The organism is Dactylosporangium sp. NPDC049742, from assembly GCF_040674675.1.
In the GTDB taxonomy this organism is placed as follows: domain Bacteria; phylum Actinomycetota; class Actinomycetes; order Mycobacteriales; family Micromonosporaceae; genus Dactylosporangium; species Dactylosporangium maewongense.
Genome location: NZ_JBFANF010000021.1, coordinates 57,672 through 115,342, shown reverse-complemented (window position 1 = coordinate 115,342; position 57,671 = coordinate 57,672). Strand labels below are relative to the sequence as shown.

Below are 57,671 nucleotides of genomic sequence, written 5' to 3'. Positions count from 1 at the left end.
TACTTTCGGACCTGATGGGGGTGCTCCCCGCGTACGCGGGGATGGTCCCACCGGGAACCACGCCGGATGACACGGCGAAACGTGCTCCCCGCGTACGCGGGGATGGTCCGGGCCGGGCAGCAACCCAAGGGGAGGTCGCTACGTGCTCCCCGCGTACGCGGGGATGGTCCTTGTGTACTGACTGCCGAACCGTGATCTCTTCCGTGCTCCCCGCGTACGCGGGGATGGTCCCTTCAGCTCGTGGTCCAGGGAGGTGACCTCATCGTGCTCCCCGCGTACGCGGGGATGGTCCCCTCGGCGGCGGGCGCCGGGGCGTCGGCAGGCTGTGCTCCCCGCGTACGCGGGGATGGTCCGGGAAACCGACCGACCAACCGCAAGCTGATCTTGTGCTCCCCGCGTACGCGGGGATGGTCCGTCGGTGAGGGTGAGGCCGGTGTACAGGTCCGCGTGCTCCCCGCGTACGCGGGGATGGTCCCCGGCTTCTCGCGCGAGGCCGTCCGCCAGGCGTGTGCTCCCCGCGTACGCGGGGATGGTCCGTAGTAGTTGCTGCTGGACTCCCAGCGGCCGTTGTGCTCCCCGCGTACGCGGGGATGGTCCCGGGTCCGGCTCCGGCATGCCCACCTGAACCACGTGCTCCCCGCGTACGCGGGGATGGTCCCAGATGCGTGGCGCTCCCGTACGCCAGCAGCGGGTGCTCCCCGCGTACGCGGGGATGGTCCTCCTCGCATCCTCCGATCGGAACCGACTGATTTGTGCTCCCTGCGTACGCGGGGATGGTCCGGTCACGGCGGCGGCGTTGGCCGCCGTGGTGCCGTGCTCCCCGCGTATGCGGGGATGGTCCGTTGAGGATCCGCGTGGAGATCCACATGCCGCCGTGCTCCCCGCGTACGCGGGGATGGTCCCGTCGACGGCGACCAGCGCGTTGACGGCTGGAAGTGCTCCCCGCGTACGCGGGGATGGTCCTTTAGCGTCCGACCGCTGTTGCTTCCCTTCTTCGTGCTCCCCGCGTACGCGGGGATGGTCCGGAGTCCGGCGGACTGTCCATCAGCCCTCCGAAGTGCTCCCCGCGTACGCGGGGATGGTCCGCACGCCGCCCAGGTCCACGGCGAGGACCTGAGGTGCTCCCCGCGTACGCGGGGATGGTCCGGGCCACCGGGCCGCCTACAGCACCACCACATGCGTGCTCCCCGCGTACGCGGGGATGGTCCCCGAAGTTCGTTGCCCGGCTTGAGTCCGAAGTCGTGCTCCCCGCGTACGTGGGGATGGTCCCGCCAGGTAGTGCTTCGTGTCGGCCGGGTCGGCGTGCTCCCCGCGTACGCGGGGATGGTCCGCTCGCGTGGACGTGGTCCGTGTGGTCGCTGTCGTGCTCCCCGCGTACGCGGGGATGGTCCCTGGCCACCTGCAGGTGGTGCGTCGCCGTTCTCGTGCTCCCCGCGTACGCGGGGATGGTCCGGCAGCGCTCGTCGGCGTCGACTGGAGCTCCATGTGCTCCCCGCGTACGCGGGGATGGTCCCGAGGCATCAGCGGCAGGCGGCGAGGCGCTGGAGTGCTCCCCGCGTACGCGGGGATGGTCCCAGGTACTGCGGTGACGCGAGCGTCCCAGTCGGGTGCTCCCCGCGTACGCGGGGATGGTCCGACGAGCTACCAGGAGGGCGCCTGGGCCGGGTAGTGCTCCCCGTGTACGCGGGGATGGTCCGTGGGTCCTGAACCTGACTTCCGGCAACGCGCTGTGCTCCCCGCGCACGCGGGGATGGTCCGTCCCGTCGGCGGTCAACACAGGTGCGGGCTTCGTGCTCCCCGTGTACGCGGGGATGGTCCGCCCGTGAGCGCCGTGAGCCCGGCCGCCGCGAAGCGCTCCCCGCACACGCGGGGATTGTCCCGGCATGTTCGGTGGCTGTCCTCAGAGCGTTCGGGGACGTCGGGTGCGGTGGTTGTGTCGCATTGCTGTGTTGGTCGTTCGGGCTTCGGCCGGCATGACTGTCCGGCATCGGTTGAGGTGGGCGTTCCGTTTGGTGGATGAGGGCGACCGAATGGTGATTGAAACGCTACGTTCGGTGCGGCTACGCTGCGACGTTGTGACCCTCTGATGAGCTTCGGCCCGGAGTTGACTGGAAGACATGACGTACCAGCGGATTGCCGTCACTGGGCCGCAGCAGCTTGCGATTCGGGACGCACTGGTCGCTGCGTTTCCGGACCCCGACAGTGTGGAAGAGCTGCTCATGCTGCTCGACCGGACGTTCACGCTGTACCAGGGCACCGGGAAGCGGTTTGTGCACAACATCCGGGCGGTTGTCTCCGATGCTGCCGTCAAGGGGTGGTTGCCGGAGCTGCTGGAGCGGGCCGCCGAGCAGGTTCCCGACGAGGAGCTGCGCCGGCTCCGCGACGAACTACGGCCGGCCGCGGTCGCGGTGGCGGCTGACCCGTTCGTCGCATGCCGGCTCGCCGGTGGGTATGTCATGGTCGACCGGGAGGGGCTCCGTGCCGCGCTGCGGGAGCTGGACCGGCCGACCGGGCGACGGATTCTCGCCGTCGGCGGGGCGCCGCGCAGCGGCAAGTCGCACACGATCCAGCTGATCCGGTACCTCAGCCTGATGCGCGGCAACTTCCAGCTGTTCGCCGTCGACCTCGAGGACATCGTCCGTGCGGTCGGGCAGGGCACCCAGGTCACGCCGTACCACCTGGCCCGCAGCATCGTGAAGAAGCTCGGCTACGGCTGTGTGGTGGCCGACCCGCCGACGGACGCGCAGTGGTCGGCCTGGGTCGGTGACTTCTGCGACGACTTCGAGCCGTTCGCGATGGCCGACGAACGCTCGCCGTGGCTGGTCATCGACGCGTTCAACAGCGTTGTGGCGATGCAGGCGACCCTCGACCTGGTCCTGGAGCTGGCCCGGAGGATCGACCGCGGCATCGTGGGGCTGCGGTTGGTGCTGATCGGGTATCCGGAGCCGCTCACCGTCGTGCGGCAGCAGGTCGCCTTCGACGAGCTGTGCGCCATCGGCGTCCGTGAGGTCCTGCAGTTCTTCGCCGACGCGTATCAGCAGCTCGGCCTCACGGCCACCGACGAGACCCTGCACAAGCTGACGACCGGCGTGCTCCGCGACCTCGACGCCGATGCGGAGTACTACCTGCGGACGCTCGGCGAACGCGCCAGCCAGGCCCTGGTCGACGCCTGCGAGGCGGCATGAACGCGGGCCGGGTGTCGCAGGAGCTCGTCGACGCGGTCATGGCCGATCTGTCGGCCGGCTCCGGGCTGGAGGAGCGGCCGGCGCCGGTTCACGGCGGCCTGCACGAGGCCGCCGCCGTGCTGGCCTGGTTCGTCCCGGACGCGCTGCGGCCCGTTCCCGGCCGGCCCGGTGACGACCTGGACGCGTTGCTGGAGCACTGCGAGCTCACCGCCGACGCGACCGGGCAGCAGCGCTGGAGCTTGACCCGCGACGTCCGGGTCGACGTGCTGCGGCAGCTGCGCGCCGACGGTGTCGTCGCCGACGCGGTCCGCGCCAACTCGGACCGGCCGGGCGAGCAGATGCAGCGGGTGCTCGAGGGGTACCTCACCGGCGATGCGCCACCGGTCCGCAGTCAGCCGATGTCGACGCTGACCTGCAGCGTGATCATCTGTGGCTGGCTGCGCGCCGCCGGGTTCACCGACCTGCCGCCCGCCGCAGAGCTCGACGCGCGGCTGCGTTGGCTCACGCTCCTGCAGCCGTTCGAGCACCTCGCCGGTCCGTCGTTCCGCGGCCGCTCCCGTGAGCTGTCCCGCCTGCGCGGCTACGCCGGGATCGCCGTACCCGGCCCGGTCCCGAGCGTCCGGTCGCTGCGCCCCATGCTCATCCACGGCCCGGGCGGCGTCGGCAAGTCGACGCTGCTGGCCCGGTTCATCCTGGAGCACACCGAGGTGCACGAGCGGGACCGATTCCCGTTCGCATACCTCGACTTCGACCGGCCCGACATCGACGCCGCCGAACCGCTGACCCTTGTCATGGAGGCGATCCGTCAGCTCGGCGTCCAGTACCCCGAGGCCCGCGACCGCTGCGAACGCATCCGCCGCGACTGGCAGGAGCACCTCGTCTCCGGCCGCCGCACCGCGGACCGGGTCCGATCCGGCGCCGTCCGCGATCTGGCCGGCGTCGTCGGTACCCTCGGCGCCGCCAAACGGCCGTTCCTGCTCGTGCTGGACACGTTCGAGGAGGTGCAGTGGCGGAGCGAGGAGCTCGTCGATGCCGTCTGGCGCCTGCTGGAGCAGTTCGACCAGGCGGTACCGCGACTGCGTGTCCTGATCAGCGGGCGTGCCGAGGTGTACGGCCACCCGTTCCACTCCCTGCACCTGACCGGCCTCGACCACGCCGGCGCGGTGGAGTTCCTGCGGGCCCACGGCGTCCGTGACCGGGGCGTCGCCCGCAGCCTCGCCCGGCAGGTCGGCGGCAGCCCGCTCAGCCTCAAGCTGGCCGCGCAGGTCTACGCCAGCGAGGGCGCCGACGGCGTCGACCTCGGCACCGCCTCGTGGCGGCTGCGCTTCCGCGTCAACGACGGCATGATCCAGCGCCAGCTGTACCAGCGCATCCTCCGGCACATCCACGATCCCGACGTCCGTAAGCTCGCCCACCCGGGCCTGGTGCTGCGCCGGATCACCCCGGCGCTGATCGCCGAGGTGCTCGCGGGCCCGTGCCGGATCGAGGACGCCGACCCCGTCCGCCTCTTTGACGAGCTGCGCCGCGAGGTGTCGCTCGTGACGGTGGCCGGCGACGGTTCGCTGCACCACCGGCAGGACCTCCGCCGGCTGATGATCGGCCTGCTGCGCGACGAGCAGCCGGCCGTCACCCGGGAGATCCACGAGCTGGCCGTCGCGTACTACGCCGCGGGCGAGCCGACCGCGGTCCACCGCGCGGAGGAGATCTACCACCGGCTCTGCCTCGACCAGCCGCGCAACGTGGTCGACGGCCGGTGGATGCGCGGCGTGGAGCCGTTCCTGCAGCCGGCGCTGACCGAGTTCACCGGCGCCCGCCGCGCTTACCTGACGTTCAGGCTCGGGCTCGAAGCCGACGCTGAGACCCGCAGGCAGGCGTCGCTGGAGGACTGGGAACGGCTGATGGCCGAGAAGGTGGCCATGGTCGTGGACGGGCCGGTCCGGTCTGACGTGCGGGCGGCACTGCAATCGCTGATGGCACGCACCGACCGCAGCCCGGACAGCCCGCTGCCACCGCTGGAGGCGGCGGCACTGCAGCGGCTCGGCGACTGGCGTCGGGCCCGGGAAGTACTCGAGGCCGCGGTCGACAGGGCCGTCGAGGCGAACCTCTGGCCGTCGGTGCTGCAGCTGACGCTGGTGCAGGCGCGCCTGACGCTCCTGGAGCGGAGCCACGACGGGCTCCCGGCACTGCTGGACCGCCTGGCGACGTTCGCCGTGGGCAAGACGAGCTCGCTGGACGCATTGGCCGCCGCGACCCGCCACGCCGCGCTGCGCTGCAGGCTGCCGGGCGTCGCCGCCACCGACCAGGACGACGACGTCGACGCGGCGCTGCGGGCCCGGTGCGACGAGATCGCCGACGCCACCTTCGAGGCCGATCCGCAGCTGGCGTACTGGGTGTGCGCCAGCGCGCGGCCCAATGACGGCCGCCGGTTGGCTCGGCTGCTCCGCCTCGTGGGACTGCCGAACAGCAACGTGCAGGCGCTGCGCCAGCTGGCGGTGGGCATGGCGGCCGTCGACTCGGGGACGGGCCGGTTCCTCTGGACGGTCGGCACCAGCATCCTGAAGCAGCAGCGTACGCACGGCACCTGGACGTCGATGATCCTTGAGGCCAGCGAGCGCAGCCTCGGCGAGATGGTCGCCGACCGGCTCGACCGAACCCCGCCCGGCACGCTCAGCCTGGTCCTCGAAGCCGTCTCCGACCTCGTTGGCACGGCACTCAAGATCGTCGCCGCACCGGCGGAGCGGCAGACGGAGCCGACGACGCAGAGAGCGGCGGAACCGCTGCGGCGCCTGGTGGCCACGGGGCTCGTCGAAAGCTGGTCGTCATTCCAGTTGGAGCAGCTGCTCCGGTTCGAGTTGGACCGCAACCTCTACTCGATCGTCGGTGAGGCCCCGTTCCAAGAGCAGGTCTTCCGCGTCGTCGAGGCCGCCGCGGCGGAGGGCTGGCTGACGGATCTGGTCCTGGCGGCGCGCCGGGCCCGTCCCGCGAACCGCGCCCTGGACAGCGCCGCCGAGCGGCTGGGCATCTCGACGATCACTGAGGGGGTGTCTCCGCCGGCGGCTCGTGAGTCGCTCACCAGGCTCGCCCGGCAGATCTGCCGGATCGAGCGGCGCGGCGAGTTCATCGCCACCGGCCTCCTGATCGGTGTCGATCTGGTGCTCACCGTCGCCCACGCCGTCCTGCCGCTGCAGGCAGATCCGGAAGGCGTGATCGATGTCGTCGCTCGGTTCGACCTGGCGGCGGGGCGTGACGGTCGCGTCGTCGACGAGGGAACGACGTTCCCGCTCACCAACGTTTGGCTGGTCTGGGTGAGCGACTCCACCGACCGCGGCATTGCCGTGCTGCGCCTGCGCGGGGCACCCGGCGTGCAGCCGATCGGCGGTCCGGAGTCCGGCGGCGACGAACGGGGCTGGTTCGATCTGACGTTCCCCCGGCCGGTCAGCCGGGCCGCCCAGCTGTCGATCCTGCAGTATGCCGGCAACTCGCTCCGTCTGCTGGACACACGGGGCGTGGTCGACGTCGCGCCGGGCCAGTCCGGATCACCGGTCGTCGACGAGGCGTTCAACGTCGTCGGGCTGGTGACCGGTGACGGGACGAACATACCGGCCGTGGCCGTCGCCGACGAACTGCGACGGCTGGACCTGAACTGAGCGTACCTACCATTCCGGTGGTCGGCCGTGGTGCCGCTCGATCAGCCGTTGCCTCTCGAAGCCTGTCAGGCTCGCGGCAGGAAGGCCGCGCCGGCGTTTCACCTCGATGCCGGCGTCGATGAGTGGCAAGGCAGCCTGAAGGCGGAGTGCGTCCCCGCCGAGGATCTCCCAGGCGAGCCTTGCGGCGCCGTATGCCGCTACTTCGTTGTCACTGCCGGAGACGGCGGCGTGCAGCGCGGACAGGAAGCGGTCGGGGTCGGTCGTAAGGTCGCCGAAGAACGGTGCGATACAGGTCGACCACACCGTGCCACTGTCGAGGTCACCGGCTGTCTCGCCGAGCTCGAACCGGCCCAGCTGCTCCATCCGCTGCAGCACATCGGCCGGAAGCCGTCCCTGGGCGGACTCCAGCGCGAGTGGCGGTGTGCCGACCGCGCTGTCTGTCAATGCGCGCATCAGGCTTGGCCGCGTCGTCCGGTCCACGGGGAGGTCGGGCGGAGTGCCCGCACTCCCGGCGTCGACGCGATTGAGCAGCACCGACAGCTGGTGGTATGGGCCGGACGCGGTCGTGCCGGCGAGCTCGGCCTCGGTCACGATCCGATGCCCGCGCTCGGTGAAGCGTCTCAGCCTGGCGGCCGTCGCTGCCGAGGGCGCACTCCGGTAAGCCTCGTAGCTGAGCTGGACGAGGTCGAAGCATGCCTCCGCGGCGACGTCCTGGTTCGGAAGCCCGAAGGTGAACGCGTCGTCGAGATGTGTCGCCGCCGAGGTGAGCAGGCCGGCGTCATCGTGCAGGTGCGCGGCCGTCCACTCCGCCCGGGCGAGCGTCCACAGTGACATCCAGCGGTCGCTGGGCCCTTCCGGCTGGGCGACGACCTGGTTGAGCAGCGTGACGGCCCGCAACGCGTCCTGCGGCACGACATCGGACGACGCCCGCCGGACCAGCAGCTCCGCGAGCAGCCGAGCGGCGGCGTCGTCCAGCCGGGCGCCGCCCATCTCGAGGATGGCGATCGAGGCGTCGAGGTCGTCCCGGGATCCGATCTCGGACGAGGCGGACCTCAGCTGCAGTCGCGCCGCGTACGAGCTGGCCAGAGACGTCCGCAGGAAGGACGACAACGGGTCGGACGTGTCGCGGATGTCGAAGACGGCGAGAGCGGTCTGCGCCCAGCGGATCGCTGCGTTCAGGTCCGATCCGCTGCGGGTCCGCATGGCCCTGCCGCGGTAGGCGTCCGCGGTGATGGCGGACAGGAACGCCAGGCGCCGGTCGGACACCCACAGCCGTACCTGTCCGGCATCTGCCACCCACTCCGTCACCAGGAAGCCGAGGAAACCTTCCATGACGGAGAGTCCGTACTCGACGTGGAACTCACTGCCGTAATGCGAGGAGGCCTCAAGATACGCCGCGCCGATCAGCGCGTTGGCGTAGCGGACGGCGACCGGATTGCGCCGAATCGGCCGCGTCATGGCGAGCCTCTCCACGAGGCGGTCGGCCTCGACGGCCACGACCTCCCGTGGCGTCCCGGGCGAGTACCGCAGCAGCCATGACTGCTCCAGGATGATGGTGATCTTCTTGAGGGTGACCAGGTCGTGCCGGGGGTCGTCCTCGGCCATCCTGGTCTCCATGGCCTGGAACCAGAAGTACGCCCGTTCCCAGTCCTCCTCCGCGCGGTCGAGCTCAGCGCGCTCCAGGTACACGGAGGCCAGCCGCCAGAACAGGCGCATGCCATCGTCGCCTTCCACGACGGTCTGGAGCTCCGCTTCGAGGCGGTCGATCGCCTGGGTCAGGTGGCGCCGGCGGTCGCGTAAATCGCCGATCGGGACGAGCGACCGCTCGATGACCGCGATCTGACCGCCTGCGGGGCGCTCTTCGGGTGGCCCGAGACGAAGGGTCCGCGCCGGTGACCCCCAAGGCTCGGATCGACCGGCGATGTAGACCCGTAGCTGCGGCGCCGCGGTCTGCAGCAGGTCCAGCAGCTGCCAGATCGCGCCTTCCTGCGCCTGGGCGCGCTCGAACGCGTCCAGCACGAACAGCACCGGCACCGCCTCGTCGGCCACCGCCCCGACGACCTCCGCGAACTGCCTGGCGTGGCGCATGCTGGCCGGCACGTTGAACGCCAGCTTCTCCCGCCACACCGCGACGGTGCCGGCGTGCGGCCGGGTCACCGCCGGGAACTGGACCCCGAGCTGGCGGACGGCTTCCACCAGCAAGGTCAGGGGCTTGCCGGGGTCGATGTCGGGCCGATGGAAGTCGAGGTATGCGAACGGCGGCCGGCGCACCGCGTGGTCGACGATGAACTTGGCGAGCAGCGCCGACTTGCCCGTGCCGGTGGCGCCCTGGATGTACATCGGACCGGTCGGTGACGCGTCGGCGAAGTCGCGGAGCTGGCGCAGCTCGCGCGCCCGGCCGCGGAACGTGTCGCCGGCGAGCAGCTGGAGCGGCTGGAGCAGCACGAGCCATTCCATCCGCGCGGCGAGGTCGGCTTCCGGGGGTACGCCGTCGAAGCCGGCGTCGCGCAGCCATCCGCACACCACAACGCTTCGGGCCAGCGTCGCCAGCGACTGCGTCAGCAACTGCGGCGGGTCGGACAGCAGGTAACGCTCGAACACCTGCTGCGCCGGGTCCGCCGGGCGCTGCGGGTTCGCGTCCAGCGCGGCCTGCACGAGCCCGTCGCGCCGCAGCTGGCTGAGCACGTTCACCCGGGTCTGCGGGTTGAGGGTCCAGCGGCGCCGGCCGTCGGCGCTGCGTGTGACGTCGCAGTCCTGCAGCAGCGCGTCGACGTCGCGGTGTCCGTGGTCCCGCAACGGCCGCAGTGTGTCGGGATCGAACCACACCAGTACCGCTGCCGCCGCGTGCAGCGCGCCGTGGACCGGTGCCGACGTGGGCTCCGGGTCCGTGGCGCGCGACTCCAGGCGGCGGCGCACGTCGGCGACGATGGCGTCGTGCGCGTGCGGCGGGGTCATCGCAACCCGATCGGGCCGGTCGCGGCGGCGAGCCTCGAGCTGGCGCGCTGGCCGACGATCGTCAGGTAGTCGTGCTGCTGCGGGTCGAGCCCGGCGAGCACGTCGACGGATGCGTCACGCAGCATCGCGTCGGTCCAGCCCAGGTCCAGTTGCGTCGACGCCTCCTGGAAGAACTGGACGACCTCTTCGGCGCCGATCTGGCTGAGCACTTCGATCTCGACCTGACCGCTGATCGTTGCCAACGGGTCCTCGAAACCCAGCAGGACCAGCCGGAACCGGGCGAGGTTCTTGTCGATGCGGTGCGCCAGCTCCTTGATCAGGTCGACGGTGGCCTGCATCGTGGTGACGGTGTTGAAGGAGTCGACGACCAGCCACAGCAGGCGCGGGTCCGCCATCGCGCAGGCTTCGAAGGCGTCGCAGAAGTCGAGCACCCATGAGGACCATTGTGCCGCGGTCGGGTCGGGTGGCACGGGGCATGAGTAGCCGAGCCGGGTGGTGAGGCTGCGGGCGACGTGCCCTGGCGTGACCACCGTGCCGATGCCGTGCGCGCGGGCGATCGACTCGAGGTCGATCGGCACGAACTGAAACGCCTGCCCGACCACGTGCAGGTATGAGATGAGCTGCGTCGTGTGCGATTTCCCGGTACGCCGCGGGCCGTTGACGATCAGGATGCGTTTGCCGGTCGGCCGGCTCAGTTCGCGCAGCGCCGCCCGCAGGTGGTGCCGGTCGACCATGACGTACCGGCCGACCAGCTGGCACGCGGCGTGATGATCGACGATCCCCGGGGACGCGGTGGTCTGGATCTGGTCCCGCAGCTTGCGCAGCGTGTCGTCGGGGGTCAACGCGAGCGCCGCGTCCAGTAGCTCCAGGACAAACCCCTCGGCGACCGCGGCCTTGACGACCGCGAGGCAGTTCGCCTTGAGGTCGGACCCGGCGACCTCGAACTCTGCCAGCATCCGGTTGCATGACATCAGGAGCTCCTCGAGCCGGTCCCGGCTGGGGAACGCGGCGCGGAGCGCAGCACTGAGCGTCAGTTGGTCGCGGGGCTGGATCTCCATCCGGGCATCAGTCGCCGGACGCCTGGTCATCGCAGCGGATCATCAACGTCCCTCCGGTGGCCGCGGGTTCGTCGTCGAGAAACTGGAGTTTAGACTTCCGGTACGTCGTATGCTGCTCGCGCGTTGGAAATACGTCGATGTGCTGAGAGGACCGGGGTGTTGACGGCCGGGACGGTGACGACCCGGTTGACCGGGCCGGAGATAGGCGAGCTTCGCACGCTGCTGCGGGCCGCGTTCACCCGGGACCGGTTCGGGGAGCTGCTGCTGTACCGGCTCGACCGGCACCTGGACGACTACGTCGGTAGCAGTGACGACTATCTGACCGAGCTCCGCAAGGTGCTCGTCCGGGCCAACGCCGAGCTGTGGTGGCGTGACCTGATCGTGGCCGCGCGTGCCGCCGCGTCGAGGGACGCCGGCCTGCAGCTGTTCGGGCAGCGCTTCGACCTCGCGCCGGGCGTGACCGGACCGGCCGGTGAGGCCCTGGCCGACGATCGCCAGCTCGAGCTGAAGATCCGGCAGGCCGGGGCGATGTTCGACATCGCGCAGTGGCGGGCCCGGCTCGGCGAGATCGAAGGCCAGGTGTGCAAGATCGAGACGGTGGGCGGGTCCGGGACCGGGTTGCTCGTCGGACCGAGCACGGTCCTGACGAACTACCACGTCATGGCCAGCACGATCCAGTCGCCGCAGCTGGCCGCCCAGGTAGTCGTACGGTTCGACTACAAGTACACCGCGACCGGCCGGCAACTGATGACCGGCACGCCGCACCGGCTCGCCGCGGACTGGCTGGTGGACTGGACGCCGTACAGTCCGCTGGATGTGGCCGCCGGCCCCGCCACCGGTGTCATGGCCGAACCCGGCGATGACGAGCTGGACTACGCGCTGGTCAGGCTGGCGACGCGGGCCGGCGACGAACCGGTCGGCGGGCCGACCGGCGACCCGGACGCGGTCGGGCGGGGATGGATGCGGCTGCCTGCCGAGGACTACGACTTCACCGCCTCGCCCGCGCTGTACATCGCGCAGCACCCCGACGGGGCGCCGATGAAGGTCGCGGTGGACACGGAGGCCATCGTCGGCGTCAACCGCGGCGGCACGCGCGTGCGGTACACGACCACCACGCTGCCGGGTTCGTCGGGTTCGCCGTGCTTCGGCCCCAACTGGGAATGGGTGGCGTTGCACCACTCCGGTGACCCGCGCTACCGGCAGGGCACGCCACCCGAGTACAACCAGGGCATCCCGATCTCCGCGATCCGCCGCGCCACCACCGCACGCGGCACGGGCGACGCGTTCGGCAGCTGATCCGGCACCGGTCAGCTGTTGAGGTACGTGAGGACGGCGCGGACCCGGCGGTGGGCGTCGTCGGCGGGTGGCAGGTCGAGTTTGGCGAAGATGTTCGTGATGTGCTTCTCGACCGAGACCGGGGCCAGGACCAGGGTCGCGCAGATCGCGGTGTTGGACAGGCCCTGGGCCATGAGGTGCAGGACTTCGCGTTCGCGTGGGGTGAGGCCTTCCACGCCGTGGTTGCGGGCGTTGCGGGTGAAGAGCTGGCGGACGACCTCGGGATCCAGGGCGGTGCCGCCGGCGGCGACGCGTTCTACGGCGTCGAGGAACTCGTCGAGGTCGGTGACGCGGTCCTTGAGCAGGTAGCCGACGCCGCCGCGGCCGTCGGCGAGCAGGTCGGCGGCGTAGGCGCGTTCGACGTACTGCGACACGATGAGGACCTTCGCGGACGGGTCGGCGGAGCGGAGTCGCAGCGCCGCGCGGAGGCCTTCGTCGCGGAAGCCGGGTGGCAGGCGGACGTCGACGATCGACAGGTCCGGACGGTGTTCCGAGACGGCGGTGACGAGGGCGTCGGCGGTGTCGACGGCGGCGACGACGGTGTGGCCGGTGTCGGTGAGCAGCCGGATCATGCCGTCGCGCAGGAGCAGGAGGTCTTCGGCGATCACGATGCGCATGGCAGCTCCGCGTGCAGGACGGTGGGCCCGCCGGGCGGGCTGGACAGGGTGAGGGTGCCGTCGAGGGCCTCGACGCGGCGGCGCAGGCCGTCGATGCCCGCGCCGTTGGGGTCGGCGCCGCCGCGGCCGTCGTCGGTGACCGTGACGTGCACCGTGTCGCCGGTACGCCGGATGTCGACGGCTCCGGTGGACGCCGACGCGTGTTTGGCGGCGTTGGTGAGGCCTTCGGCGACGACGAAGTAGGCGGCGGACTCGACCGCGGCCGGGTAGCGCTCGTCACTCAGCGAGCCGGTCAGCGAGCCGCCCAACGAGCCGCCCAACGAGCCGGTCAGCGAGCCGGTCAACGAGCCGGTCAACGAGCCGGTCAACGAGCCGGTCAGCGAGACAGGGAACGGGCTGTCGCCGGCGAGGGCGGCGAGCGCGGCATGCAGGCCCCGGTCGGTGAGGATCGGCGGGTGGATGCCGCGCACGAGGCGGCGCAGCTCGGCCAGGGCGTCGTCGAGCTGGCGGCGGGCGAGGGCCACGTCGGGCGCGGCGTCGCCGTCGGTGCGCAGCTTGCGGGCGGCGAGGGCGAGGGTCATCCCGGCGGCGACGATGCGGGCCTGCGCACCGTCGTGCAGGTCGCGTTCGATGCGGCGCAGCTCGGCGGCCTGCGCGTCGACGACCCGGCGGCGGGTCTCGGCGAGGCGTGCGGCCCGCTCGACGAGCCGGCGGTGCTCGCCCGGCGCGAGCAGCGCCGCGGCCAGCCGGGCCAGGCCGGTCGCGAGGGTACGGACGAACCAGGCGGCGACCGGAAGCAGCGCCAGCCCGAGCACGGTGAGCCCGAACCGGCCCGGGACGGTCGTCATGAGCGGCTTCATCGGCCACGGCGCGTGCGGGTTCGGTACCGCCCACGCCCACAGCGGCGCGACGATCGAGCCGAGGTCGACGATCGCGACGACGAGGCCGGCGACGCCGCAGGCCAGGCCGAGCGGGAAGAGCACCACGAGCCAGGCGAGGTCCCGCCAGGTGGCCGGCTGGGCGGCGACGCCGCCGACCCGGGGGCGCCAGCCGCCGGTCACCGGCACGTACGGCGCGGCGACCGGCGCGCCGAGCACCCAGCCCGCCCGGCGCCGCTCCACAGCAGCCAACCCGCGGGTGACCCAGGCCGCGCCGAGGAACGCGGGCCCGCCGAGCTGGGTGACGGCCAGCAGCGTGACGACCACGGTGGCGGCGATGCTCCAGACGAACCCGATCACCCCGGCGACCGGCCCGGTGGCCAGGTACGCCAGCGGCCGCACCGAACCCATGATCTTGCCCATCATCGCAGATGGTACGGGGTCAGACCCGGCTCGCCAGCGCCCGCCGCCGCAGCATGAGCCGCGTGGGCAGGAACCCGGCGATCAGCCCGAGCGCTGCGACGCCGCCGGCCATCGCCGCGTACGTGAGAGGCTCGACGAACACCCGGAAGATCCCGTCCTGGGCGACGCTGAACGCCCCGACCACGATCCCGGTCACCGCGGCGCCGAGCAGCAGCCCGACGAGGACGGTGACGACGGCCTCGGCGCCGGCGAGCCGGTGCAGCTGCGGGGTGGTCGCCCCGATGAGACGCAGGTCGGCGTATTCGCGCCGACGGGCCGTGGCGGCGATCGCGAACGTGTTGACGACGGCGATCGCGGTGAAGCCGAGCGAGATGACGACCATGAGCTCCCAGGCACCCTGCTGGTTCGACGCGTCGCCGGGTGGCGCGGCGTCGAGCGTCGGGGTGATCCGCAGCCCGGGGAACTCGGCGCGGATCCGTTCGTCGGTGCCCGGCGTGTACCGGAGGCCGGCCGTGCGCACGAGCCCGCGAGGGTCGTGGGCGGCGACGAGGTCGGCGGGTAGCACGAGGTCGCCGAAGCCGCGCGATCGCCCGTACACCATGGAAAGGCGCAACTGTTGCTGCTGGCCGTCCGGAAGCCACAGCGGGACGAGGTCGCCGACCTTCCAGTTGTACTGCCGGACGAGTGCCTCGCTCGCCGCGAACCCGTCGGCGGTGTACGCGCCGGCGACGACGCCGAGGTCGAGGGCGGCGTCGGTGCCGGTGACGAGGAGGCCCTGCGCCGGGTAGTCCTCGGGCTTGCCGCCCTGCGCGACGATCACCCGCGTCGGCAGCTGCGCGGCGGCTCCGGTCACGCCGGGCACCGCGGCCAGGCGGCGCACGGCGTCCAGCGGCAGCCCGCCGGCACCGGCGACCTGGGCCGTGGCGGGCGCCTGGCGGGCCGCCTGCTCCTGCCCGGCCAACCGGCTCGACAGGGCGCCGTTGAGCAGCATGACGGTGTTGATCGCGAACATGAGCACGAGCGGGACGGCGACGGCGGAGACCCGGCGGTACTCGGCGCGGGCGACGAGCCCGGCCAGCCCGAACGGCCGGGCGACGACCGCGGTCAGCGCGCGGACGAGCAGCGGGCCGGCGGCGGCGACCGCGCACAGCAGCAGCGCGGAGGAGATGAAGCTCATCCCCATCCCGAACGGCCCGTCCAGCGGCACGAACGTGAGCACCGCGACGGCGCCCGCGGTCGCGACCAGGGCGGCGAGGACCCGCACGACCAGGCCGCCGGTCGGTGCCGTCGCCGTCTCCACGAGGGCCTGGGTCGGCGCGATCCGCACCGCCCGCCGCCCGGCGATCCGCGCCGCGACGAACGTGACCAGGACCCCGGCGGCCGCGGCGAGCAGCAGCACGGGCACGTTGGCGCGGACCTCGAACTGGGCCGGCACCGCGCCGAGCGTCTGGAACCGGGCGGCGACGACCTCGGCGAAGAGCGCGCCGAGCGGGGCGGCGGGCAGCGCGGCGACGGCGGCGAGGACGACGCTCTCCAGGCCGAGGATGCGGCGCAGCTGCTTCGGGGTGGCGCCGATCGCCCGCAGCAGCGCCAGTTCGCGCAGCCGCTGCCGGACGCTGAGCGTGACGGTGCCGGTGAGGACGAAGACGGCCGCGAACGCGGTGATGCCGATGACGAACCCGAAGATGGAGATCGGGCCGATGTAGTCCGGCAGCGCGCCGGGCAGGTCGGCGCGGACCCGGTCGGCGCCGGTGAGGACGTCGGCGGCACCGGCGGCGGCGCGGATCCGCGCCGGGTCCGCGGTGCCGAAGATCCCGACCGCGGTCGGCCCGGGCAGCCCCGACACGGCGGCGACGTCGGCGTCGGCGAGGAACAGCGCGCCCTGCGCGGGCAGCCCGTCCCGGCCGGCGGGTGCCGCGACGCCGCTGACCCGCACCGTGCGGGCCCCGGTCCGGGTGGTGACCCGCAGCTCGTCGCCGACCGCGACGTGCCCTCGTGCCGCGAGGTCCGCGTCGATCACGGCCTCACCTGCGCCCGGCTTGTTGCCGTTCTTCATGGTGTACGGCGTGAGCACCGCCGACGCCCAGCCGTGCCCGATGACGGGCGCGTCGTCGGCGCCCCGCAGCGGGCGACCGTCCCCGGTGGTCGCCTGTACGGGGAACGCGTAGTCGGCAACGGATCCGGTGACCCCCGGCACGGCGCCGATCCGGCCGGCGAGGTCGACCGGCAGGGTGCCGGCGCCGGTCAGCCGCTCGGTCTTGACCTTGCGCTTGACCTTGGTCTTGCCCTCCTTCTTGTGCTTGGTGGTCACCGTCTCCAGGCTGATCTCCCGCTCACCCGCCACGACCGCCGAGGTCGCGGCGAACCGGTCCGCCGGGGGTTTCGCGGTGAGGACGGAGAACAGCAGCAGCCCGCCCCCGGCGAGCAGCGCCACGGCGAGGAGCGCGGCGACGAACGTGCCGGCGTACGCGCCGCGGTGCCGGCGCAGGGTGGCGATCGCGAGGCGGATCATCGGGCGCTCCCGGTCATGGTCGTGGCCCTGCGGTCGGTGACGGCGGTCATCTGGGCGGCGACCTGCGCCGCCGACGGGTTCGCCAGCTCCGTCACGATCCGGCCGTCGGCGAGGAAGACCACCCGGTCCGCCCGGGCGGCCGCCGCCGGGTCGTGCGTCACCATGACGACCGTCGTGTGCAGGCCGTCGACCGCCTCACGCAGCAGGTCGAGCACCTCCCGGCCGGTCGTCAGGTCCAGCGCGCCGGTCGGCTCGTCCGCGAAGATCACCTCGGGCCGGGCGGCGAGCGCCCTGGCCAGGGCGACCCGCTGCCGCTGCCCGCCGGACAACTGTGCGGGGCGGTCGTCCTCCCGCCCGGCGAGCCCGACCCGGCGCACGACCTCCCGCGCCCACGCCCGGTCCGGCCGCGCCCCGGCGAGCCGCTGGGGGAGCAGCACGTTGTGCCAGACGGAGAGGGAGTCGATCAGGTTGTACGACTGGAAGACGAACCCGACCAGCTTCCGCCGGGCCTCGGTGAGCTTCGGCTCCCGCAGCCGCCCGATCTCCTGACCGGCCAGCAGCACCCGCCCCGAGTCCGGCCGGTCCAGGCCCGCCGCGCACTGCAGCAGCGTGGACTTGCCCGAGCCGGACGGCCCCATCACCGCGTTGAACGTGCCGGCGCTGAATGCCACCGACACCCCGTCCAGCGCCCGGACCCCGGCGCCCGGGTACGTCTTCGTCACGTCGAACAGCTCGACGGCCACCGTGTTTCGCATGCACCTCAGCGTTGTCGAGCGCCGCCGATCAGGGCACACGGCCGGCCCTGGTCTTCGTGGTAGGGCTGTCCCTACCCTGCCCGTGGCGGCGCCGGCCCGGGCGGAGGGTCAGCGGCGATCGAGAACCGTGTGTAGGTTGTCGCCGAGAGGCGGGCGGGCCCGTCTGTGACGACCCCACAGGAGTGCGCATGATCGCCCGATCCGCTGTCCGCCGTGCCCTGCTGGTGGCGTTCGCCGTCGTGTGCGCCGTGGCCGGCTCGCTGGTGACCGCCGCGCCGGGCCACGCGGCGCCCGCATACGCGTCGTTCAAGGTGCTGGTCTTCTCCAAGACGACCGGGTTCCGGCACGACTCGATCCCTGCCGGTGTCCAGGCCATCCGCGACCTGGGCGCCGCCAACGACTTCACCGTCGACGCCACCGAGGACGACGCGGTCTTCACCGATGCGGGTCTCGCCCCGTACCGGACGGTGGTCTTCCTGTCGACGACCGGCGACCCGGTCACCACCCAGGCCGGGAAGGACGCGTTCCAGCGGTACATCCAGCGCGGCGGCGGCTTCGTCGGGGTGCACGCGGCAAGCGACAGCGGCTACGCATGGGCCTGGTACGGCAAGCTCGTCGGCGCCTACTTCAAGGGGCACCCGGCCCCGCAGGCCGCCCGCCTCGTCGTCGAGGACACCGCGCACCCGGCGACGCAGGGGCTGGCCGCGTCGTTCACCCGGACCGACGAGTGGTACGACTTCCAGACCAACCCCCGCGGTGCCGTGCACGTGCTCACGTCGGTCGACAACACGTCCTACAGCGGCTCGACGATGGGCGGCGACCACCCCACCACGTGGTGCCAGAACTACGACGGCGGCCGGTCCTTCTACACCGCGCTCGGGCACACCGCCGAGAGCTACACCGAGGCCGCGTTCCTGCACATCCTGCTCGGCGGCATCCTCACCACCGCCGGCGCGGTCGCCGGGGACTGCGCGGTGCCCACCAACACCGTGATCAGCCTGCGGGCCCGGGCCAACAACAGGTACGTCACCGCTGAGAACGGTGGCGGCTCGCCGCTGATCGCCAACCGGACCGCGATCGGCCCCTGGGAGCAGTTCGACCTCATCGGCTGAGGCACGGCGAGCGTCCGCTACGTCGCGGCGGCGGTCACCGGTGCGGCGGTCAGCAGCCGGTCGACGGCGTCCGCGGACATCGGGCGGGCGAAGTGGTAGCCCTGCGCGGTCCGGTAGCCGAGCGCGGCGAGCCGCTGCGCCTGCTCCGGCACCTCGATCCCTTCCGCGACGACGTCCAGCCCGACCACCCGGGCCAGGGCCAGCACCGCGGCCGGCATCGCCCCGGCCCGTCCCGGGGCCGCACGCTGCACGAACGACCGATCGAGCTTGATCTCGTCGACCGGCAGGTGCTGCAGCAGCGTGAGCGACGACTGGTCGGTGCCGAAGTCGTCGAGGGCGACCCGGACGCCCATCCGGCGCAGCGCCTCCAGGTGCGTGACGGCGTCGCCCAGCGCCACGGCGGTGCTCTCGGTGATCTCGAGGGTGAGCCGGTGCGGCGCGAGGCCCGTGTCGGTGAGCACCGCGGCGACCCGGTCGGTGAAGGACGCATCGGCGAGCTGACGCGCGGAGACGTTGACGTTGACGGCGGCCGGTGCCAGCGGGCCGTGCTCGGCCGACCAGGAGGCCAGCTGCCGGCACGCCTCGCGCAGCACCAGATCGCCGACCGGCACGATGAGACCGGTCCGCTCGGCGACCGGGATGAACTCGGCCGGCGGCAGCGTCCCACGGGTCGGGTGCGCCCACCGCACCAGCGCCTCGACGCCGGTCATCCGGCCGTTGTCCAGCGACACGATCGGCTGGTACTCCACGAACAGCTCGCCGTTGTCGACGGCCTGGCGCAGCTGGGCGCCGAGCGCGGCCGAGCCGGCCACCGCACCGGCCATGCCGTCGGTGTACGGCAGGCAGTTGCTGCCACCGCCGTGCTTGGCGGCGTACATCGCGATGTCGGCCCGGCGCAGCAGCTCACCGGCGTCATCGCCGGGCCGGCCGCCGGCGATGCCGATGCTGGCGCGGACGAGCAGCTCGTGCCCGTCGGCCACGACCGGGTCGCCCAGGGCGGCGATCATCCGCTGCGCCACCTGTTCGGCGACGGCGGGGGTGACGTCGTCGAGGATCACCACGAACTCGTCGCCGCCCAGGCGCGCCACCACGTCGCCGGGGCGGACGGCCGCGACGAGGCGCCGGGCCACGGCGAGCAGCAGCGCGTCGCCGGCCGCGTGGCCGAGCGTGTCGTTGACGGTCTTGAAGTCGTCGAGGTCGACGAGCGCGACGCTGACGCCGTGCCCGGTCGTCGCTGACAGCGCCGCGGCGAGCCGGTCGTTGAACAGCGCCCGGTTGGGCAGCTGGGTGAGCGCGTCGTGGGTCGCGTTGTGGTCCAGGCGGGCGACCAGGCGGGCGTTCTCCCGGAACACCGTGATCTGCCGCCACACCACCAGCGCGGTCAACGCCACGGCGGCCACCGCCGCGAGGCGCTCGTCACCGTCTTCGGTGAAGATGGTGACCAGCAGCAGCGTGTCGACGGCAGCCACGGCGAGGTAGGGGAGGTTGCTCGACGGCCGGGTGCCCGTCTGGCGTCGCTGGCCCGGCGCGGTGGGCTCCTGCCATTGCCGTTTCGCCGCCGCCGTCGCGCAGATCATCACCAGGGGGACGGTGATCTGCGACAGCCCCAGGTGCGGCTGGTCCACGATGAACCGTTGCAGGAAGCCGCTGAGTGCGCCGCCGACCATGCCCGCGGCGAACAGGTGCAGCGCGCCACGCGCCACGAACATGTGCCCGGAGAGCGCGACCTTCGCGATGGCGAACACCGCGAGCAGCTCCAGGACGAGGGTGAAGCTGGCCGCGATCAGCGACGGCGCCCGGTAGTTGCCGGCCTCGAGCAGCGGGCGGGCCTGGTAATGCCACATGAACACCGTCGCCGCCACCAGCACCGTGCCGGCGTCCATGCCGATCCGCATCCGGTCGCCACGGCTGGTGGTGCCCAGCGGCAACCGCCACAGACCCCACAGCAGGGTCAGCACGGCGCTGCTGTACGCGGCCACGGTGACGGGGGAGAGGTCCTGGCTGGCGACGCCGCTGCCGAGCGCGTCGCGGGCGTTCGAGGCGACGCCGACCCCGGCCAGCGCCGCACAGATGGCCAGGTGCTTCCAGAAGCGCCGGGTCGGTGCGGGGAACCGGGCCGATCGCGTGATCCTCGCCGCGGCGAGCACCGGCACCACCACCGACAGGGGTCCCGCCAGCCACAGCAGCACCAGCGGGGTCCGGGGACCGGACAGGTTGACGGCGAAGACGGCCACGGCGAACGCCGCCAGCACGGTCGAGGCGAGCGTCGAACCGCCCGCCCTCTGGACGCGACGCTGGAGCCGCCGTGACATCACCAGCAGCTTCCCGTCATGCATCGCGGCCTCCGATCGAACACACAGCACTGCTGTCACCGTCGGCGGTCGCGGGCCGGCGCTGAGCGGATCCCCCATCCGCACCGCGATCGCAGCCCGACGGCAACGGCTCATCCCGACGGTCCCAAGCGGAACAGCGCGTCTTTTCGTCAGGTGTACCGGTCGTGCCGGTCGACGAACCGCCGGCCGTCGTGGCTGCGGACGGCGGGCGTGGGGTCTGCGCGGAGCGCGTCGAGGGTGCGCACGGCGAACACCTCGCTCATCCCTGCGGCGACCTGGTCGGCGGTCCACCAGTCGACGGCGGCCGCCTCCTCCGTCGCCGCCGGGGTGCCCGCGACGAGACGGGCCCGGAAGACGAGCGCGACGATGCCGACGGTCACGGTCTTGTAGATGCCCGTCAGCCGCTCCGGTTCGATCTCCATCCGGGTCTCCTCGAGCACCTCACGGCGGACGCCGGCCTGCGGGGTCTCGTCCAGCTCCAGGATGCCCCCGGGGATCTCCCATGCGCCGTTGTCGCGTCGCTGGATGACGAGCACCCGGCCGTCGTCGTCGGTGACCACCGCCGCGACGCTGACCGAGTGGCGTGGGAACTGGGTCATGGTTGTCCCTTCCTGTGGCCGGCGGGTCTGTCGGGTTCCCTGCGCTCGCTTGGTTTCGACGAAGATCAATTCTTAGCATCTGGTCATGTCCTGGTTACCAAGGTTGTGGCGCGCCCTTCCCGCCGGCCTCGTGCTGGTGGGGACGATTCTCCCGGCCGGCCCGGCGGTGGCCGCCCCCTGCACCGGTGTGACGTGCGTCCGGTACTACGCGGACATCACCGTCGCCGCGACGGTCGACCCGGCGACACCCGTCCTCGCCGGCGTGATCCACAGCTACACGGTCCGGGTGACCAACACGGGCTGGCGCGTCGGCGGGAACACCGCGCCGCGCCCGGGGATCGGCCCCGACTCCGGACCGGTGTACGTGCACCTCCGCCGCGCGCCGGGCGAACTGGACATCCTCTTCACCAACGACAGCGGGGTGCCCTTCGACTGCTTCCGGTGGGGCAGCGGCGCCGGCCACGTGGTCTGCCACGCCGAGAGCCTCCCGACGGGCACGACCAGCCAGTTCACGTACTACTTCCAGACCCCGGCCGTGCCGGGCACCTACCAGTTCGGCATCGACGTCGACAGCTACCAGTGGACCGAGTACGACGAGACCAACAACGCGATCTCGCTGACCTACAGCGTGGGCTGACCCCGCCGGGCCGTCACGGTCTGGCAGCGTCCGCCGGTCGGCTCGGGGTGCCGACCGCGCTGCCCGAGTGCCGCCGACCGCCCACCGCGGGCGGTCGTAGCGCCGTGTGCGTCCCGCACGGCGGAAAATTGTCGCCGGGAGTGGCAAGGTTCCGCCGGTGCGCGGCGTATGTAGCGGCGGAGGTGCACTACGTGGATGCAGTGACCAAGTACGAGTTCACCGAGTTCGTGGAGCAACGAAGTCACGCGCTGTTCCGGTTCGCGTACGCGCTGACCGGTGCGCAACACACCGCTGAGGATCTGCTGCAGGGGGCGCTGGCCAAGGCGCTCATGAAATGGTCGAGCATCACCGACCAACCCGAGCCTTACGTCAAGCGGATCGTGTACCGCGACTGGGTCTCCGGGTGGCGGCACCGCAGCCGCCGGCCCGAGACGCTGATGGCCACGCCGCCCGAGGAGGTCATCGCCGACCCGAGCGAGCGTTCCGACCTGCGGCTGGTGCTCCGCGAGGCGCTGCGGGTGCTGACCCCGCGGCAACGGGCGGTCATCGTGCTGCGCTACCTCGACGACATGACGGAGCAGCAGGTCGCCGACCTGCTCGGCTGCTCGACCGGCACCGTCGCCAGCCTGACGTCGCGGGCGCTGTCCAAGCTGCGCGGCGCCGCCGCCAGTTTCCCGGCCCTGAATGGAGTACCGCTGTGAACAGCCCATTCGACACCGCGCTGCGGGGTGCGCTCGAGGATCTGGTGGACGAGGCCAAGCCGGTCGACCTCGCCGGACCGGCGGTGCGCCGGTACCGGCGGCTGCTGTGGCGGCGCCGCGCGCTGGTCGGGATTGCCGGGGTGGCGGCGGTCGGCGCGCTCGCGATCCCCTACGCCGTGCTGCCCGACGACACGGCGGCACCGATCACGCCCGGCGCGGTCGCCAGTTCGGCGCCGGCGCAGCCGACGACCAGGCCGGCGACCCCCAGCGCCCCGCCCACGCCGGGCCCGACACCGGCGTTCTCGGCCGGACCGGTGGACGTCGGCGGTGGTCTTGTCATCGTGGCCGCGCCGGTGCACAACGGCACCCTGGTCCTGAACCGGAGCAAGGGCAGCTACCGCACCGTCCAGTACGGCAACGTCCGTCCGGCACCGTCGGGCGACCTCGCCGCCGTGGTCAACGGCCAGAACGTGGGCATTCTGAACGTCGGCACCGGCAAGGTCCGCTGGGTCACCGGGCCGAAGATCGTCAGCGCCACACCGGACTGGTCCCCGGACGGCACGCAGCTGGTGTACGCGACGAACGGCACCGAACCGGACAGCATTCAGATGGCGGTCGCCGACGTCGCCGCGGCCACCGCGAGGAACGTCGGCCCCAACATCGTGTGCCTGGAGCAGTGCGCGCCCGGCTGGCGATCCAACGGCACCGAGCTGACCCAGAAGCTCATTGACGACGGCACAGCCGTGTACTCGGTGGCGACCGGCACGCGCGTCGGCGACACCGTGCCGGGCGCGGTCCCGGGCCGCCGTTCGTGGTCGCCTGACGGCAGGTTCGTCGTCGCTGCCCAGGGTCGGCAGGCCGCCGTGATCGACCTGTCGACCCGGCAGCCCGTGCTCACCCTGCAGGATGACGCGCGCACGGTGTACTGGACGGGCGCGGACGAACTGGCCGTGGCCCGCCCCGACGGTGTGGTCCTGCTCGGCCTCGACGGCGCGGTCCGCCGCATCACGCCGCTGCCCGCCGACGTGGTCCCGGACGAGGCCACCTCCCTGGTGCTCGGCCGCCCCTGACCCCTGCTGCCCTGCCCTGCCTCGGCCGGGCAGGGCAGCAGTCGGCTTGACGCATGCCGTTATCGGAATATGATTACCGGCGTGGCACGAGCAGCGACGACGTCGGACACGTTCAACGCGATCGCCGAGCCGCAGCGCCGGGACATCCTGGCGCTGCTGCGGGCGGGTGAGCGGCCGGTGACCGACCTGGCCCGGGAGCTGGGGATGAGCCAGCCGGGGGCGTCCAAGCACCTGCGGGTGCTCCGGGAGGTGGGGCTGGTGCGGGTCCGCGAGGTGGGCAAGCAGCGCCTCTACGGCCTGGACGCCCGCGGGCTGCGGCCGATCCACGAGTGGGTCGGCGGGTTCGAGCAGTTCTGGAACGAGAGCTTCGACCGGCTGGACACCTACGTGCAGGAGCTCAAGCAGACACGGCAAGGGGATTGATCGATGGCAGTGGCAGGGCAAAATGCGACGGCCGACCGGGAGGTCGTGATCTCCCGGATCATCGACGCACCGCGGGAGCTGGTGTTCGAGGCGTTCACAGAGGTCCGGCACCTGTCGCGGTGGTGGGGTCCGGACGGGTTCACCACCTCCACGCGGTCCTTCGACTTCCGCGAGGGCGGGGTCTGGGACTTCGTGATGCGCGGGCCGGACGGGACCGACTACTCCGAGTGGATCACCTGGACCGGGATCGTCCCGCCCGAGCGGATCGCGATGCTGCACGGCGAGTCCCGCGACGACCCGAACGCCTTCGAGTCGGTCCTGACGTTCGAGCCGGACGGCGCGGCGACCCGGATCGAGATGCGCACGGTGTTCCCCACGAAGGAACTGCGCGACGAGGCGGTCGAGAAGTACCACGCGATCGAGGGCGGACGGCAGACCCTGGGCAACCTGGCTGCCTACGTCACCGAGCTCGTCCGGACGGGAGCCGAGAGCTGATGGCCGGGAAGGTGTTCTTCAGCGTGTCGATGTCGCTGGACGGGTTCATCGCGCCCGCGTCCGCCGGGGAGCTGATGGGGCGGCAGTGGATGGAGCTGCAGCGGTGGATCTTCCCGCAGCGGTTCTTCCGGGAGAACCTCCACCTGGGCGGGGGCGGCGAGGAAGGGCGCGACAACGACATCGTGCGGGAGACGTTCGAGCGCACCGGCGTGAGCGTGATGGGCAAGCGCATGTTCGACGCCGGCGAGCAGATGTGGCCGGAGGAGGCGCCGTTCCACACGCCGGTCTTCGTCGTGACGCACGAGAAGCGTGACCCCTGGGAGCGGCCGGGCGGGACCACGTTCCACTTCGTCAACGACGGCATCGAGTCCGCGCTCGACCAGGCCCGCGTGGCCGCCGGCGACCGCGACGTCCGCATCGCCGGCGGCGCCGAGACGATCCTGCAGTACGTGAACGCCGGCCTGATCGACGAGTGCTCGATCGCGCTGTCGCCCGTGCTGTTCGGCTCCGGAATCCGCCTGTTCGACGGCGTGGACGCGGCGCGCGTGGCCCTGGAGCCGGTCCGCTCGGAGCACTCCCCGAGGGTGACGCACCTGACCTACGCCGTGCGCCAGCGGTAGCCGGGGCACCACGGCCAGCGCGGCGGGCGCGTCCAGGTCGGACGTGCCCGCCGCCGGTGTCAGACGGCCGGTCAGGCGCCGCGCACCCAGTCCAGGGAGAACCGGGTGAAGATGATGCCGCCGGTGTTGCCGATCTCGTACAGGTCCGCGACCTGCCCGTCCGCCAGCACCGCCATCGTGGAGTAGCCGGCGGCGCCGGGCTTGAGCAGCGCCCGGGTCGGCCACGTCGCCCCGTTGTCGGTGGACAGCCGCACGGTGAGGTTGTTGCGGGCGCTCGAGCTCGCGTTGTTGCTGAACAGCACGGTGCTCGTGCGGGCCGGCGCGCCGTTCGACCCGACGTCGGAGGGGCGCAGGTAGCTCAGCTCGTCGGCGTTGCAGCCCGGGTCGGGCAGCAGGCTGTTCGCCGTCGCGGCACCGAAGGTGACACCGCCGTCGGTGGACGTGGAGTAGTAGCGGCTGCGGACGCTGTCGTGGCGCATGTTCTGCACCACGGCGCCGGTACCGCGTTCGACGGCCTTGCTCTCGTTGATGGCAGCGCCGGCCGAGCCGCCCCGCCGCCACGTCGCGCCGTGGTCGTCGCTGTACACGTTGCCGGCGTTGCTGACGCCGTTCGCGTCACGGTAGGAGACGGGCTGGATCAGCCGTCCCGAGCTGGTCTGGATGCCGTGGCCGGAGGAGAAGAAGACCTGCTTCCACGCCGGGTCCTTCGCCTGCGGGTTGAGCTCGACGGGGGCGCCCCAGGTCGCGCCGTGGTCGGTGCTCTTGATGTAGCGCAGGTGCAGGCTGTCGGGATCGGTGGCGGTGTTGACGCCCGAGCCGGCCGACCAGTAGCTGATGCCGGGCCTGGGGGAGTAGGTGAAGAAGACGTAGACGGCTCCGGTGGTGCGGTCGACCAGCACGCTGGGGTCGCCGACACCCTCGGTGACGGTGGCCGCGTGGTGGATGATGCGCGGCTGTTCGAAGCTGGCGCCGCCGTCGGTGCTGCGCATCATGGCGATCTGGATGTTGTTGTCGCCGCCGCCGAGGTCGTAGCTGCCGTTGACGCGGGCGTCGGCGACGGCGATCACGGTGCCGTTGTTCGTCACGGCCATGCCGGGGATCCGGACGGAGGCCACGGTGCCGTCGTAGGCGCCGCTCGGTCCGTTGAGCCCGCGGATCACGCTCTGCGTCGTCAGCACCGTGACGGCGTTCATCTTGGGGGTGCCGTCGGCCAGGCCGCAGGTGGCGGTGCCCTGGTTCGTCAGGTCGAATCCGGTCGCGGTGGTGCGCAGCGTGTACGCGGTGCCCGCCGGGACGGTCCAGTACAGCTGCGCGTTGCCGCCCGCCGCCACCGTCGTGGTCCACGGGGAGCCGGACCGGCCCGGCCACGTGGTGGTGAACGTCGTCGCGGCGCCCGTCCGGTTCTCCAGCGTGAGCTGCAGCCGGCCGGCGGTGCAGTCCATGCTGGTCAGCGCGGACATGCCGGTGCCGCAGTGGAAGATCCCGGCGGCCGTGGTGTCCAGCCCGGTCGGGGTGGTGGTGCGCAGGTTGTACGCGGTGCCCGGGGCGAGGGTCCAGTAGTGCAGGAAGGAACCACCGGCGGGGACCGTGCGCGTCCACGGCGAGCCGGAACGCCCCGGCCAGGTGACCGTGTACGTCTGCGCGGCGGTGCTGGTGTTGACGAGGTTCAGCGTCAACCGGCTGGCGGCGCAGTCGGCGCCGGCCACCGCGATGACGCCGGCGGGGGCGGCGGCCTGGGCGGAGGCGGCCGGCAGCACGGCGGTGAAGGTGAGCGCCGCGGCGAGCGCGGTCGCGGCTCGGATCAAACCTCTCGGATGTGGCACATCGGCTCCTTCGGATGCATGACCACGGGGGTTGATGTCATCGGACGTACGATGTCCGATGACCATAGGGTGGTGTGGATGCACCGTCAAGACGCCGAAGGGCCGCCGGACGTGCCCGGCGGCCCTTTCGAGATCGGTGGTGACTCAGTCGCGGGCAGGCTCCGCCGCGGACCGGGTGGCGGCGGCGATCCGCTGGCGGACCGGGGCGTAGTGCGCCACCACGGCGGCGGCGAACGCCGCCGCGTCGCGCTGGCGGACCGCCTCGACCATGGCCCGGTGTGCCGCGACGGTGTCGGCCTTCTCCTCGCGGTTGGCGATGCCCAGGTACGGCGCGACGATCGTGTAGACGTCCCAGAACGCACCGTTGAGCTGGGTGATCAGCTGGTTCCCCAGGGGCTGCATGAGCAGGTCGTGAAACGCGCGGTCGGTGTCCACGAGCGACTCGCCGGCGCCGCCCGCCTCGAGCTGGTCGACCAGGCCGTCGAGCTCGGCCAGCTGCCCGTCGTCGAGCCGCTCGATGATCCTTCCGGCCATGCCCTGCTCGAAGAGCTGGCGCACCTCGATGAGGTCGAGCAGGACCTGGAAGTCGTCCTCGGGGCTGAGCAGGCCGCGGAACGTGAGGCTCTCCACCAGCGACGACAACGACAGCCGGCCCACGAACATGCCGAAGCCGTGCCGCACCTCGACGATGTCCAGCGCGGCGAGCGTCTTGATCGCCTCCCGCAGGCTGGACCGGCTCGCGTTGAGCGCCTCGCACAGCTCGGCCTCGGTGGGCAGGGAGTCGCCGGGCTTCAGGCGGTTCTCGATGATGTACGTCTTGATCTGCTCGGTGACCGCGTGCCGCAGCAGCGCGCGGTTGGCCCGTACCGGCTTGATGTCCGTGCGCATGGCGTTTCCGATCGTCCGCTGCCAGAAGTGCTGGCCATGCTAACAAAGCATCCGACATCAGACATCCGTTGCTGTCCGGCGAGGGCTAGCGGAATGTCAGGCGTATGATGTCTGATGTCATGACAGTGGTGCCCTCGGGTACGAGTTCAGGGAGGGTCAACTCTCATGCGCACGGACATCAAACCGGTCCGTCCGGACCGCACGCCGCTGCGGCAGGCGGTGACGGACCGCATCAAGACGTACATCATCGACAACCGGCTCAGACCCGGCGACTCGCTGCCGACCGAGGCCGAGCTGTGCGAGGCGCTCAACGCGAGCCGGTCCAGCCTGCGGGAGGCGATCAAGACCCTCGCGGCGCTGGACATCGTCGAGGTACGGCACGGCTCGGGCACCTTCGTCGGGCGGCTGTCGCTGTCGTCGCTGGTGGAGAGCCTGGCATTCCGCGGCCTGCTCAGCCCCGGGGACGATGTGCGGGCGCTGCTGGACCTGGTGGAGGTCCGCCAGCTGTTCGAGGAGGGCATGGCCGGGCGGATCATCGAGCGGCTCGACGAGGCGCACGTGGCCAGCCTCGAGCGTGCGGCGTCGGAGCTGGAGCGGTGCGCGCCCGGCAGCGCGCCGCAGATCGAGGCCGACCGCCACTTCCACCGGCTGCTCATGGAGCCGTTGGACAACCAGCTCGTCAGCCAGCTCACCACCGCCTTCTGGGACGTGCACGCCATCGTCGCGCCGTATCTGGGCATGTCCAGCCCGCAGGAGGACGCCGAGGCCATGGCCGCGCACCGGGCCATGGTGGAGGCCGCCCGCCGGCGTGACGTGGACGCGTTCGCCGCCGCCGTAGTGCAGCACTATGCGCCGGTCCGCCGGCGGATCGCCGCCGCCGACCCGGGCTGACCGCTGCGGACGTCGCCCCGGACTCCAGTGGTCTGTGGCGGTCTCGGTGCGCGCTAGGGTCCGAGAGAATGAATACGCAGCGTGATGTGTGCCGCCGTCCGGTGGGTGCGTCGCGCTGTCCTGTCACGGCTGCGGGCGGATCGGCGCGCGGCCGGTGATGCACGCTGCCACCAGGCATGTCACGTCTTCGTCGGCGACCGTCGGGTTCCTTGGGCGGAGCGTGTCGGCACGGCGGGCCGCCGGAATCGATGTTGCGCATCCGTTACAGATGGTTCTCGCCGCGGCCTTGACTCAGCCCTGGCAGGCTTCTAGCGTACCGCTCACATTGATCAGACATACGATGTCTTACAACCTCGGGAGTGGGCATGAAGAACAGCTTCGAAGGCGTGTCCCGGCGCGACCTTCTGCGGTACACGGGAGTCCTCGGCGCGGCGACCGCCATCACCGCCGGCCTCGGCGCCTGCGGTGACGGCGAAGACACCACGAGCGGCGCCGGCGGCGGCCCGGCCGGCAAGACGATCGAGGCCACGCTCGCCTTCACCCTGTCCAGCGCGTTCGATCCGATGAACGCCTCCAGCGCGGTGGCCACGGCGGTGAACCAGCACGTCTTCGAGGCGCTGATCGACCTCGACCCGATCACGCGGGAGCCGTACCTGGCCCTGGCGGGCGCGCAGCCGACGCCCAGCGCCGACGGCCTGACCTGGACGGTGACCCTGCGCGAGGGCGCGAAGTTCTCCGACGGCACGCCGGTGACCGCCGAGGACGTGGCGTGGTCGTTCCAGCGGGCGATGGACCCGGCCAACAAGGCGCTCATGGCGGGCTTCATCACCTTCCTCGACAAGGTCACCGCCAAGGACCCGCGCACCGCGGAGTTCACCCTCAAGCACCCGTTCAGCCTGTTCCCGCAGCGGATCGCGGTCATCAAGATCGTGCCGAAGGCGAAGACCGGCGACGCCGCGGCGTCCAAGGCGTTCGACACCGCACCGACCGGCTCGGGCCCGTTCACCGTGGTCAGCGCCAACGCCACCGCCGGCGTCGTGATGGGCATCAACGCCGCCTACAACGGCTCACGCCCGGCGAAGGTCGAGAAGATCACGCTGCGGACCAGCTCGGACGGCACCGCCCGGCTCAACGACCTGCGGGGCGGCTCCTCCCAGGCGATCGAGGCCGTGCCCTACCTCGACGTCAAGGCGCTCAGCGGCGGCGACCGCAAGGTCGAGGAGAAGCAGGCCTTCAACCACATGTTCCTGATGTTCAACTGCACGGCCGCGCCCTTCAGCGACAAGCGGGTGCGCCAGGCGCTGCACTACGCCATCGACAAGGACAAGGTCATCAAGACCGCGCTCCAGGGCTACGGCACGGCGGCGACGAGCTACCTCGACGCGGGCAACGCCGGCTACCAGCAGGCCGGCACCGTCTACAACTACGACCCGGACAAGGCCAAGAGCCTCCTCGCCGCGGCGGGCGCGAGCAACCTGTCGTTCGAGCTGCACACCACCGACGCGGCGTTCATCAAGGACAGCGCCCCGATCGTCATCGACGCCTGGAAGGCGATCGGGGTGAACGCCACGCTCAACACCATGCCGTCCTCGGCGATCTACGGCACCGTCGTGCCGGGCCCGAACTTCCGGGTCCTCGCCGCCTCCGGCGACCCGACGACCTTCGGCCCGGACGTGGACCTGCTGCTGCGCTGGTTCTACCTCAACCAGACGTGGACCAAGGACCGGCACCGCTGGACCAACGAGCAGGCCAAGCAGTGCGCGCAGCTCATCGAGTCGGCCGCGAAGGCCTCCGGCGCCGAGCAGAAGGCGATCTGGAAGCAGGCGCTGGACATCATCGCCGACGAGGTCCCGCTGTACCCGGTGTTCCACGTCAAGATGGTGACCGCGCACGACCCGAAGAAGCTCAAGAACTTCCAGGGCGCGTCGACCACCGGCCTGTACTTCCTCAACGCGTCGCGGGCGTGAAGCCTCGCCCCCTGAGGTTTGAGCGAATGCCGCCGGACGCCGGCCGGACCGGTGCTCCCGGCCCGGCTGTGACCCCGGCGGCGCACCCCGACAACGGAAGGAGCGGCGGGTGAACGCAATCCTCGGCATCGTCCTGCGCCGGCTCTCGGCGCTCGTCCCGCTGATGCTCGGCATCATCCTGTTCATCTTTCTCGTCATGGCGCTGTCACCGAACAACGCGGCGATCTCCGTGCTGGGCAACCAGGCGACGGCGGAGCAGATCGACGCGTTCAACAAGGCCAACGGCCTGGACCGGCCGCTGCTGGTGCGCTACCTGGACTACCTGTGGTCGCTGCTGCAGGGCGACCTCGGCAACACCTTCTCCCTCAACGTGCCGATCAGCTCGGTGATCTCCGCGGCGCTGCCCGTCACGTTGCAGCTGACCTTCCTCGGCGTCCTCGGCGCGATCGTGGTGGCCCTCGTGCTCGGACTGACCGGAGCGCTCTACCGGGACCGCTGGCCCGACCAGCTCACCCGGCTGCTGTCGATGGCGGGCATCTCCATCCCGTCGTTCTGGCTGGCGATCCTGCTCATCCAGCAGCTGTCGACGATCGGCGGCGGATCGCTGCCAAGCGGGCACTACGTGCCACCGTCGGAGTCGTTCGGCGGCTGGCTGCAGCACATGATCCTGCCCGCCGTCGCCCTGGCCGTGCCGGTCGGATGCGCGCTGGCCCGGGTCGTGCGCACCTCGATGGTGGAGGAGCTCGACAAGGACTACGTGCGCACCGCGATCGGCGCGGGGCTGCCACCGATCGTGGTGGTCGGCCGCAACGTGCTGCGCAACGCCCTGCTGACCCCGATGACCGTCCTCGGTCTGCAGGTCGGCTACCTGATCGGTGGCGCGATCATCATCGAGGCCATCTTCACGCTGCCGGGCATGGGCACGCAGATCATGAGCGCGGTGCAGCAGAACGACATCGGGCTGGCCCGGGGACTGGTGATCGTCATCGCGCTCGGCTTCGTCATCGTGAACCTCGTCGTCGACCTGCTGTACCTGGCGGCGAACCCCCGATTCCGAGGAGCGCAGGCATGATCGCGCGTGCCGTTCACGCCGTCGGCTCCGGCGTCCGCCGGCTGCCGCTGCCGGCCAGGATCTGCCTCGGCCTGCTGCTGGTGGTCGTCGCGGTCGGGGTCGCCGCGCCGTGGCTCGTCCGGCACGACCCGACGCAGGTCGCCCTCGCCGCGCCGTCGACCGGCCCGAACGGTGACTTCTGGTTCGGCGTCGACCGGCTCGGCCGGGACATCTTCTCCCGCCTGGTCGCCGGCACCCGGCGCTCGCTGATCGTCGGCTTCTGCTCCGCCGGGCTGGCGTTGCTGGCCGGGGCGATCCTCGGCGCGGTCGCGGCCACCAGCCGCCGCGCCGCCGACGAGATCATCATGCGGGTGCTGGACGTCGTGATGGCGTTCCCCACCATCGTGCTCGCGGCGATCCTGGTCGTCGCGTACGGCAACGACAGCCTCCCGGTCCTGGTGGGTGCCATCGGGTTCGTCTTCACCCCGCAGATCGCGCGGCTGGTCCGGGCCAACGTCGCCGCCCAGTACCACGAGGACTACGTCGCCGCCGAGCGCGTGATCGGCGCCGGGCGCTGGCACATCGTCGTGCGGCACGTCGCCCGCAACTGCGCGGCGCCGATCCTGGTGTACGCGACGATCATGGTGGCCAACGCGATCGTCTTCGAGGCGTCGCTGTCGTTCATCGGCGGCGGTCTGCAGCCGGAGGCGGGCCCGTCGTCCTGGGGCAGCGTCATCGCCTACGGGCAGCAGCTGCTGGCCAGCAAGGGCTGGTGGGCGACCTTCTTCCCCGGCCTGCTGATCCTGCTGACCGTGCTGAGCCTCAACATCCTGGCGGAGGGCATCTCCGACGCCTGGGCGGCACCGGCCGGCCGGCGCCGCAGCGGGTCCGGCGAGCCGCTGGACAAGGCGGTCGCCGGTGACCGCACGCCGGTCGCCCTGCCGGGCCTGGCCGAGGCGGCGGCCCGGATCGCCGCCGCGGCCCGTCCGCCGGTCACCGCGGCGCCCGTGCTGTCCGTGCGCGACCTCCGCGTCGGCTTCCCCGGCAGCCACGACGGCGTCGACATCGTCGACGGGGTGAGCTTCGACGTGCGCCCCGGCGAGGTGCTCGGGCTCATCGGCGAGTCCGGTTGCGGCAAGTCGCTCACCGCGCTGACGCTGATGGGCCTGCAGCCGCGCGGCGCCCGGGTCGGCGGCACCGTCGACTTCGCCGGCACCGACCTGCTCACCCTGCGCGGCGCCGCCCGGCGGGCCGTGACGGGCCGGCAGGTCGCGATGATCTACCAGGACGCGCTGTCGGCGCTCAACCCGTCGATGACCGTCCGGGCACAGCTCAAGCAGGTCATCCGCCGCGGCGGCACGCGCACGGCACCGGAGCTGATGACGCTCGTCGGGCTGGATCCGGCCCGGACACTGTCGTCCTACCCGCACGAGCTGTCCGGCGGGCAGCGGCAGCGCGTCGTCATCGCGATGGCGCTGGCCCGCGACCCGAAGCTGGTCGTCGCGGACGAGCCGACCACCGCGCTGGACGTCACCGTCCAGGCGCAGGTCATCGAGCTGCTGCTGCGGCTGCGTGCCGAGCTCGGCTTCGCGCTCGTCCTCGTCTCGCACGACCTGGCACTGGTCAGCGACGTCTGCGACCGGATCGCGGTGATGTACGGCGGGCACATCGTCGAGCACGGCGCCACCGCGGCCGTCCTGGCCGCGCCGGCCCATCACTACACCCGTGGGCTGCTGGGCTCGGTGCTGTCGCTGGAGTCGCAGGCGCCGAGGCTGGTGCAGATCAGCGGCACGGTGCCCTCGCCCGCGGACTTCCCGGCCGGCTGCCGCTTCGCCGACCGCTGCCCGAGCGCGACCGAGCGCTGCGACCGGCAGCGCCCGGTGCTCGCCGAGCTCAACGGTCACCTGGCGGCCTGCCACCACCCGGCACCACGCGACAACGATGTGAAGGTGGCTGTCCAATGACCGCACCGTCCCCCGTGAACCTGGGGAGCCTGGCGGAGCTGCGTGAGGTCAGCGTCGAGCACCGGGCGCCCGGCGGCTCGCTGTTCAACCGCGACCGCGTGCACGCCCTCACCGGCGCGGACGTCACCGTCGCGCCCGGCGAGACCGTGGGCGTCGTCGGCGAGTCCGGCTGCGGCAAGTCGACCCTGGTGAAGGTCCTCGTCGGCCTGCAGCGGCCGACCGCGGGCACGGTCCTGCTCGGCGGCCGCGACATCTGGCGGCTGGGCACCACCGAGCGGCGCCGGCACATCGGCCGGACCGTCGGGATGGTCTTCCAGGACCCGTCGACGTCGCTCAACCGCCGCCTGCCCGTCGAGCGGATCATCGCCGATCCGCTGGACGTGCAGCGGTGGCGCAGCCCGCGGGACCGGCAGCAGCGCGTCGGGGAGTTGCTGCACCTCGTCGGCCTGCCGTCGTCGGCCCGCGACGCGCTGCCCGCGCACCTGTCCGGCGGGCAGCGGCAGCGGGTGGCGATCGCCCGCGCGCTCGCCCTGGAGCCGGCGCTGCTCGTCGCCGACGAACCGACCTCCGCGCTGGACGTGTCGGTGCGGGCGCAGATCCTCAACCTGCTCATGGACCTGCGCGAGCGGCTCGGGCTCGCCATGGTGTTCGTGTCGCACGACCTGCAGACGGTCCGGCGCGTGTCGGACCGGATCGTCACCATGTACCTCGGCCGCGTGGTCGAGGAGCTGCCGGTCGCGCGCATCGAGCGGGGGCGTCACCCGTACACGCAGGCGCTGTTCTCCGCGACACCCGGACTGCTGCGGCCGATGCGCCCGATCCCGCTGACCGGCCCGGTCCCGTCCGCGGTGCGTCCGCCGTCGGGCTGCCCGTTCCGCACCCGGTGCTGGCGCGCCACCGACACGTGCGCCACCGCGATGCCGCCCTACGCCGAGGACAGCGCCGACCCGGCCCAGCGGTACCGCTGCTACCACCCTGTCACCGATTACTCGGATCTTCACCACGTCGCCGGCTCGGCGGACGGTGCCGATCGATCCACTGAGGAGCACGTATGACCAGCACCATCACCCCCACGACCGCAGCGGCACCCACGGCGGGATCCGCGGCGTCCAGGGGACTGACCGGCGTGGTGCCGCCGGTGTGCACCCCGCTCACCCCGGATCTGGAGGTGGACGTCGCGTCGCTGCTGCGCCTGGTCGACTTCCAGCTGGCCGGCGGCGTGGACGGGTTGTTCGTGCTCGGCTCCTCCAGCGAGGTGGCGTTCCTGCCGGACCGGCACCGCGCCACGGTCGTCGACGCGGTCGTGCGGCACGTCGCCGGGCAGGTGCCGGTGCTGGTCGGGGTCATCGACATGACGACCCTGCGGGTGCTCGACCACGCGCACCGGGCCGTGCGCGCCGGCTGCGCCGGCATCGTCGTCACCGCGCCGTTCTACACGCGGACCCACCCGGCGGAGGTCGAGCTGCACCTGCGGCGCGTCGCCGAGCAGTGCCAGACCCCGGTGTACGCCTACGACCTGCCGGTGTCGGTGCACACCCGGCTCGACCCGGAAATGCTCCTGCGGCTCGCCGCCGACGGGGTCCTCGCCGGGCTCAAGGACTCCACCGGCGACGACGCCGGGCTGCGGGACCTGCTGACCGCGCGCGACGACGCCGGGCTGTCCACGTTCAGTGTGCTCACCGGCTCGGAGCTGACCGTCGACAACGCGCTGCGGATGGGCGCCGACGGGGTGGTGCCCGGCCTGGGCAACGTCGACCCGCACGGGTACGCGACGCTCTACCGGCACGCGGTGGCCGGCGAGTGGGACCTCGCGGCCCGCGAGCAGGAGCGGCTGCTGCGGCTGATGCGGATCGTGCACGTAGGCTCGGCGGCGCGGATGGGCCGCGGATCCTCGGCGCTGGGTGCGTTCAAGGCGGCCCTGCGGCTGCGCGGCGTCATCGACCACGCGGTCACCGCGCCGCCGCAGATCCAGCTCGACGAGGCCGAGATCGACGCCGTGCGGCGCACGCTGGTGGCGACGGGCCTGCTGTGACCGGAGGAACCACTGGCCGGCGCCGCGCGTGGATCGCGGTCGACATCGGCGGCACGAAGATCGCGGCGGGGCTGGTCGAGGACACCGACCGGGTCCTGGAACGCGCCCAGGTCGGCACACCGAGCGGCGGCCCGGCGATCCTCGACGCCACCGCGCAGCTCGTCCGGGAGATGCGGGGGCACGCCGAGCGGTGGGGGGTCGAGGTGGGCGCCGCCGGCGTCGGCGCCCCCGGCGTCATCGACCCGGCGACCGGGACGGTCCGCTCGGCCACCGACATCGTGCCCGGCTGGGCCGGGACCGCGGTGGGCGCCGAGCTGTCCGCCCGCACGGGCCTGCGGACCGCCGTCGCCAACGACGTGCGCGTCGCCGCGATGGGCGTGGCGCGGGACCCGGCGGTCGCGCCGTTCCGGGACGTCCTGCACGTCTCGATCGGCACCGGTGTCGGCGGCGCCCTGCTGCGGCACGGTGCCGCGGTGGCGGGTCCGCACGCCAGCGCCGGTGAGGTGGCGCATCTGCTCGTCCCCGTGCGCGGCGCGATCCCGTGCGGCTGCGGGCGCATGGACCATCTCGAGGCGGCGGTCGCGGGTCCGGCCATCGCCGCGGTGTACGCGCGGCACGTGGGCGTCGACGCGCTGCCGCTCACCGAGGTCGTGGCGCGGCTGCGCGCGGGCGACCGGGTCGCGGACATCGTGGTCCGCGGCGCGGGGCACCTGCTCGGTCGTGCCCTGGCCGGCCTGGTCGCCGCCGTGGACGTCGACGCGGTGACCCTCGGCGGCGGTGTCGCGCTCAACGTCGCCGAGTTCAGCGGCGCCGTCGGCGAGGCGTTCCGCGAGGAGGCGCTCCCGCCGCTGCGGTCCGTGCCCGTCCTGGTGCCGGCCACCGGCGCCGACACCGTGCTGCTGGGGGCGGCGCACCTGGCCCGCACCGCCGTTGCCGCGCACCGCTGAACCTCTCGCCATCTGTACAGGAGCAACATGAACCTCACCGATCTCATGACGGCGATCCGCGGTGGACTCGTCGTGTCGTGCCAGGCCGGTCCCGCGCATCCGTTGCGGGACACGGCCACGATCCGCCGCCTCGCCGAGGCCGCCGTGCTCGGCGGCGCCACCGCCGTGCGGTGCGGCGGGGTCGGTGGCCTGGCCGATGTCCGTGCCGTCGCCGACGCCGTCACGGTGCCGGTCATCGGGCTGACGAAGCGTGGCGACAGCGGCGTGTTCATCACGCCGACCGTCGCCGACGCGCTGGAGGTGCTGGCGGCCGGGGCGGACGTCGTGGCGACCGACGCCACGGCCCGTCCCCGCCCGGACGGCGCTTCCCTGCGTGACACCGTCCGGGCGGTGCACGGCGCCGGCGGCCTCGTCATGGCCGACGTGTCCACAGTGGATGAAGGGATCGCGGCGGCTGCCTGCGGCGCGGACCTCATCGCCACCACGCTGTCGGGGTACACCCCGCACAGCAGGCAGCTCACCGGCCCCGACCTCGCCCTCGTGCGCGAGCTGGCCGCCGAGGTGCCGTCGGTGCCGGTCGTCGCCGAAGGGCGCTACCACCGGCCCGAGCACGTCCGGCAGGCCCTGGACGCGGGCGCGGCCGCCGTGGTTGTCGGCACCGCGATCACCGATCCGGCCTGGATCACCAGCAGGTTCGCCGAGGTGACCGACCGATGACGCCGGCGCCGCTCGGGCGGCCCCCGTTCGACCCGGCCGTCGGCACGGTGCTGGAGCGGATGCGCGCCGAGGGCACCCTGGTCCCGGTGACCGCGGACCAGATCGCCGGGCGTCGCGCGAGCGCCGTGCCGGAGGACCTCTCGGCGTTCCCGGTCGACCGGCGGGACCTGACCATCGCCGGCCATCAGGGCGCGGCCCTGCGGGTGTCGGTGTTCCGCGGGTCCACTGTGAATGGACCGGCGCCGGTGCTGCTGCACTTCCACGGCGGCGGCATGATGCTGGGGGACCGCTTCGCCGGCATGTCCGCCGTGCTGCCCTGGGTGGTCGAGCACGGTGCGGTGGCCGTGACCGTCGACTACCGGCTCGCCCCCGAGCACCCGGACCCGGTCCCGGTGGAGGACTGCTACGCGGCGCTGCGCTGGGTCGCCGGGCACGCCGCCGAACTCGGTGCCGACCCGGCCCGGATCGTGCTCGTCGGGGCCAGCGCCGGCGGTGGCCTGGCGGCCGGCGTGGCGCTGCTGGCCCGCGACCGAGGGGGACCGGCGCTGCTCGGGCAGATGCTGATCTGCCCGATGCTCGACGACCGGGACCAGACCGTGTCGATGCGGCAGTTCGACGGTGTCGGCGCCTGGGACCGGGGCAGCATCCGCACCGGCTGGACCGCCCTGCTCGGCGACCGCCGGGGCACCGGGGACGTGTCGATCTACGCGGCACCCGGCCGCGCGACCAGCCTCGCGGGCCTGCCGGCGACGTTCATCGACGTGGGCTCGGCCGAGGTCTTCCGGGACGAGGACGTCGCCTTCGCCACCCGGATCTGGGCCGACGGCGGTGTCGCGGAGCTGCACGTGTGGCCGGGCGGCACGCACGGCTGGGACCAGCTCGTCCCGCGGTCGCCGATGGCCCGCCAGGCCGTGCGGGCCCGTGACGGGTGGATCGCCCGGCTGCTGCGGCGGTGACCGGCAGGGCCGGGCAGCACGGGGCGTCCAGGCCCTGCATGGTCACCGCGCGGTGCGGAGGGCATGCTGGACGCGCCCGCCGCTCGAACGACCATGCCTGGAGCGTCCATGACCGCGCTGCCCCGTGCCGCCGCGCTGACCCTCGCGCAACGGATCCGCCTGCTCTCCGGCGGTGACGTCTGGCGGACCCGGGCGCTGCCCGAGGCCGGCGTGCCGGCCGCCGTGCTGAGCGACGGGCCGCACGGCCTGCGGTTCCAGGCCGACGCCGGCGACCACCTCGGCGTCACCGGTAGCGAACGGTCCACCTGCTTCCCGACGGCGGTGACCATCGCCAGCGCCTGGGACGAGGACCTGGCGGAGCAGATCGGGCAGGCCCTGGCCGTCGAGGCGCGGGCCCTGGGCGTCGACGTGGTGCTCGGGCCGGGCCTGAACATCAAGCGGCATCCGCTGTGCGGCCGGAACTTCGAGTACTTCTCCGAGGACCCGCTGCTCAGCGGCCGGCTTGCCGCGGCGATGGTGACCGGCCTGCAGCGCCACGGGGTCGGGGCCTGCCTCAAGCACTTCGCGGTCAACAACCAGGAGTCCCACCGGTTCGTCGTCGACGCGGTCGTCGACGAGCGGACCCTGCGCGAGCTGTACCTGTCCGGCTTCGAGCACGCGGTGCGGGCCAGCCGGCCGTGGCTGGTCATGGCGGCGTACAACAACGTCAACGGCCACCCGGCGACCCAGCACCACCGCCTGCTCACCGGCATCCTGCGCGACGAGTGGGGCTTCGACGGCCTCGTGGTGAGCGACTGGGCCGCCACCAACGACCGGGTCGCCGCCGTCGCCGCCGGCATGGATCTGGAGATGCCCGGCAGCCACGGCCTGTTCGACCGTGAGGTCGAGGAGGCGGTCACGTCCGGGCGCCTGCCCGCCGAGCTGGTCACCGAGTCCGCCCAGCGGGTGCTCGACCTGGTGGCGAGGTCGGCGCGGTCGGCGCGGGCCAAGGGTCCCGCGATCCCCGTCGACGACCACGACGCCCTGGCCCGCCGCGCCGCCGCCGAAGGCACCGTGCTGCTCACCAACGACGGCGTCCTGCCGTTGGACCCCGGCCGCTCGGTCGCGCTGATCGGCGCGTTCGCGGAACATCCCCGGTACCAGGGCAGCGGCAGCTCCCAGGTCGCCCCGACCCGGATCAGCACCGCCCTGGACGAGCTGACCCGCCGCGGCGTGACCGTCACCTACGCGCCCGGGTACGACCCCGTCCACACGCGCCCCGAACCCGACCTGATCGCCGAGGCCGTCGCCGCCGCCCGTGCCGCCGACGTCGCCGTCGTCATGGTCGGGCTGCCGCCGGCCAAGGAGAGCGAAGGGTTCGACCGCACCGACCTCGCGCTGCCCCCGCAGCACGACGAGCTCGTCGCGGCCGTCTGCGCGGCCAACCCGCGCACCGTCGTCGCGCTGTCCAACGGCGCGCCGGTGCTCATGCCGTGGAAGGACGCCCCGGCGGCGATCGTCGGGTCCTACCTCGGCGGTCAGGCCGGTGGCGCGGCGCTCGCCGACGTGCTCTACGGCGACGTCGAACCGTCCGGGAGGCTGGCCGAGTCGTTCCCGGCGTCGCTGGAGGACGTCGCCGCGGACCCGTACTTCCCCGGCGACCCGCACCAGGTCGAGTACCGGGAGGGCCTGTACGTCGGCTACCGGTACCACACGACCGCACAGCGTGAGCCGCTGTTCCCGTTCGGGCACGGGCTCAGCTACACCACCTTCGGCTGGGACGGCATCGGCGTGGACCGCGCCACCGTCCAGGCCGGCGCCGACGTCACCGTCACCGTGACCGTCACCAACACCGGTCCGCGGCCGGGCGCCGACGTCGTGCAGATCTACCGGCACGACCGCACCGGGGTCGTCGCCCGCCCCCGCCGCGAGCTCGCCGGGTTCGCGAAGGTCCACCTGGAGCCGGGGGAGCGGCGCGCCGTCACCGTCACCGTCGCGGCGCGGGCGTTCGCGTTCTACGACGTACGCGCCGCCGACTGGCGGATCCCGTCGGGCGCCCACGACCTGGAGGTGGCGCGGTCCAGCGCGGACGTGGTCGGCGTGGTCACGATCACGGTGGAGGGCGGCGTCAGCGCCGCCGCCGAGCCCGCCGGTGCGCCGCTGGTCGCCGCCGACGACGAGCAGTTCGAGCGGCGGCTGGGGCACCCGGTCCCGCGGCCCCGGCCGGTGCGTCCCTTCACCCGCCAGTCGACCCTCGACGAGGTCGGCACGACCCGCCCCGGCCGGCTGCTCAAGGCGATCCTGTGGCGGATGGCCCCGATCGACGACGACGTCCGGGCGGACCCGGCCACGCTCGCCATGTACGAGCACGGCATCAACGAGCTGCCGCTGCGCGGCGCTGCCATCTTCTCCGACGGCCGCCTGCGCCTGGGCACCGTCGACGCGCTCGTGCACCTGTTCAACGGGCAACCGGGCCGGGCCGCCGCCCGCGCGCTGACCTCGCTCGCCACGGCGGTGCGCCGGCGGGTGGGCCGGCGGTGACCGGCACGGTGGCGAGAAACTTGTGGTACGTGGCTTTCCCGCCACTGTCCGGGCGGCCCGTGCCGATGTGACGCTGCACGGGTGAGAGGAGGGGCAGCCGTGACCGACGGGGTGCATCGAGTCGTGGTGCTCGTGCTCGACGGGGCCAAGCCGCTCGACGTGGGCATTCCCGCGCAGGTGTTCACCAACCGGCCGAGCATGCCGTACGCGGTGCACGTGTGCGGGGCCGCGCCGGGGCTGGTGGCCGGTGGGGACGGGCTCGCGTACCACGTCGCCGAGGGGCTCGACGCGTTCGACGCGGCCGACACCGTGTTCATCCCCGGGTACCGCAACCCGGATCGCGAGGAGCCGCCGGCCGAGGTCGTCGCCGCGCTCCGCGCCGCCCACGCGCGCGGGGTCCGGCTCGCCGCGATCTCGACCGGGGCGTTCGCGCTCGCCGCGACCGGGCTGCTGGACGGCAAGCGGGCCACCACGCACTGGCATTACACGCGCGAGCTGGCCCGGCGCCATCCGGCGATCCTCGTCGACGAGGACGTGCTGTTCGTGGACGAGGGGGAGGTGCTCACCTCGGCCGGCGCGGCCAGCGGGATCGACCTGTGCCTGCATCTGGTGCGCCGCGACCACGGGGTCGCGCTGGCCAATCACGTGGCGCGGCGGCTCGTGGCGGCGCCGTACCGCAGCGGGGGACAGGTGCAGTACATCCCGCGCAGCGTGCCGGAGGCGGTCGGCGAGCACTTCGCGGCGACCCGGCAGTGGGCCCTCGAACGGCTCGACGAGCCGCTCGCGCTCGAGGACCTGGCCCGCAACGCGAACGTGTCGGCGCGGACGCTGTCGCGGCGGTTCGTGGAGGAGACCGGGTACACGCCGACGCAGTGGATCCTGCGGGCGCGGGTGGACCGGGCGCGGGAGCTGCTGGAGCGCAGCGGGCTCGGGGTGGAGCAGGTCGCGGCGCGGGTCGGGCTCGGCACCGGGTCCAACCTGCGGCTGCACTTCCAGCGGATTCTGGGCACGTCGCCGAGCGAGTACCGCAAGACGTTCGCCCGCCCGAACGGCTCGGCGGCGGCGCGGTCGGGTGGCGGGATCCTTGCGGAGACTGGCGAACCATCCGCTGTCGGCTGACCTCGCAAACCAGCACGATTGACGCATGTCAGGACGAATTGCCATCAACGGGTTCGGTCGCATCGGGCGCGGCGTGCTGCGCGCGATCGTCGAACGCGACAGCGACCTCGAGGTCGTCGCCGTCAACGATCTCGCCGCGCCGGCGGCGTTGGCGCAGCTGCTGAAGTACGACACCACGCTCGGCCGGTTCGGGCGCATCGTCGCGGTCGACGGCGACGACCTGCTCGTCGACGGCCGGCGCATCCACGCGCTCGCCGAGCGGGAGCCGCTCAAGCTGCCCTGGGCCGAGCTCGGCGTCGACATCGTGCTCGAGACCACCGGCCGGTTCACCGCCGCCGACGCGGCCCGCGCGCACCTCGAGGCCGGCGCCGAGCGGGTGCTCGTCGGCGCGCCCTCGGCCGGCGCCGACGTGACGCTCGCGTACGGCGTGAACACCGAGGCGTACGACCCGTACCGCCACACGATCGTGTCGAACGCCTCCTGCACCACCAACGCCCTCGCGCCGCTCGCCGCCGTGCTCGACGGGCTGGCCGGGATCGAGCACGGGTTCATGACCACCGTGCACGCCTACACCCAGGAGCAGAACCTCCAGGACGGCCCGCACCGGGACCCGCGCCGGGCCCGGGCCGCCGGGGTGAACATCGTGCCGACCACCACCGGCGCCGCCAAGGCGATCGGGCTCGTCCTGCCGGGCCTGGCCGGGCGGCTGTCCGGCGACTCGATCCGGGTGCCGGTCCCGGTCGGCTCGCTGGTCGAGCTGAACGCGACCGTCGAGACCGAGGTGACCCGCGACGCCGTGCTGGACGCCTACCGGAAGGCGGCCGAGGGTCCGCTCAAGGGCATCCTGTCGTACTGCACGGACCCCATCGTCAGCGCGGACATCGTCGGCGACCCGGCGTCGTGCATCTTCGACTCGGCGCTGACCAGGGTCGACGGTCGGCACGTGAAGGTCGTCGGCTGGTACGACAACGAGTGGGGCTTCGCCAACCGCGTCGTGGACACCCTGACGCTGATGAGCACGAAGCGGATCGCCTAGAACCGGAGCCCGTCCGGGTACTAGGTTCGGTACCCGTGGGCGCACTCGGACGGGTCGGCGGAGCCTTCGTGGCGGGACCGGTGTTGTCGCTGCTGGACGGGCGGCTGGCGGTCGCGCCGCCGGACGGGGCCCGGGTCGAGGCGCGGCCGCAGTCGCTGATGGGGGTGGCGGTGTCGGCGCGGACCGAGACCCGGGTGGTGTACGACGTGGACGGCGAGCGGCTGGTGCTGCTGGCGACCGAGCTGTTCCGGACGGTGGCCGGCGATCTGGGGACGGCCGTCGGTGCGGTGGTCGCGTCCGGGCCACTGCCCGCCGGTCAGCGGCTCGTCCCGATCCCGGTCCCGGGTGACGCGGTGGCCTACGGTTTCCAGCCGCTGGACACGACGCGCCAGGCCGTGCCGATCGCGGACGCGTTCGTCCGGGCCGGGGACGAGTGCGTCTTGCGGGTCCAGCTGTTCGTGTCGCCGAACGCCGCCGACGACCCGGACGGTCTTGCCGGGCTCGCCGCGCGGATCCTGTCCACCGTCACCCCGGGCGGGCGTAAGTCCGGCGCGGCGGCCGGCACGAGGACGCTGGCCGGGTTGGACGGCCGGCCGGTCCTGGCCCTGGACGCGCCGACCGGTTGGGTCGCCTACGAGGAGTTCGGCCTGTCGTTCGCCGTGCTGCGCCTGCGGCGGCTGACGCCGCTGGACGGGCCGTACGTGGCGGGCAGCGTGTACCGGGGCAGCGCGCCGTCGCTCGTGCACACCGCCTTCCCGCTGGACGCGGTGACCCGGACCGGCGGGCGGCTGCTCGGCCTGCCGACCGACTGGATCCACGTGTTCCCGAAGGACGACGGCGCCCCGCCCCGGCACCTGCGGGAGGCGCTCGTCGAGGACGGCGGCGGGCAGTTCGTCCACGCCATGGCCGAGACCGGGGACGTCGCCTACGAACAGGAGATCGACGCGCTGCTGGGCTCCGTGCGGCGGTGCTGACCGGGCCAGGGCTCAGGCCCGGGTGACCTCCACCGGCAGCTTCGTCGGGGCCAGCATCACCCACGGGTTGCGGAACACCGCCGCTCCGGTGTCGACGGCGATCGTCCGGTACCGCCGCAGCAGCAGCTCCATCGCGATCCGCGCTTCCAGGCGGGCCAGCGGCGCGCCGATGCAGAAGTGGATGCCGTGCCCGAAGGTCAGGTGCGGGTTCGGGTTGCGCCGGATGTCGAAGCGCGCGGGGTCGGCGAAGACCCGGGCGTCGCGGTTGGCGGCGGCCAGCCAGGCGACGACGACGTCACCCTCCGGCACGGTCAGCCCGCCGACGGCGGTGTCGGTGGTGGCCCGCCGGGCCAGGCGCGGGAACGGGGTGCGCAGGCGCAGCACCTCTTCGATCGCGTCCGGCAGCAGCGCCGGGTCGGCCCGCAGCTGCGCCGCCGCGTCCGGGTGCTGGTCGAGGGTGGCGACCGTGTTGCCCAGCGTCGCCGTCGTCGTGATGTGCCCGGCGAGCAGCAGCAGCCCGACGAAACCGATGATCTCCTCGTCGTCGAGCTGTTCGCCGTCGGCCTCCGCGTGCACCAGCCCGCTGGTGAGGTCGTCGCCGGGGGCCGCGCGACGCGCCCGCACGTGCCGCAGGAGGTACTCGTTCATCTCCCGCAGCACCGGTGCGACCGCGCGGACCCGCTGGTCGTCCATCATCCGGGTCAGCGGATCGTCCGGGCCGATCTCCGGCCGCTCGAACAGCGCGTCGGCCCACCGCCGGAACACCGGCCGGTCCTCCGCCGGGATGCCGAGCAGCTCGGCGATGACGATGACGGGCAGCGGGTACGCCAGGTCGTCGACCAGGTCGAACCGCTGCGCCCCGGCGACCTCGTCGAGCAGCTCCTCGGTGACCGCGGTGATGCGCGGGGCCAGGCCGGCCACCACCCGCGGCGTGAACGCCCGGCTCACCAGCCGCCGCAGCGAGTCGTGGCGGGGCGGGTCCATCTGGACGAAGTTGCCGCGCCGGAACAGCTCCAGGTCCTCCTGGCGGGGCAGCAGGTCGCCCAGGTCGGACGAGAACCGGCGCGGGTCGCCGAGCACCGCCGTGACCTCGGGGTGCCCGAGCACCATCCAGGAGCGTTGCCGCTCGTCGTAGTGCACGTCGCCGGCGCGGCGCGCGTGCTCCAGCCAGGTGAACAGGTCCGGCAGTGTGCGGGTCGTCATCTCCGGTCACTCCCCTCGCGGGTACGCCGGTCGCGGGCTACCCGCCGGGCGGATCCGCAAACCGAGCCGTGCGGTCCTCGACGGCCCCGTGTCACGGCCCTGTCAGCGGGTAGGCGGGCTCCCGATGCGGACGGGTGCCGCCGGCTGGTAGGAGGTAGGACGATGGTGCTGCAGAGGGCGGGCCAGCGACGGCTGCCGCGGGTCGCGGACGGCAACCCGTTCGCGACGGTCGCCAACCCGGCGCTGGCCGAGCAGGTGGCCGGTCCCCGCGACGCGCTGGCCGAGGATCCGGTGCCCGCCGACACCGCCTGGCAGCTCGTGCATGACGAGCTCATGCTCGACGGCAACGCCCGGCTGAACCTCGCCACGTTCGTGACGACCTGGATGGAGCCGCAGGCGGTCCGCCTCATGACCGAGTGCGTCGACAAGAACATGATCGACAAGGACGAGTATCCGCAGACCGCCGAGTTCGAGCGGCGCTGCGTCAGCATCCTCGCCGACCTGTGGCACGCCCCGGACCCTGCCGAGGTGGTCGGCTGCTCGACGACCGGGTCCAGCGAGGCGGGCATGCTCGCCGGCCTGGCCCTGAAGCGGCGCTGGTCGGCCGGGCGCGCCGCAGGCGAGGCCGGGCGGCCCAATCTGGTGATGGGCATCAACGTGCAGGTCTGCTGGGAGAAGTTCTGCAACTACTGGGAGGTCGAACCCCGGCTGGTGCCGATGGAGGGCGACCGGCTGCACCTGAACGCGCAGGAGGCGGTGGCGCACTGCGACGAGAACACCATCGGTGTGGTCGCGGTCCTCGGCTCGACGTTCGACGGCAGCTACGAGCCGGTCGCCGAGATCGCGGCGGCGCTCGACGCGTTGCAGCAGCGCACCGGATGGGACATCCCGCTGCACGTCGACGGCGCCTCCGGGGCGATGATCGCGCCCTTCCTGGACCCGGACCTGGAGTGGGACTTCCGGATCGGGCGGGTCGCCTCCATCAACACCTCGGGGCACAAGTACGGCCTGGTGTACCCCGGTGTCGGCTGGGTCCTCTGGCGCGACCGCGACGCCCTGCCGGAGGAGCTCATCTTCAACGTCAACTACCTCGGCGGCAGCATGCCGACGTTCGCGCTGAACTTCTCCCGCCCGGGCGCGGAGGTCGTCGCGCAGTACTACACCTTCTTCCGCCTCGGCCGCGCCGGCTTCCGCGCCGTCCAGCAGGCGTCCCGCGACGTGGCCCTCCACCTCTCCGGCGAGATCGCCGCCATGGGCCCGTTCCGGCTGCTGACCCGCGGTGACCAGCTGCCGGTGTTCGCGTTCACCACGAACGCCGACGTCGAGGCGTTCAACGTGTTCGACGTGTCCCGCCGGCTGCGCGAACGCGGCTGGCTGGTCCCGGCGTACACCTTCCCCGCCAACCGCACCGATCTCGCCGTGCTGCGGGTCGTGGTCCGCAACGGCTTCACCCACGACCTGGCCGACCTGCTGCTCGCCGACCTGCGGCGGCTGCTGCCCGAGCTGGAGGCCCAGCCCGGACCGCTGCACACCGCCGGCGACGCCACCGGATTCCACCACTGAGGGCTGCTACAGCTCACCCGCTCACTCACCCGATGCCGGCACCGGCCGGGCGTAGCATGGGACTTGCCTGCGAGACGACCGGGCGAAACTGGTAAAACAGTGGAGCCGGATAGCATCGGGAGATCGAAAGGTCGATCGGTGTTGTCGAATACCTGAACCGGTAGCGCCGGGGAGGGTAGATCGCCTCGCAGGTTAATTGCGTCCCCAGACGCGGCCCCCAGGCAGCGCTCCCGCGCCGGGGCCCCGGCGCGCCGCTCAGGCGCCGAACGCCCCGCGCAGCATGTCGCCCCAGCCGGCCTGGATCATGCTGGTGAAGCGCCACTCTCCGCCCGTCTTGGCCATCACGTCGACGTACCGCATGTGCTGCACCTGCTCGCCGGTGGTGACCGTGCTGTCGGTGACGACGACGGCCAGATCGGCGTTGAGGAACACCGGCCGGCGGTGGTTGTCCAGCCGCGGTCGCGGCTCGCCGACAGCGTCGCCCATCGCCTGGATGAACGTGGCGCGGTCCCACTGCTGGGTCACGCACTCGCCGGTCGAGTCGTTCGTCGTCACCGTCAGCGGGAACAGCGCGACGTCGGCCATGCGCTCGACGTCACCCCGCTCGGCGAGCGCGTCGTAGGCGGCGAACCAGTCCAGCAGCCGCGTGACGTCCTCGTCCTCGGGCGTGAAGGCGGCACTGGTGATCGGACTCTGGTCGGACAACGTCACTCCCTGGCTCGGTTTCTCTGTACACCGTAGAGAGTAATCGCGCATCGGCGGTCCGGCAACCGCATTCGAAGCTGGGATGACGCGGCAGCGGCGCCGGGGACGGCTCGTCTCTACGGCGCGGGTCGGCGCATGTGTCGCCGCTCGTCCCGGCGGATCGCGCGGTCACGCGCTGCCGACTCCCACGCCTCGCGGTAGCGCCGGGACCGGCGGTCCCACCGGTCCCGGCGCGCCGCCGCGCGCAGGCGCAGGTCGTTGTGAAGGACCCACCATGCCTGCGTCAGGCCGTGGCGCAGCCCGGCCAACGCCGGCGGCCGGCGCCACCGCAGCGCGGCAACGGCCTGACGGTGGACGGCACGCGCGGCGGCACGACCCGATCGGTGCGCGCGGGGGTGCCGCAGTGCGAGCAGGCGGTAGTGGAACATCGCCTGCTCGCTCAGGCGGGCGGCCTGCGCGTGCGCACCGACCTGGAGGAACAGCGCCGCGGCCTCGGTCAGTGCCGCGGGGTGCTCCGCACCGATGACGCGGCCGCGCGGGTCGCTCGCGTGGCGATGGGCGCCGATCGCGTCCTCGGCGAACCGGATCGCCTCGTGGAGCGACCCCCGGTCCGCGTGCCGCCGGGCCAGGTTGCTCAGCGCGGCCGCCGACAGCCGGGCGATGGCCCGCTCGCCGTGCTCTTCGAGCTCGTGCGCGCGGTGCAGCGCCGCGTCGGCGGCGGCGAGCGCGTCGTCGTGCCGCCCGACCGCCGCGAGCAGCGCCGAGCGGTCGATCGCGGTCGCGACGAGCTCGGCCCGGAAGGCCCCGCCGCCCCGCGGCATCTCCCGCCGGGCGGGGTGCACCGCCGGTGGGGTCCGCTGCAGCGGGGGATGGTCGGCGTCGATCCGCACCGGCACGTTGCCGGCGAGCTGCCGGAGCGCCTCCTGCTCGGCGCTGACGAGGTCGCGGTAGACCGCCTCCGCCTCGTCGATGGCGGCCAGGGCCGCTTCGGGCCGGTCGAGGCGGGCCAGCAAACCCGACCGGACGGTGAGCGCAGCCGCGAGGCGGGGCTGGAAGGCGGCCGGCTGCGTCATGGTCGCGGCGTGGAGGAGCTCGAGGGCCTCGTCGGCCGCGGCGAGACCGTCGGTGCGGCGACCGGCGGCGCACAGCAGGTCGGCGCGCTGCGTGAGCGCCGCGCCGAGATCGCCCAGGAACGCGACCGGGTTCGTCGTCGACAGGCCGCGCAGCAGGCTCGTGGCGCGTTCGACGCCGGCCAGCGCGCGCCGGTGCTGCCGTGCCTTGCCACGCAGCCGGGCCTGCTCGACCAGAGCGGCCGCCAGCTCGGGGCGGAACGCGTCGGAGCCGGGTGTGACCAGCGAGCGCCAGTGCCGCACGGCTCGCCCGGCGAAGCGTCGGGCCCGGGCCTGCGCGCCGGCCCCGTCCTCCTGGCGGGCCAACGCGCCGAGCGCCATGGCCAGACCCGCCCGGTGTCTTCCGGTCCGGGACAGGGCGAGGGTGCGGTAGGTGAAGACGGCGCTTTCGGCGTGCTCGATACCGTGCGGGAGGTCCCCGACCTCGAGGCACCGTTCGGCGGCGCCGGTCAGGGACGCGGCCACCTCGGCGGCGACCGCGCCGCCGAGATGGCGCCGCAGGGCCAGGTGCGCGTGCAGCGCGCCCCTGGCCGCGTCGTACGCCCGCCAGAACTGCCCGACGTCGCGGTAGCGCAACGACAGGGTCCGCTGCACCAGTGCTGACGCCGAGATCTCCGCGTTCGGATGGGGATAGGGCGCCCGCGACGACACGGCTTCGGCCTCGGTGGCGGCCAGCAGGGCGAGCTCGTGCTCCCCGACGTCGGCGTGCCGGTCCGACAGCCCGATCAGGGCCTGGGCCAGGTCCGGGAGGAACTGGTCCGGATGCTCGTCGACCAGGCGGCGGTAGTGCTGGACCACCCCCTTCGTGATCTCGAGCGCCATGCCGCGCCGGCCGAGGGCGCACATCTGCTCCGCCAGGCTGTTGACGACGGCCGGCCGGTCCGGGAGGAACGCGGTCGGCGCCAGCCCCGTCAGGATCCGATAGACCTCCTCGGCTGTCGCGAGCGTCTTCAGCGCGTCGTCACGGCGTCCCAGCGCGGTCTGCACCCGAGCCTTCGTGTGCAGGAACTTCGCCAGGTCGAGCCGGTACGCGTCCGGGTTCTCCTCGACCAGGTCGTGCTGAAGCTTCAGTGCGGCATCGATGAGCGCGAGGCTCCGCTCGTCCCGGCCGATCGCGGCCCCGTGGTGCGCGAGCGCGTGCAACGCACCGGCCAGCGCCGCCCGGTCCGCCGGCTCGGTGCCGCCCGACCGCCGGTAGATCCGCACGGCCTTGGCCGCCGACGCGTATGCCGGCCGGCTCCGGCCGAGACGGCCCTGTTGCCAGGACCGGACGACGAGCGCCGCGGCGAGAGCGGTCCGCTCGGTGCGCGGGTGTTGCCGGTACAGCGCCACGGCCCACTCGGTGTGCTCCAGCCCTCGCTGGTGCTCACCGACGTCGCTGAGGCGTTCCGCGGCGTTGGTCAGCGACAGGGCGAGATCGGCCGCGAACTCGCCGGCCCGTCCGACGCCGAGGCGCTGGTGGATCGAGACGGCAGTCATCGCGCTGTCCAGCGCTTCACCGCGGTCCCCGCGTGCGGCCCGGCTGACCGACTCCGCGCGGGCGTTCATGGCGTTGTCGCGGCGGTGCTGCTCGTCGTCCGGGTCGCCGGTCTCAGCCGCATGCCGTCTGTGCGTGGCGAACAGTTCGGCGGCCAGGTTCTCGAGGAGGAGGCTGGCTGCCGGCAGGGCGGCGACCAGCGTCGCCTGCAGCGCCGGGGTGCACGTGGCATTCGCCACCAGGACGCCTCTGATCAGCGGTTCGGGTCGTTCGACCTGGGTGGCGACCTTGATCGCGATCGCCGCGAGGTGTTCCGGTCTGCGTGACACCAGGTCGGCCAGGTGCTGGTCGAGACGGCGGGAGAACGCCGGCTGGTTCGCCGCGCGGGCGTAGACCGTCAGCAGCTGGGCGCGCTGGACGGCGGACGCGACCGGCAGGAGCTTGTCGATGAGCTCCGGCCGCCGCAGCAGCCGCAGCCCGGCCGCGCGCTCGGCGAGCCGGTCGGGCTGCAGGCCGCCCCACGGGCGGTCGTCCGCGGGCGGGTACAGGTCGCCGATCCAGGCGTGGATCCGGTCGATCTGCGACCGGGGTCCGCCGGCCAGCGTCGGCATGTGCTCCAGCAGCGCGTCGGCGGCGGTCCAGCTCTCCGCACCGAACAGCATCGTGGCCGCCAGGATGTCCTCGAGCGTCGCCAGGCCGGGGTCGGGGTCGAGGCCGCGGGCCCGGGCGGACACCCGCCAGTAGCTGCCCTCGTGGGTCAGGACCCGGTCCTCGACCGATTCGTACCCTGCCGGCCGCGCGGTCGGGTCGATGCTGTCCAGGAGGTCGGCCAGCGCGGTCAGCTGGACGGTCAGCGCCATCACCCGCGCCGGTTCGGGTTCGGCGGCGGCGACGAGCCGGGCCGCGGTCGTCGCCCAGTCGTGCGCCGCGTAGCCCGGCATCGCCGCGATGTGGTCGGACAGGTCGGTGATCGCCTGCTGGTATCCGGTCGGTTGCCCGGCAGGCTGGGGCTCCAGCTCCCCGAGCTGCTCCACCCGGGCGCCGTCGAGCAGTTCCCTGGCGTTCGCCCCGCGCATCTTCCGCAGGCTGTGCCACCAGTCGCCGTCCGTGCGGGCCAGCAGCAACAGCCGCACCGGACCGTTCGGGCGCTGCTGCACGTACGCCCGCAGCAGCGCCTCCAGCTGATCGATGCGGCTTTCGGCGTAGTCGACGATCAGCAGCATCGGCGTGACCACCTTCGGCAGGACGGCGAGGGCGTCGGCCTGCGCGTCGGGCAGCAGCCACACGGTCGCCCAGCGCCCGTCCGCGAGCCGGGTGGCGAGCTCCTGCGCGACCCGCGTCTTGCCCTGTCCGCCCGCTCCGTGCAACAGCCACGCGCCGAAGCCCGTCCCGCCCGCCCACGTCACCATCTCCGCCAGCAGGTCGTCGCGGCCGAGGAACCGCACGATGTGCCGCCTGGCGAGCAGCAGCGCCGCGGGGGAACTGCCGGGCTGCGGGTCACGCTCCGACAGCTGGTGCGTCTCGATCGGCCGCAGCAGCGCGGCGACGCCGTGCCCGTCGAGCACCTGCCGGAACCCGGGATCCCGTTGCAGCACGTACATCGGGACCGCGTGCAACAGCTTCCCGCCGCCGAGCGGAGGGTCGGCCGCGATCACCCCGGCGAGCAGGTCGCCGCAGAACACCGCCGCGCCCGACATGCCCGCCCACGCCGATCTGGTGCTGGGCGGCTTGCGCGGTGCCACGTCGAGCCGCAGCACGTAGCGATCGCCCAGGACGCCGTCACCGGCGCTGATCTTCCCGGCGGTGAGCGTCGACTCCAGACCCTCCTCGGGTGCGTCCCGCACCCACTCCGGGAAGCCCCACGTCGTGCAGTCGATCTTCGCCCCGTACGTCACGGTGCGGCCGAGATCCGTCGGTGCCTCGGCCGGCGGTTGCCACGCCGGGTCGGTGATCTCCACGAGCGCCGCGTCGCCGTTCTTACCCGTGCCCCGCCAGACGACCACGCCGCGGTAGGTCTCCGGTTCGGCGAGCACGACGACCGACACCGGCTCGTCCGTGTCCATGCAGACATGCGCCGACGTCAGGATCAGGCGCGGTGCGACGAGGTACCCCGAGCCGCGCAGGTCCGCCTGGCGGACGCCGACCACCCGATGACGCTGCAACTGGATCTCCCCGGCGGCGGCTCAGTCCCGGCCGATGTGGCCGGGCGGCGGGGTGGGGGCGGCACCGTTGCCACCGGCGACGGCGACCGGGCGCTGGTCGGCGCCCTGCGGCGTCAGCGTCACCTTCACCCGGTGGGTGCGCCCGCGGGTGATCCCGGCGTCAGCGTCGGCGGTCAGCACCCACGCCCTGAAACCCGCCTTCGCGCGGGCATCGGCGCGCAGCTCCACGGCGAACTCGAGCTCGATCGCACCCACGGTGAAGGTGATCTCCTGGTCGGCGCCGCGCGCCGCCGCCTGCACCAACTGCTCGCGGACCGCGGCCACCGCGTCCGCCAATTCGATCTCCACCCGACCGCCCTCCGGACCACGCCGAACCCCGGCGCCACCGGAGCCCAGCATCGACGCGCATCGCGGAGCGGGCAATCGTACGTCGGGTCGGATACCCCCGCGAACCGGTCGGCGCCTTCATGACCTACGGCACCAGCCACTCCTGGCCGCGCAGGCCGTTGCAGTCGTAGATCTGCAGCTGTACCGAGTTCGCGGTGCTCTGGCCGGTGATGTCCAGGCATCGGCCCGAGTTCGGGTTGCGCAGGGTGTTGTTCGCCCCGACCACCCACTGCTGGTTGGGGTAGCCGTTGCAGGTGTACAGCTGGATCTTCGACCCGTTGGCGGTGCCGACGCTGACGATGTCCAGGCACAGCGTCCCGATCCGCAGGGTGTTGTCGGGGAGCAGGGCGAAGATCTGCGAGTACGGGATGCCGTTGCAGTCGTAGGACTGGATCGGGTTGGTGTTGGCGATCGTCGCGCCCCGGTTGTCGAGGCACTTGCCCGGAATGCCCGAGCGGAACAGGCCGATGCCCGTCCACTGCATCGTCCACTGCTGGGCGGCGTTGCCGTAGCAGGTCCACAGCTGCAGGTGGGTCCCGTCGGTCGCGCTGCCGTTCGGGATGTCCAGGCACAGGCCGGAGCTGGGGTTGCGCAGCGAGTTGAACGTGCCGACCTCCCACTGCTGCCCCGCCCCGCTGTTGCACGTCGCCAGCTGCACGGCCGTGCCCGGTGCGGTTGCGTTGTTCGCCGCGGTGAGGCACTTGCCGTTGATGCGCAGCGTGTTGTCGCCGGGCATCGTCCACAGCTGGGCCGTGTAGCCGCCGTTGCAGCCGTACGAGTTGACGGAGTTGCCGTCGTTGCTCAGGCCGCCGGCGTTGTCCAGGCACTTGCCGGCGATGCCGGAGCGCACCAGCATCAGCGTGTTGGTCTGGATGGCGCCGCCGGCGGACCGCTGGGCGCCCGCGTACACCTTGACGTCGTCGACCGAACCGGCGAAGAACTCGGCGCCGGCGCCGGCCTGCAGGGTCCGGCCGACGTTGAACGTCCCGGTGGCGTTCCAGTTCGCCGTGACGGCGGCTTCGCCCTGCAGCTGGTCGTTGACGTAGAACCGGATCTTCCCGAGGGGTGCGTCGTAGATCGCCTCGAGGCGGGTCCAGGCGTTGAGTGTGGGCGCGGCGGTCGAGTTCACCTTCACGACGGCCGGTGCGTCGGCGTCGGTGCCGGTCGCCGCGAACGACCAGCGGTCGACGGCCTTGTCGTAGCGGACGGTGAACGCGGCACCGCGGGTGCCCTGCTGGGAGAAGACCGTGCGGGACACGCTGGTGTCGGTGATGCGGACGTCGCCGGTGACCGTGTACGACTGGTCGGTGCGCACGACCGCGGGTGCGGTGGCGGCGCCGGAGAGGCCGTCGAAGCAGAGGCCGGTGCTGTTGAGGCTCTCGCACCAGGTGACGGTGCCGGGAGGCTCGGTGAGGGTCAGCGGCCGCTGGTAGTTGGAGTCGTCGGTGACCTGCCGGGGCGCGTCCTCGTCGTAGTCCTCCATCGCCCACTCACCCGCGGCGACGGGCGCGATCGCCGGCTTGATGTCGACGAAGTGGTCGATCGCCCGGTCCCAGACTCGCACGTCGCCGATGTCGCCGAGGAAGCTGGGCTGGCGGACGCCGTTCCACCTGCCGCCGCCGACGAGCAGGCCGCCGGTGGCGTTCCAGTTGGACGGGCGGCTGAGCTGGCCGGCCGCGTTGCCGTTGACGTAGAGCTTCGCGGTCTTCGTGCCCTTGTCCCACGACACGGCGAGGTGCGTCCACTGGTTGAACGTCGGTGGGGTGGGCGCGGTGGCGTAGACGGTGGCTGCGTTGGCGGTGTCGCTGTCGTACATCGTCAGCGCCCACCGGTTCGTCGGCGCCGGCAGGTACATGACGGCGAACCCGCAGGCCATCGAGCCTTCGACGCACAGCACGGTGCGCTGGCTGCCGGTGCCGCCGGTCAGCCGGACCCAGGCCGCGGCGCTGAAGCTCTGGGACGTGTCCGCGATCGGGCCGGGCGCGGCGGCGAGGTCGTCGACGCCGTCGAACCGGAGGGCGTTGTCCTTGCCGTTGACGGCGTGGGTGCCCACGACGCGCCCGTCGGTCCAGGCCGGGCCGCCGATGAGGGTCCCCGCCGGGCCGCCCGCCGGTGTCGTGGCGACCGTGGTGCCGGCGCCCTCGTCGAGCTTCCACGCCTTGGGGTCCGAGTGGGTGTTGACGAGGAACCGGTAGTCCTTCGGCGGTGACGCGTTCTGTGCGGCGTCGCGGGAGCGGACCGTCAGCACCTGCTCGCCGACGTGGGTGGGGGTGACCCAGACGGTCGCCGGACCGCCGGTGCCGGAGGCGTTGACGTAGGCCTTGGCGCCGCCGTCGAGCTGGTACTCGTAGTCGGCGATGTCGGTCTCGCCGTTGGCGCCGAAGGTGAACTGGCCGCTGCGGCCGACGGAGCCGCGCATGACGTCGTTGGGTGGCGTCTCCACGTACAGGCCGTCGGCCGCCGCGACGGTCGGCAGGACGCCGGGTGGGGTGGTGTCGAGCGTGAACTCGCACCACGGCGACCAGTTCGAGGTGCCGGTGAGGCCGTCGCTGACCTGCACCTGCCAGCGGGCCATCGACCCGGTGAGCGTGCCGGCGAGCACCTGGACCTCGGCCAGGGTGCCCGACGGGACTCCGGTGTCGGTCTTGGGCCAGCCGCTGATGGCGGTCCAGGCGGTGCCGTTCCACTGCTCGAGGGCGAACGATGCGGAGAGCTGCCCGCTCTGGTCGCCGTCGGGGTCGGAGATGCTCGCCTTCAGCCACGGCGTCACCGACCGGACGATCGGGCGGCCGGTGCCGGTGACGCACGCCTGCCCGGCGGCGGTGTAGTCGGTGTGCGTGGTCAGCGCGGTCGCGGCCGGGGTGTTCGGCAGGTTGTTGTACTCGATCGACATGGCGGTGGAGGCCTGGTCGAACTTCTTCCAGCGGTTGCCGGTGCTCTCGTCGGTGCCGTCGCTGTCGCGGGCGGACAGGCCGAGGGTGTAGGTGCCGCGGCCCTGGCCGAAGTTGACGACGTCGTTGACGAGGGTCTGGTTGGAGAACTCCATGTACATGTTCGGCTGCGGGTCGTTGGCGCAGCCGGCGCCGGTCGAGGGCTTGTGCGCGTTGCCGGACTTGGTCTCGACGAACACCTGGAGGTCGGGGCCGTCCCAGGTCTGCTTCCCCGCGCTGGTGAGGTCCTGCGTGCGGTACAGGCTGACCGGTGTGGCGGTGCACGACCAGGAGTGGGTCATGTAGGTCATGAACTTGGCGCCGCGGATCTGCTTGCCGGGCAGCCAGCTGAGGTCGAAGGCGAAGAACGACCGGAACGTGCCGGACCCGTCGGTGTTCTGCCCGACCCGGACGATGTTGTCGTCGCGGTTGGCGTTGGTGGTGTTGGCATAGCCCCACCGGGTCCGGCCGACGCCGGTCCACGGGTCGATCACGACGGGGTAGGCGACGCTGGGGTCGGCGAGCATGGCGGCGTCGGGGACGATGACGAGGGAGCCGCCCTCGACGGTGGTGGGGAGGTTGGCCTTGCGGGAGTCGTCGGGCACGTGCCGCAGTGCCGAGTTCGGGCCCGCGGTGCGCGCGGCGGCGAGGGACCGCAGCGCACCCGGCACACCGGCGGAGTCCCACATGAGCGCCTGCCCGGCGGAGGCCGCGACCTTGCCGGCGGCGTCACGGGCCTCGTAGCCGCCGCCGGGCCTGCCCCGCAGCGACCATCCCGTGGTGGTCAGGCCGAACTTGAGCCTGGTGAGGGCCGGGTTCGCGGCCGCCTGCCGGGTCTTGACGATCAGGGAGTACCCGAAACCGTCCACTGTGGACTGCACCTGGAGGTCGACGTCGGGCAGCACCGACTCGTAGACCGCGGTGTCGCCCTCGATGCGGGGCGCCGGCAGCTTCGACGGCCAGCTCAGCTTGAGCGCGCCGCCGGCGCCGTTGAGGGTGACGAGGGGTTCCGTGCCGCCGGCGGAGAACCGCACGTCGGCCACCGACGCCGCCGGGGCGAGCGTGTTGCCGTCCTTGCGCAGGGAGAGGTCGACCTGCCGCCAGGTGCCGTCCTTCTTGGTCCAGTGCGGCACGGAGTAGGTCTCCCGCACGAGCGTGCCCCGTGGCGTCGCGACGACCCGCGCCAGCTCGGACTTCGAACCCGGCACCTCGACGGTGCGACCGGTCTCGGCAGCCTGCCGGAGCGCGGTGCTCTCGGCCACCCGCTGCTCGGCCGCCGATGTCGTGGCCTGACCGGTCGCCCCCGGCTCGGCTGCGGCCGGGCCGGCGGTGCCGGCCACGAGCGCGACGGCCGCCCCTGGGGCGGTGACCGCGAGTGCTGCGGCCATGGCGAGCCGGACGGAAAGCGTGCCACGTCGATATCGGCGCACGGCACGGCGCAGCTTGATCACAGATCCCCCCGGTGAAGTGAAAGTGAGCGAAACGTATGGGCGGCCCGATCGCCGTGTCAATCGATCACCGTGAGGTTGGCGCTACGCCGGAGGAATGTCCGATTTGATGGTCGGGCCCACGCGCACGCAAGGACGGCCTTGACTCCGGTGAATGTGGGACCTAGATTTCGCCCTGCACGGGTATCGATCCCGGTGCGACTGCATGGGCCTAACGGGGAGGCTTCGCATGTTCAGTGGTGGCTGCGCTCTGCGCAGAAGGCAATGGCCGACATGATTCCGCAGATGGTCGGCGTACCGGCGTAGGCCGGCTGGATCCTTCTTCTTCACCTTCTGTTTCTTGACGATGTTCGGCTGCCGTCGTGTCTCGACGGCGGCCACTTACGCATTGCTGCGGAGGAATTGTGTCCTTGACCGGTGTCTTCG

The 57,671-nt window shown here is 72.6% G+C and carries 40 protein-coding genes and 1 CRISPR repeat array (2 of these 41 cut by a window edge); of the genes, 25 read left to right on the top strand and 15 right to left on the bottom strand.

Annotated features, from left to right (window positions below; translation table 11 throughout):
- Nucleotides 1-1,879: direct repeats of the CRISPR family, unit length 28 nt; unit sequence GTGCTCCCCGCGTACGCGGGGATGGTCC (it extends 774 nt beyond the left edge of the window).
- A gap of 238 nt (nucleotides 1,880-2,117) precedes the next feature.
- Together AB0J72_RS25330 and AB0J72_RS25325 are read left to right on the top strand one after the other, a co-directional pair.
- Nucleotides 2,118-3,185, top strand: a complete 1,068-nt coding sequence (locus AB0J72_RS25330) for an effector-associated domain EAD1-containing protein (RefSeq protein ID WP_363402667.1) — start codon at nucleotides 2,118-2,120, stop codon at nucleotides 3,183-3,185.
- Nucleotides 3,182-6,832: an effector-associated domain EAD1-containing protein gene (locus AB0J72_RS25325; protein ID WP_363402665.1), complete on the top strand. Its 3,651-nt coding sequence runs from the start codon at nucleotides 3,182-3,184 to the stop codon at nucleotides 6,830-6,832. The genes AB0J72_RS25330 and AB0J72_RS25325 overlap by 4 nt, the downstream gene beginning before the upstream one ends.
- Nucleotides 6,833-6,838: 6 nt before the next feature.
- Here AB0J72_RS25325 and AB0J72_RS25320 read toward each other — a convergent pair whose 3' ends face one another.
- The gene (locus AB0J72_RS25320) at nucleotides 6,839-9,787 is read right to left on the bottom strand and encodes an ATP-binding protein (protein WP_363402663.1); all 2,949 of its coding nucleotides are present in this window, start codon (nucleotides 9,785-9,787) and stop codon (nucleotides 6,839-6,841) included.
- Nucleotides 9,784-10,875 carry an effector-associated domain EAD1-containing protein gene (locus AB0J72_RS25315; protein WP_363402660.1) on the bottom strand — a complete coding sequence of 364 codons (1,092 nt, stop codon included), beginning with the start codon at nucleotides 10,873-10,875 and terminating at the stop codon, nucleotides 9,784-9,786. Before AB0J72_RS25315 ends, AB0J72_RS25320 begins: the two co-directional genes overlap by 4 nt.
- A gap of 144 nt (nucleotides 10,876-11,019) precedes the next feature.
- Here AB0J72_RS25315 and AB0J72_RS25310 point away from each other — a divergent pair, with 144 nt between their 5' ends.
- Nucleotides 11,020-12,141: a trypsin-like peptidase domain-containing protein gene (locus tag AB0J72_RS25310; protein WP_363402658.1), complete on the top strand. Its 1,122-nt coding sequence runs from the start codon at nucleotides 11,020-11,022 to the stop codon at nucleotides 12,139-12,141.
- 11 nt (nucleotides 12,142-12,152) lie between these two features.
- On the opposite strand, the gene AB0J72_RS25305 is transcribed toward AB0J72_RS25310, so the two are convergent.
- From AB0J72_RS25305 to AB0J72_RS25290, 4 genes are read right to left on the bottom strand one after another with little or no spacing between them, the layout of a single operon-like run.
- A complete protein-coding gene (locus tag AB0J72_RS25305) occupies nucleotides 12,153-12,797 on the bottom strand; it encodes a response regulator transcription factor (protein WP_363402656.1) in 645 nt (214 codons plus the stop codon).
- Nucleotides 12,785-14,101, bottom strand: coding sequence for a sensor domain-containing protein (locus tag AB0J72_RS25300; RefSeq protein ID WP_363402654.1), 1,317 nt, complete (start codon nucleotides 14,099-14,101; stop codon nucleotides 12,785-12,787). Before AB0J72_RS25300 ends, AB0J72_RS25305 begins: the two co-directional genes overlap by 13 nt.
- 16 nt (nucleotides 14,102-14,117) lie before the next feature.
- Nucleotides 14,118-16,610 carry an ABC transporter permease gene (locus AB0J72_RS25295; RefSeq protein WP_363402652.1) on the bottom strand — a complete coding sequence of 831 codons (2,493 nt, stop codon included), beginning with the start codon at nucleotides 16,608-16,610 and terminating at the stop codon, nucleotides 14,118-14,120.
- Complete coding sequence (locus tag AB0J72_RS25290) at nucleotides 16,607-17,365, bottom strand: ABC transporter ATP-binding protein (RefSeq protein WP_363402650.1); 759 nt, start codon at nucleotides 17,363-17,365, stop codon at nucleotides 16,607-16,609. Before AB0J72_RS25290 ends, AB0J72_RS25295 begins: the two co-directional genes overlap by 4 nt.
- Before the next feature lie 188 nt (nucleotides 17,366-17,553).
- Between AB0J72_RS25290 and AB0J72_RS25285 the strand changes: the two genes are divergently transcribed.
- Nucleotides 17,554-18,477 (top strand): ThuA domain-containing protein, encoded by a 924-nt coding sequence (locus tag AB0J72_RS25285; protein ID WP_363402648.1) that lies wholly within the window; start codon nucleotides 17,554-17,556, stop codon nucleotides 18,475-18,477.
- Between the two features lie 17 nt (nucleotides 18,478-18,494).
- Here the strand turns inward: AB0J72_RS25285 and AB0J72_RS25280 are convergent, their stop codons facing one another.
- Both AB0J72_RS25280 and AB0J72_RS25275 read right to left on the bottom strand, forming a co-directional pair.
- Nucleotides 18,495-20,813, bottom strand: a complete 2,319-nt coding sequence (locus tag AB0J72_RS25280; protein WP_363402646.1) for an EAL domain-containing protein — start codon at nucleotides 20,811-20,813, stop codon at nucleotides 18,495-18,497.
- A gap of 146 nt (nucleotides 20,814-20,959) precedes the next feature.
- Nucleotides 20,960-21,409 (bottom strand): NUDIX domain-containing protein, encoded by a 450-nt coding sequence (locus AB0J72_RS25275; RefSeq protein ID WP_363402644.1) that lies wholly within the window; start codon nucleotides 21,407-21,409, stop codon nucleotides 20,960-20,962.
- An 85-nt stretch (nucleotides 21,410-21,494) separates the two neighbouring features.
- Here AB0J72_RS25275 and AB0J72_RS25270 point away from each other — a divergent pair, with 85 nt between their 5' ends.
- From AB0J72_RS25270 to AB0J72_RS25245, 6 genes are all read left to right on the top strand, one after another.
- Nucleotides 21,495-22,046, top strand: a complete 552-nt coding sequence (locus tag AB0J72_RS25270; RefSeq protein WP_363402642.1) for a hypothetical protein — start codon at nucleotides 21,495-21,497, stop codon at nucleotides 22,044-22,046.
- A 191-nt stretch (nucleotides 22,047-22,237) separates the two neighbouring features.
- Nucleotides 22,238-22,747, top strand: coding sequence for a SigE family RNA polymerase sigma factor (locus AB0J72_RS25265; protein ID WP_363402640.1), 510 nt, complete (start codon nucleotides 22,238-22,240; stop codon nucleotides 22,745-22,747).
- Nucleotides 22,744-23,817 (top strand): hypothetical protein, encoded by a 1,074-nt coding sequence (locus AB0J72_RS25260; RefSeq protein WP_363402638.1) that lies wholly within the window; start codon nucleotides 22,744-22,746, stop codon nucleotides 23,815-23,817. The genes AB0J72_RS25265 and AB0J72_RS25260 overlap by 4 nt, the downstream gene beginning before the upstream one ends.
- 81 nt (nucleotides 23,818-23,898) lie before the next feature.
- Nucleotides 23,899-24,240, top strand: a complete 342-nt coding sequence (locus tag AB0J72_RS25255; RefSeq protein WP_344500278.1) for a metalloregulator ArsR/SmtB family transcription factor — start codon at nucleotides 23,899-23,901, stop codon at nucleotides 24,238-24,240.
- Between the two features lie 3 nt (nucleotides 24,241-24,243).
- Nucleotides 24,244-24,735, top strand: coding sequence for an SRPBCC family protein (locus AB0J72_RS25250; protein WP_363402635.1), 492 nt, complete (start codon nucleotides 24,244-24,246; stop codon nucleotides 24,733-24,735).
- The gene (locus AB0J72_RS25245) at nucleotides 24,735-25,355 is read left to right on the top strand and encodes a dihydrofolate reductase family protein (protein ID WP_363402633.1); all 621 of its coding nucleotides are present in this window, start codon (nucleotides 24,735-24,737) and stop codon (nucleotides 25,353-25,355) included. Before AB0J72_RS25250 ends, AB0J72_RS25245 begins: the two co-directional genes overlap by 1 nt.
- Before the next feature lie 71 nt (nucleotides 25,356-25,426).
- On the opposite strand, the gene AB0J72_RS25240 is transcribed toward AB0J72_RS25245, so the two are convergent.
- Complete coding sequence (locus tag AB0J72_RS25240) at nucleotides 25,427-27,178, bottom strand: exo-alpha-sialidase (RefSeq protein WP_363402631.1); 1,752 nt, start codon at nucleotides 27,176-27,178, stop codon at nucleotides 25,427-25,429.
- 144 nt (nucleotides 27,179-27,322) lie between these two features.
- Nucleotides 27,323-28,066, bottom strand: coding sequence for an FCD domain-containing protein (locus AB0J72_RS25235; protein ID WP_363402629.1), 744 nt, complete (start codon nucleotides 28,064-28,066; stop codon nucleotides 27,323-27,325).
- A 165-nt stretch (nucleotides 28,067-28,231) separates the two neighbouring features.
- Here AB0J72_RS25235 and AB0J72_RS25230 point away from each other — a divergent pair, with 165 nt between their 5' ends.
- The 13 genes from AB0J72_RS25230 (at nucleotide 28,232) to AB0J72_RS25170 (ending at nucleotide 44,240) form a co-directional block, all read left to right on the top strand.
- Nucleotides 28,232-28,957 (top strand): FadR/GntR family transcriptional regulator, encoded by a 726-nt coding sequence (locus tag AB0J72_RS25230; protein WP_363402627.1) that lies wholly within the window; start codon nucleotides 28,232-28,234, stop codon nucleotides 28,955-28,957.
- A 365-nt stretch (nucleotides 28,958-29,322) separates the two neighbouring features.
- Nucleotides 29,323-30,924, top strand: coding sequence for an ABC transporter substrate-binding protein (locus AB0J72_RS25225; protein ID WP_363402625.1), 1,602 nt, complete (start codon nucleotides 29,323-29,325; stop codon nucleotides 30,922-30,924).
- A 109-nt stretch (nucleotides 30,925-31,033) separates the two neighbouring features.
- On the top strand, nucleotides 31,034-31,996 hold the full coding sequence (locus tag AB0J72_RS25220) for an ABC transporter permease (RefSeq protein ID WP_363402623.1): 963 nt from the start codon (nucleotides 31,034-31,036) through the stop codon (nucleotides 31,994-31,996).
- Nucleotides 31,993-33,939: a dipeptide/oligopeptide/nickel ABC transporter permease/ATP-binding protein gene (locus tag AB0J72_RS25215; protein WP_363402621.1), complete on the top strand. Its 1,947-nt coding sequence runs from the start codon at nucleotides 31,993-31,995 to the stop codon at nucleotides 33,937-33,939. Before AB0J72_RS25220 ends, AB0J72_RS25215 begins: the two co-directional genes overlap by 4 nt.
- Entirely contained in the window at nucleotides 33,936-34,994 is a 1,059-nt protein-coding gene (locus tag AB0J72_RS25210) for an ABC transporter ATP-binding protein (RefSeq protein WP_363402619.1), read from the top strand. The genes AB0J72_RS25215 and AB0J72_RS25210 overlap by 4 nt, the downstream gene beginning before the upstream one ends.
- Complete coding sequence (locus AB0J72_RS25205; protein WP_363402616.1) at nucleotides 34,991-35,971, top strand: dihydrodipicolinate synthase family protein; 981 nt, start codon at nucleotides 34,991-34,993, stop codon at nucleotides 35,969-35,971. Before AB0J72_RS25210 ends, AB0J72_RS25205 begins: the two co-directional genes overlap by 4 nt.
- Nucleotides 35,968-36,918 (top strand): ROK family protein, encoded by a 951-nt coding sequence (locus AB0J72_RS25200; RefSeq protein ID WP_363402614.1) that lies wholly within the window; start codon nucleotides 35,968-35,970, stop codon nucleotides 36,916-36,918. The genes AB0J72_RS25205 and AB0J72_RS25200 overlap by 4 nt, the downstream gene beginning before the upstream one ends.
- 27 nt (nucleotides 36,919-36,945) lie before the next feature.
- The gene (locus tag AB0J72_RS25195; RefSeq protein ID WP_363402612.1) at nucleotides 36,946-37,635 is read left to right on the top strand and encodes an N-acetylmannosamine-6-phosphate 2-epimerase; all 690 of its coding nucleotides are present in this window, start codon (nucleotides 36,946-36,948) and stop codon (nucleotides 37,633-37,635) included.
- Nucleotides 37,632-38,591, top strand: coding sequence for an alpha/beta hydrolase (locus AB0J72_RS25190; RefSeq protein ID WP_363402610.1), 960 nt, complete (start codon nucleotides 37,632-37,634; stop codon nucleotides 38,589-38,591). Before AB0J72_RS25195 ends, AB0J72_RS25190 begins: the two co-directional genes overlap by 4 nt.
- Nucleotides 38,592-38,699: 108 nt before the next feature.
- The gene (locus AB0J72_RS25185) at nucleotides 38,700-41,111 is read left to right on the top strand and encodes a glycoside hydrolase family 3 C-terminal domain-containing protein (protein ID WP_363402608.1); all 2,412 of its coding nucleotides are present in this window, start codon (nucleotides 38,700-38,702) and stop codon (nucleotides 41,109-41,111) included.
- A gap of 99 nt (nucleotides 41,112-41,210) precedes the next feature.
- Nucleotides 41,211-42,230: a helix-turn-helix domain-containing protein gene (locus AB0J72_RS25180; RefSeq protein ID WP_344500308.1), complete on the top strand. Its 1,020-nt coding sequence runs from the start codon at nucleotides 41,211-41,213 to the stop codon at nucleotides 42,228-42,230.
- Between the two features lie 25 nt (nucleotides 42,231-42,255).
- Nucleotides 42,256-43,266, top strand: coding sequence for a type I glyceraldehyde-3-phosphate dehydrogenase (gene gap / locus AB0J72_RS25175; RefSeq protein ID WP_363402605.1), 1,011 nt, complete (start codon nucleotides 42,256-42,258; stop codon nucleotides 43,264-43,266).
- A gap of 35 nt (nucleotides 43,267-43,301) precedes the next feature.
- On the top strand, nucleotides 43,302-44,240 hold the full coding sequence (locus AB0J72_RS25170; RefSeq protein ID WP_363402603.1) for a hypothetical protein: 939 nt from the start codon (nucleotides 43,302-43,304) through the stop codon (nucleotides 44,238-44,240).
- Between the two features lie 12 nt (nucleotides 44,241-44,252).
- On the opposite strand, the gene AB0J72_RS25165 is transcribed toward AB0J72_RS25170, so the two are convergent.
- A complete protein-coding gene (locus AB0J72_RS25165; protein WP_363402601.1) occupies nucleotides 44,253-45,443 on the bottom strand; it encodes a cytochrome P450 in 1,191 nt (396 codons plus the stop codon).
- 162 nt (nucleotides 45,444-45,605) lie between these two features.
- Here AB0J72_RS25165 and AB0J72_RS25160 point away from each other — a divergent pair, with 162 nt between their 5' ends.
- Entirely contained in the window at nucleotides 45,606-47,006 is a 1,401-nt protein-coding gene (locus tag AB0J72_RS25160) for a glutamate decarboxylase (protein ID WP_363402599.1), read from the top strand.
- A 255-nt stretch (nucleotides 47,007-47,261) separates the two neighbouring features.
- Here the strand turns inward: AB0J72_RS25160 and AB0J72_RS25155 are convergent, their stop codons facing one another.
- From AB0J72_RS25155 to AB0J72_RS25140, 4 genes are all read right to left on the bottom strand, one after another.
- Entirely contained in the window at nucleotides 47,262-47,711 is a 450-nt protein-coding gene (locus AB0J72_RS25155; RefSeq protein ID WP_363402597.1) for a DUF4440 domain-containing protein, read from the bottom strand.
- A 116-nt stretch (nucleotides 47,712-47,827) separates the two neighbouring features.
- Nucleotides 47,828-52,480, bottom strand: coding sequence for a trypsin-like peptidase domain-containing protein (locus AB0J72_RS25150; RefSeq protein WP_363402595.1), 4,653 nt, complete (start codon nucleotides 52,478-52,480; stop codon nucleotides 47,828-47,830).
- 21 nt (nucleotides 52,481-52,501) lie between these two features.
- Complete coding sequence (locus tag AB0J72_RS25145; RefSeq protein ID WP_363402593.1) at nucleotides 52,502-52,828, bottom strand: trypco2 family protein; 327 nt, start codon at nucleotides 52,826-52,828, stop codon at nucleotides 52,502-52,504.
- Nucleotides 52,829-52,952: 124 nt separating this feature from the next.
- Complete coding sequence (locus AB0J72_RS25140; protein ID WP_363402591.1) at nucleotides 52,953-57,185, bottom strand: ricin-type beta-trefoil lectin domain protein; 4,233 nt, start codon at nucleotides 57,183-57,185, stop codon at nucleotides 52,953-52,955.
- Nucleotides 57,186-57,649: 464 nt separating this feature from the next.
- Between AB0J72_RS25140 and AB0J72_RS25135 the strand changes: the two genes are divergently transcribed.
- Nucleotides 57,650-57,671: the start of an RHS repeat-associated core domain-containing protein gene (locus AB0J72_RS25135; protein WP_363402589.1), read on the top strand. Its footprint extends 7,043 nt past the window's final position; the window shows 22 of its 7,065 coding nt (coding positions 1-22); it begins with the start codon at nucleotides 57,650-57,652; its stop codon lies beyond the right edge, outside the window.

Bases quoted from the DNA above. Each gene is read 5' to 3' on its own strand.
- AB0J72_RS25330 (WP_363402667.1), top strand. From the start codon at position 2,118: ATGACGTACCAGCGGATTGCCGTCACTGGGCCGCAGCAGCTTGCGATT.
- AB0J72_RS25325 (WP_363402665.1), top strand. From the start codon at position 3,182: ATGAACGCGGGCCGGGTGTCGCAGGAGCTCGTCGACGCGGTCATGGCC.
- AB0J72_RS25320 (WP_363402663.1), bottom strand. From the start codon at position 9,787: ATGACCCCGCCGCACGCGCACGACGCCATCGTCGCCGACGTGCGCCGC.
- AB0J72_RS25315 (WP_363402660.1), bottom strand. From the start codon at position 10,875: ATGACCAGGCGTCCGGCGACTGATGCCCGGATGGAGATCCAGCCCCGC.
- AB0J72_RS25305 (WP_363402656.1), bottom strand. From the start codon at position 12,797: ATGCGCATCGTGATCGCCGAAGACCTCCTGCTCCTGCGCGACGGCATG.
- AB0J72_RS25300 (WP_363402654.1), bottom strand. From the start codon at position 14,101: ATGATGGGCAAGATCATGGGTTCGGTGCGGCCGCTGGCGTACCTGGCC.
- AB0J72_RS25295 (WP_363402652.1), bottom strand. From the start codon at position 16,610: ATGATCCGCCTCGCGATCGCCACCCTGCGCCGGCACCGCGGCGCGTAC.
- AB0J72_RS25290 (WP_363402650.1), bottom strand. From the start codon at position 17,365: ATGCGAAACACGGTGGCCGTCGAGCTGTTCGACGTGACGAAGACGTAC.
- AB0J72_RS25285 (WP_363402648.1), top strand. From the start codon at position 17,554: ATGATCGCCCGATCCGCTGTCCGCCGTGCCCTGCTGGTGGCGTTCGCC.
- AB0J72_RS25280 (WP_363402646.1), bottom strand. From the start codon at position 20,813: ATGCATGACGGGAAGCTGCTGGTGATGTCACGGCGGCTCCAGCGTCGC.
- AB0J72_RS25275 (WP_363402644.1), bottom strand. From the start codon at position 21,409: ATGACCCAGTTCCCACGCCACTCGGTCAGCGTCGCGGCGGTGGTCACC.
- AB0J72_RS25270 (WP_363402642.1), top strand. From the start codon at position 21,495: ATGTCCTGGTTACCAAGGTTGTGGCGCGCCCTTCCCGCCGGCCTCGTG.
- AB0J72_RS25250 (WP_363402635.1), top strand. From the start codon at position 24,244: ATGGCAGTGGCAGGGCAAAATGCGACGGCCGACCGGGAGGTCGTGATC.
- AB0J72_RS25245 (WP_363402633.1), top strand. From the start codon at position 24,735: ATGGCCGGGAAGGTGTTCTTCAGCGTGTCGATGTCGCTGGACGGGTTC.
- AB0J72_RS25235 (WP_363402629.1), bottom strand. From the start codon at position 28,066: ATGCGCACGGACATCAAGCCGGTACGGGCCAACCGCGCGCTGCTGCGG.
- AB0J72_RS25230 (WP_363402627.1), top strand. From the start codon at position 28,232: ATGCGCACGGACATCAAACCGGTCCGTCCGGACCGCACGCCGCTGCGG.
- AB0J72_RS25225 (WP_363402625.1), top strand. From the start codon at position 29,323: ATGAAGAACAGCTTCGAAGGCGTGTCCCGGCGCGACCTTCTGCGGTAC.
- AB0J72_RS25215 (WP_363402621.1), top strand. From the start codon at position 31,993: ATGATCGCGCGTGCCGTTCACGCCGTCGGCTCCGGCGTCCGCCGGCTG.
- AB0J72_RS25210 (WP_363402619.1), top strand. From the start codon at position 33,936: ATGACCGCACCGTCCCCCGTGAACCTGGGGAGCCTGGCGGAGCTGCGT.
- AB0J72_RS25205 (WP_363402616.1), top strand. From the start codon at position 34,991: ATGACCAGCACCATCACCCCCACGACCGCAGCGGCACCCACGGCGGGA.
- AB0J72_RS25195 (WP_363402612.1), top strand. From the start codon at position 36,946: ATGAACCTCACCGATCTCATGACGGCGATCCGCGGTGGACTCGTCGTG.
- AB0J72_RS25190 (WP_363402610.1), top strand. From the start codon at position 37,632: ATGACGCCGGCGCCGCTCGGGCGGCCCCCGTTCGACCCGGCCGTCGGC.
- AB0J72_RS25185 (WP_363402608.1), top strand. From the start codon at position 38,700: ATGACCGCGCTGCCCCGTGCCGCCGCGCTGACCCTCGCGCAACGGATC.
- gap (WP_363402605.1), top strand. From the start codon at position 42,256: ATGTCAGGACGAATTGCCATCAACGGGTTCGGTCGCATCGGGCGCGGC.
- AB0J72_RS25165 (WP_363402601.1), bottom strand. From the start codon at position 45,443: ATGACGACCCGCACACTGCCGGACCTGTTCACCTGGCTGGAGCACGCG.
- AB0J72_RS25160 (WP_363402599.1), top strand. From the start codon at position 45,606: ATGGTGCTGCAGAGGGCGGGCCAGCGACGGCTGCCGCGGGTCGCGGAC.
- AB0J72_RS25140 (WP_363402591.1), bottom strand. From the start codon at position 57,185: ATGGCCGCAGCACTCGCGGTCACCGCCCCAGGGGCGGCCGTCGCGCTC.